Origin of the sequence: Parvibaculum sp. (genome assembly GCF_046297875.1) — a bacterium.
Lineage (GTDB): Bacteria > Pseudomonadota > Alphaproteobacteria > Parvibaculales > Parvibaculaceae > Parvibaculum.
Genome location: NZ_JBKBHD010000001.1, coordinates 1630038 through 1683945 on the forward strand (window position 1 = coordinate 1630038; position 53908 = coordinate 1683945).

Consider the following 53908-nt stretch of genomic DNA (forward strand, 5'->3'; position numbering starts at 1 on the left):
AGGTTGAGCCATGAAAATCCGTAACTCCTTGAGATCGCTCCGGAATCGGCACCGGGACAACCGTCTCGTCCGCCGCAAGGGGCGCGTCTACATCATCAACAAGACCAACCGCCGCTTCAAGGCCCGTCAGGGCTGAGGCGCGGTCCGGGCGCTCCCGTGTGCGCCTGGGTGAAATTCGAGGCCACCCGCTCCCCGCGGGTGGCCTTTTTCTTTTGGGGCATATTGCAATTGGTGTGGCCAGAATGGCGTCATGGCCCCGATCGAGGTTTGCAAACGTGGGGCCGGGCACGGTTAATATGCCGCATTGGCGGCGGCCATCCGGTCGGTCCGGCACTCAGGCGATGGAGGCGATGCAGGCGATGACCGGCAGGTTCATGATCTATGGGGCGACGGGCTATACAGGCAAGCTCGTGGCGCGGTCTGCCAAGGCGCAGGGGCTCAACCCGCTGCTTGCCGGCCGCAACGAAGCACGGCTCAAATCCATCGCCGCCCAGCATGGCTTCGAATATCAGGCGATTTCGCTCGATGACCGCGAGGCGCTCGATGCCGGGCTTGCCCAGGTCGATACGGTGCTGCATATCGCAGGACCGTTTTCGAAGACTTCGAAACCGATGGTCGATGCCTGCATCCGCACCGGCACCCACTATCTCGACATCACGGGCGAAATCGATGTCTTCGAAGCCTGTGCGGCGCGCAGTGCCGAAGCGGAGAAGGCAGGCGTCATGCTGATGCCGGGCGTCGGCTTCGACGTGGTGCCGAGCGATTGTCTTGCCGCGCATATGAAGGCTCGGATGCCGGATGCGCGCGAACTCGTGCTCGGCATTTCCGGGCTAGGGCAGATGTCGCATGGCACGGCGAAGACCGGTGTCGAAAGCATCGGCAAGGGTACGCGGGTGCGCCGCGAGGGCCGCATTGTCTCCGCGCGGAAGACGCCGATGCGGGAGATCGATTTCGGCAAGGGGCTCAAGTCCGCCATTGCGATCGGCTGGGGTGATGTCTCGACTGCGTGGCATTCGACGAAGATTCCCGACATCACGGTCTATTTCGAAAGCAATCCCCAATTCGAGCAGATGGCGAAGATGGGTGCGCTCACGCGCTGGTTCCTGAGCCTCGGTTTCATGCAGCGCGCCTTGAAGAAGCGGATCGAGCAGCAGCCCGAAGGGCCGACCGACGCCGAACGCGCGCAGGGCTATTCGGTGCTTTATGGTGAGGCGACGGGGCCGAATGGCGAGGTCGTGCGCTCGCTTCTGCGGACGCCGGAAGGCTATACGCTGACCGCCATGACGGGGCTCGAGATCGTCCGCCGAGTGCTGGCTGGCGAGGCAAAGCCCGGCTTCCAGACGCCGTCGCTCGTTTTCGGACCCGATTTCATCACCGAATTCGAGGGCTGCGCGCGGCAGGATCTGAACAGCTGAGGCCGCCGGACCCGCTCGCGGGCTTTGTGCCGCTGCGCTTCGCGCCCTATCATCGGGGCATGAGCCTTCGCATCCTCTTTGCCCTTGCGCTTCTCCTGCCGCTTTCATCGCCCGGCGCCGTCATGGCGGCGCAGGCGCCGGATGCGGCAAGCGAGGCCACGCCGTCATTGCCGCAGGACAAGGCAAAGGCGCGCGAGGCGGTTCTCGAACGCTTGCTTGAAGAACTGTCGAAAGCAGAGACCGAAGAAAAAGGCCGCGCCGTCGAGCGCGCCGTACAGAGCGTCTGGCTCAATTCGGGCAGCCCCAGTATCGACCTTCTGACGCAGCGCGGGCTTGAAGCGCTGGGGGACGACGATCTCGACCGCGCCTATTTCTATTTCGACGAGGTAGTAACGCTGGCGCCGGATTTTGCCGAAGGCTGGCACCGGCGCGCCGCCATTCACTATCTCCGGGAGGACTATTCGGCGGCACTGCGCGATCTCGAGCAGACGCTGCGCCTCGAACCGCGCCATTACGAGGCGCTGGCCGGGCTCGGCGTCATTCTGGAGGATCTGGGCGACCGCAAGGGCGCGCTTGAGGCCTATCGCCGGGCGCTCGCGCTCAATCCCTGGCTCGTGAATGGCAAGGAGCGGATCGAGCCGCTCGAACTTGAAGTCGAGGGCAGGGGGATCTGACGCCTGAACCGGAAGGGCTTTCTGCCCGTACCGGATATATGCGCTTTGGAGCCGGTTTCATGGCATTGGTTGTTTTCATCGCCCTTCTTCTCGCGGGGCTCTTTCTTTTTTCGGCCTGGACGGCATGGCGCACATCGGCGCTGTTTCCGCCATCGGGCGAATTCGTCGATCTCGATGGCGAGTTCGAGGGGCTGCGCCTGCATTTCGTGTCGCGCGGGGAAGCGCGCGATGGCGTTGCACCTGTGGTGCTCATTCACGGGGCGAGCGGCAATCTGAGAGACATGGAAGAAAGTCTCGTACCGGTGCTTGCGGCGGAAACCCGGGTCGTCGCCTTCGACCGGCCGGGGCATGGCTGGAGCGGGCGCGGGCGCCATCCCGATATGTCAAATCCGGCCGTGCAGGCGCGCGCGATCCGCGCGGCGGCGGCGAAGCTCGGTATCGAAAGGCCGGTCGTGCTCGGCCATAGCTGGGGCGCGTCGGTTGCGGCGGCCTGGGCGCTCGATGCGCCGGAATCCCTGGCGGGCCTCCTGCCGCTCGCGGGCGCGCTCTATCCCTGGCCGGGCGGCGTTGCCTGGTATCATTCGGTGGTGCGGACACCGCTTGCCGGCGCCGTTTTTCTTCGTACTCTGACGGTTCCGGGCGGCAAGCTGCTCGCGGAAAAAGGCGTTGCCGGAAATTTCCATCCGAACCCGGCGCCCGATGCCTATGCCGACAGGATCGGGCTGGACCTTCTCTTCCGGCCATCGCATTTCCGCGCGAACAGCGAGGACACGTCGAACCTGAAGCCGCATCTCGCGCGGCAGAGTGCGCGTTATAGCGAGATTTCGGTGCCTGTCATCGTCGTTACCGGCAATGCGGACTACACCGTCTCGCCGAAGATCCATTCCTATGCGTTCCACAATGCGGTCGCGGGTTCGGAGCTCGTGAAGCTCAAAAGCACGGGCCACATGCCGCATCATGCACGGCGCGAGATCGTGGTGGATGCGCTTCTGCGTCTCGCGCGCGGCGAGCGCCCGCGGGCCGGTCAGGTGACGGTCCATGAAGACGGACGCGTGGAGTTTGCGCCTGCCGCCTAGGCCCTATAGCGCGTCCTTCCGGCCGACAAAGGCGACGCGCAGCATGTTGGTTGCGCCCGGCGTACCGAGGGGCACACCCGCCGTCACCACAATGCGCTGGCCGGGCTGGGCGAAGCCTTCCTGAAAGGCGATGCGGCAGGCGCGGTCCGACAGGTCCTCGAGGTCCTTCGCATCTTCCGTCAATACGCAATGCAGGCCCCAGACGAGGGCAAGGCGGCGCGCAGTCGCATGAACCGGCGTCAGCGCGACGATGGGGAAGAGCGGGCGTTCGCGCGCGGCGCGCAGCCCCGTCGAGCCTGAATTCGTCCAGCAGACGATGGCAGCGGCATTCAGCGTGTCGGCAACGGAATGGGCAGCCGCCGAAATTGCGTCTGCACCGGTCGCTTCCGGCTCGGCGTGTTGCGCATAGATGATGCCGGGATAGGTCGGGTCGCTTTCGACCGATTGCGCGATGCGGTTCATCATGTTCACCGCCTCGACCGGATATTGCCCGGCGGCGGATTCGGCCGATAGCATGATCGCGTCCGCGCCTTCAAAGACGGCGGTGGCGACGTCGGATACTTCGGCGCGGGTCGGTGTCGGCGCGGAGATCATGCTTTCGAGCATCTGCGTTGCCACGACGACGGGCTTGCCGGAACGCCGTGCGGCGCGGGTCATCCGCTTCTGCCAGCCCGGCACCTGCTCAAGCGGCAGTTCGACGCCGAGGTCGCCACGCGCCACCATGATTGCATCGGCGATTTCGATGATCTCGTCCAGATGGGCGAGCGCCTGCGGCTTTTCGATCTTGGCGAGAACGGCCGCGCGGCCGCGCGCGATCTTGCGCACTTCGGCAATGTCGTCAGGCCGCTGCACGAAGGAAAGCGCGATCCAGTCAACGCCGAGATCGAGCGCCGCGTCGAGATCGCTGCGATCCTTCTCGGTCAGCGCCGCGAGTGGCAGCATGGTATCGGGCAGGCTGATGCCCTTCCGGCTCATCAGCTTGCCGCCCACCATCACTTCGGTGTCGATATGGTCCTGGCCCTTGCCTTTCACGGTGAGGCGGAGCTTGCCATCGTCGAGCAGCAGCGACTGGCCGGCACTCACGGCATCGAAGATCGCGGGATGCGGAAGGAAGGCGCGGGTGGCGTCGCCCGGCTTCTTCGATGTATCGAGGCGGAAGCGGTTGCCTTCCTTGAGGACCGTGCCTTCCTTTACCTCGCCGATGCGCAGCTTCGGGCCCTGCAGGTCGACCAGAATGCCGATCGGCCGTTCAACGGTCTTTTCCACTTCGCGCACCATGGTATGGACGCGCTTCAGCCCCTTGTGGTCGAGATGGCTCATGTTGAGGCGGAACACATCCGCGCCCCCATCGAAGAGCTTGCGGATCATCTCCGACGTGTCGGAGGCGGGGCCCAGCGTGGCGATGATCTTGACGTTGCGGCGGCGGTTCAAGGTGAGGTTCCTTAAGAGTTTTCGGTAAGCGAATCGGGGGTGCCAACCAGTATGACCCGGAAATCGTTGACGTTGGTGTAACTCGGTCCGGTCTTCACGAGATCGCCAATCTCGCCGAAGAAGGTGCCGGAATCGTGGCGCTCCAACATGTCCTTCGGATCGAGCCCCCGTTCCATCGCACGCTTCAATGTATCCGGCGTGACGATGGCGCCTGCAGGGTCGCCGGATGCACCCGAGCCGCCGTCGATCCCGTCCGTATCGGCTGCGAGCGCCCAGATGCCGTCGGCACCGCCGAGCGCGATGGCAAGTGCCAGTGCATATTCCTGATTGGGGCCGCCCTTTACCTTTGCCGGATCTACACCGCTTTCGCGGAAAGTCACCGCCGCTTCACCGCCCGAAATGATGGCGGCGCATTTGCCCTCGGCGCGTGCTTTCAGCGCGCGGGCGGCATGGGCTTCGGCAAGCGACCGCGCTTCGCCTTCCAGCGCATCGCCGAGCGCCACCGGATCATAGCCGGCCTCCCGGGCAAGCGCGGCGGCTGCGCCGAGCGAGGCGCTGCCGCTTGCCACAAGCTGATATTGCGCATGAGCGAAGATTTCATCGCCAGGCTTCGGCGTTTCGGGAAGGGCTGCGATCCGTTCGCGCAGATCGGCGGGAATGGACGGCGCCAGCGAATCGAGCACCGCCATCACTCGCGCCTTCGATGTCGTGTCGGGTACTGTCGGGCCGGAGGCGATGGTGGTCGGGTTGTCGCCTGCAACATCCGATATGGCGAGCGTGACGGAGCGCGCGGGATGGAGCATCGCAGCGAGCCTGCCGCCCTTGATGCGCGAAATGTGCTTGCGAACGGCGTTGATATCGCCGATCGGCTTGCCGGATGCGAGGAGTGCGCGCGTGAGAAGGATTTCGTCGGCAAGCGTCAACCCCGGCAAAGGCTGAACGGTGAGCGCCGAGCCGCCACCCGAAAGCAGCACCAGCGCAAGGTCTTCCGGGCCCGTCCATTCGGCCATGCGCAGCAGCCGCTTCGATGCCGCTTCGCCAGCCGCATCGGGGATCGGATGGCCGCCTTCTAGCACTTCGACATGGCGCGTCGAGCGGGCATGGCCATAGCGCGTCAGGGCCAATCCTTCGACATGGGTGCCGGGGTAACGCGCGTCGTACCAGTCTTCCGCCGCGGCAGCCATGGCGGCGGCCGCCTTGCCGATGGCGAAGATCACGAGGCGGCCTTCGCCGGGTGCAGGCGGTACGGGCAGGTGCGGCGGCAGGCAATGTTCGGGCAGGGCAGCCCGGACGGCCGCGTCGTAGAGGCGTTTCAACAGCACCCTGGTTTCCCGGTCGTCCTCTGCCATGCCTCAGGTATAGTGCGCCCATGCATGAACCGCCACACCCAGTCTCTGCTTCGCTCGCGCCTTTCGAGATCGTCAATCCGGGGGGCAAGCCCGATTTTCTGGTCGTCTGCGACCATGCCTCGAATGCGCTGCCGCCCGGCTATGGCACGCTCGGCCTCGCTGAAGCCGAGTTCGAGCGTCATATTGCCTGGGATATCGGCGCGGCCGGCGTAGCCCGCGAGCTCGCGGCGGAGCTCGATTGCCCGGCGGTGCTGGCGCGCTTCTCGCGGCTCCTCATCGACCTCAATCGCGGCGAGGACGACCCGACTATCGTGATGAAGCTGTCGGACGGTGCGATCATTCCCGGCAATCGCGATGTCGATGCGTTTCGCGACGCGGGCGAGTTCCGCCATCGCATCGAGACCTTCCATGCGCCTTATCATGCAGCCATCGTGTCGGCGATCGAGCGGGCACGGGCAGGCGGCGCCGTACCCGTCATCGTCTCGCTCCACAGTTTCACGCCGCGCTGGCGGAGCTTCGTGCGGCCCTGGGAAACGGGGCTGCTCTGGGACAGGGACGACCGCCTTGTCGGTTCGCTGATGGAGGCTTTCGCTGCGGAAGGCTTCACGGTGGGCGACAATGAGCCCTATACGGGCCGGCTCAGGAACGATTGCATGTACCGTCATGCAACCATTCACGGGCTGCCGCATATTCTCATCGAGATCAGGCAGGATCTGATCGGAACGGAAGCAGGACAGCGAGAATGGGCGGCGCGGTATGCGCGGCATCTGCGGTTCGCGGCGTCGCGGGCAGGCGTGCGCGAGGTTCGGCATTTCGGCTCGCATACCGATCCCTCGCTCCCCATATCGGATTGAAGAACGAGAGGAGGAACTCATGGACAAGGCATTGCAGACCGAACTCGAAGCGGCAGCCTTCCGGCGGCTCGTGTCGCATTTGCAGGCGCGCAAGGATGTTCAGAACATCGACCTGATGATCCTTGCCGGCTTCTGCCGCAACTGCCTTGCCGACTGGTATGCGGAGGCGGCCGGGGAAAAGGGCATCTCCATCCCGAAGGACGAGGCGCGCGAATTCATCTATGGCGAGCCTTTTGCCGCGTGGAAGAAGAAATATCAGCCGGATGCGACGCCCGAGCAGCATGCGGCTTTCGAGGCGGCGCAGAAAAAGGGGCATGGCTGAACGGTGATTTCATCCACCGTTCATCCACATCTCTATCCACAGCTTTCTTGCCCCGGCATATTGCCGCGGCGCGCGCCTCTCTCTATCGTCGCGCCCCTCACGGCAATTTGTATCAGTGGAGCGGCATCATGGCGGACGGCAATACGCCTTCGAATAACGGCGGTGTCGCACAGGACCAGCTTCGGTCCATCGTCGAGCGCATCGAGCGTCTCGAGGAAGAAAAGGCGGCCATCGCCAACGACATCAAGGAAGTCTATGCCGAGGCAAAGGGTAACGGCTTCGACACCAAGACGCTGCGTCAGGTGATCCGCCTGCGCAAGCAGGACAAGGCCGAGCGCCAGGAACAGGAAGCGATCCTCGATCTCTACATGTCCGCGCTCGGCATGGTCTGAGGCGGCCCGAACTTTCCTCTCGCTCCTGTCTCCGAATAGGTCATATTATTATATGTGAGCTGTGGGGTTGCGCCTTGAGTTAGGGTGCGCCGGGGTAAGGGAGTTGCGCGTGAGGGAGGATGATCCCGCCACGCAGGGCGATAGCCTCGCAAACAATGCCGGCACGACAGGCGAAGCACCTTCCTCGCGTATCGGGGAGGCGGTGGATGCTGTCTATGGCTATGCGGCGGGCCGCTACAACTGGGAAGACCTGATCGACTTCCTCGCCCATCTCGACCATGACAGCGAAACGGGCCTTGCCGGTGCGGATGAACTCGTCTCCTTACTTGGCGCGCATCTGCGCCGCGCGGACGAGCTAGCGACGCGGCTCCATGCGGGATCGTCCGATCCGGGCTATGCGCTTGTGCTGCTGGACAGGCAGCGCCGCGTAATCGCATCGAATGATGGCGGGCGTGATTTTTTCGGCGCCGTTTGCGGGCCGCTCGGGCGGGGTCAAGGGCTAGCCTTTGGCAAAGCCGAAGACGAGACGGCTTTCGCCGATGCGCTGGCGGATCTCGCGAAGAAGAGCGCGGCGCCGATCCTTGTGCGCTTTTCGGGCAGCGATGGCTCCCAGCCTTGCTATCTCGTGCGCGGCGATGCGCTTTCTCCGACCATGCTGCATGCAGCGGAGCTTGAGTCCGGCGAAGCGCCGCCCTTCTGCGCGCTGGTCGCCGCGCCGCCCGACGTGGGCGACGACACGCCCGATGTTCTCCGCAAGATGCTTGGGCTCACGCCTGCCGAAGCGCGGCTCACGGCGCGGCTCCGCTTCGGCCAGACGCTCAAGGAAGCGGCGGAAGAACTCGGTATCTCCGTCAATACGGCGCGCAATCAGCTCAAATCCGTTTTCGAGAAACTTGGCGTCAATCGTCAGGCCGATCTTGTGCGCCATCTGGCAGAGCTTGCTACTCTCGCCGCGAGCATGCAGGCCGCGCCCTCAGGTGCGCGCGGAACAGTGACGGTTACCGAACGGCGCAGGATCGCATTGCCGGACGGGCGATCCATCGCGCTGCGCGAGTTTGGCAGGCCGGGCGGATTTCCAGTTTTCATTCTGCATCCGCTTGTGCAGTCGAGCCTGATGCGGCCGCAGGAGGCGCGCATTGCGGGCGAATGCGGCATCCGTCTCGTCAGCATCGAGCGACCAGGTATCGGCCTGTCGACGCATCATCCCGATGGCAACTACGCATCCTTTGCGGCAGACCTTGCCGCCGTTGCCGATGCGCTCGGCATTACCCGTTTCGCCATTCTCGGCTGGGCATCGGGCGCGCCTTACGCGCTGACCGCGGCGTCCATTCTTGCAGACCGCGTGACGCGGCTGGCGCTTGTCACGCCGCGTCTCGGCTTTCGCTCCGATCTCGAACCCACGACGCAGGCGCGACGGTTCTTCGGCGGGCTCCGCCGGCATCCCTGGCTCTTCGAGGCGGTCTTCTCGATCATGCGTACGAAACGCTCGCGCCGTTTCTTCCGGCCGATGATCCGCAACTTCCTTGAAAATTCAGAGCCAGACCGTCTTCTCTTCGAGAACGATAGGGTGCTTCTCGATTGTCTGTCCGACAGTCTTGTCGAAGCGATCGACGTAACCCACCGGGGCATCGTGGCGGAACTCAACTTCTATTCGAAGGATGCACCGCTGGAAACATCCGGCATCGCGCGGCCGATCCTCGTCTGGCATGGCGCGGAAGACGAGATGAACAGCGCCGAGGATGTGCGGCGCATGCTTGAGGGCATTCCCGTCGAGGAATTTCATGTCGCAAATGACCAAGGGCATATGGTGCTTTTCGGGCATTTCCGCGACATCCTCGCGCGCCTTGTCAATGATCATCATTAATACTGAAACGTAACGGGTTTCAGCTTTGCGGCTTTCCTCCTAAAGTGGGCTCGCCGGGGCGGGGGTGCGCCGGCAGCTTCCACATTCTGCAATCGCGTTTTGGGGCGGTAGCCTGTCCGGGTCGGTTATGGTCGATGGTGAAAATATCGCGGACGCCGAGACGTCCTTGCCACGGCCCGACCTCGCCATGGCGCTCGATGCGATCTATGCCTATGCAACCGATCCCGACAATTGGGAGGAAATGACCTCCCTTCTGGCGCATCTCGATACCGAGGGCGACAGGGAGGGCATGCGCACCGTCATCGAAGGTGTACGCCAACATCTTGCCCGGGCGGAAATGCTCGCGCAGCGGTTGCACGAAGCACCGGGAAGCGGCGAGCCGTCCCTGAGCTTCTGTCACATGGTTGTCGCACGCGACATGCGCATTGCGGAAATTTCGGCGGCAGCGGCGGAAATGCTTGCACCCTATTGCGCGCCGCTTGCGGCGGGCAAGCGCCTTTCCTTCACCGATCCAGAAAATGCAGCCCGGTTTCGTGCGATTGCCTCGTCGATCGAAAAGGAAATGACCGGCGATGGCCCGTCGCTGCTTCGGCTTGTTTCGGAGGAAGGCGAAGAGGCGGTATTCGGCTATGTCGTCGCCGAGGCGCGGATGCCGGATGCGCTGCGCCGCCGTCTCGGTTTTGCGCAGCCCGCGCCGGATGGCGCCATCGTTTTCGTTGCACCCGATCGTGAGGCGGCAACCGACGAAGCGCATATGTATCGAGAGACGTTCGGCCTGACGCCCGCCGAAGCGCGGCTCTCGGCGCGGCTGAAGGATGGGCTCTCGCTCAGGGGCGCGGCGGAAGAACTTGGCATCTCGATTAATACGGCGCGCAACCAGATCAAGAGCGTGTTCGAGAAGCTGGGCGTCAACCGGCAAAGCGATCTCATCCGCCACCTCACCGAATTGTCGCAACTCGCGGCCTATATTCAGGTGAACAAAACCGGCGCTGCGACAGACCTACAGGGTAATTCGGGCAAGCCATATCCCGTGCAGCTTGAATTCATCGACCTTGCCGATGGCAGGCGCATCGCCTATCGAGAATTTGGGCGTGCGGGCGGAAAGCCCGTCCTCATGTTGCGCAGCGCGCTTGCAAGTTCGTTGATCCGGCGGCGGGAAATGGTGTCTGTGGCCCAGCGCGATATCCGGCTTGTCGTCGTGGAGCGTCCTGGATGTGGACAGTCCTCCGCCGATCCCAACATGACTTATGCCAGCTTTGCGCAAGACCTGGAAGTTGTCGTCGATGCGCTGAAGCTCGACGATTTCGTGCTGGCGGCCAATTCTTCCAGTGTGCCGCTTGCGCTGTCGGCTGCACTTCGCTTCGGGCCGCGCGTTCGACGTATAATGCTCACCACGGCGCGTTTCGAGCCGCCGATGCCGCGCAAGGGCCGGCCCGGCATGGTCAATTACTTCTTCAGCAATCTGCGCCGCCACCCCTGGCTGCTCGATTCCACACTCGCCATTCTCCGCGCAAAGATGTCGCGGCCCTTCATGCGGTCGCTGGTTTTCCATTTCTTTGAAAAGTCGCCGGCGGATTTCGCCATGCTGGAGAGCGACCCGGAACTGGTGGAATCGCTGATCGACGAGACGATGGATTCGGTGGGCTGGTCCGTTCATGGTCTGGTTCATGAATCCCAGCTCATGATGCGGGAGACGCCCGCCGATTTCTCCGGCGTCGATGTGCCGGTGACGATCTGGCATGGCGAGGCGGATGGCGTGATCCCGCTTGAGGAAATGAAAGCACAGCTTGCCCGCACCGGGCTCAAGGCCGCGGAAATCCGCACCTTCACCGGCCTCGGTCATCTCTTCCTCGACCGGGTCCGCGACGAATTCTACGACGCGCTTCTTGAATGAATTCGCTGCCCCGGGCGGCGGGCTTTGGTCCATTTGCACTATTCAGGCGCTTCGGGGGCGGGCGTAGGACTCTCTGCCAGAAGGCCCGGCATGGGGTGCCGGGGCCGATCCAGAGGGCTCATTCAATGAACATCAGATCCACGGGCGCCATACTGGCCGCCGCACTCATTCTTGCCGGATGTCAGACGACCGGCGCCGGAACGCAGGCCGCAATGGCGGGCGCGGGCGCCATGGCGGCACCGGCGGCCTATGCGCCGATCCAGTCGTCCCAGCCGAATGACGGGACGAAGAGCTGCGATGAATTGCTCGCCGAAATTTCGGAAATGGAGCAGGTGGCGGCCGCCTCTGCGCAGTCTGAATCGAATGCTGCGGTCACGGATGCCGGTATCGGTATCGCACAGTCTCTCGGCATGCATTTCGGCGGCGGCAGCGGCATGCTCGCCGCCTATCAGGCGAGCGGCACCGCCTCGCAGCTCACTCAGCAGCAGCGCGAACAGGCGAAGCAGCGCGCCCAGCAAGCGGAAGTCCGCCGTCAGGTTCTGAGCGGTATCTATCAGGGCAAGGGCTGCGCGGCCTGAGGCCCTGTTCCCCCGGCGCGGCGTCCGGGCCGCGCCGGGGACCTGCCTTTCCGAAACTCTATTTGCAGTCTCAGGCGTCGACCCGGACGCACACCCCTAGATTGCGAATGGAGCCCGGGGGAGCCTTCACCGGCTCCCCCGTTCTTCGTTGCGGCAGGCGCGGCAATGCGTCCCGCGCTTGCATCTCTCCGTCCCGTGCTAGTCTCTCCGCTTCAAGTACAAGAACGGGGAGAGCGTGTGCGATGAAGCCGATGAATGCGGAAACGGTGGTGCTGGAAGAGGCAAGGCCCATTGAGGAGGAGCTTGCGGCCCGGCTCATCTATGACACCGGCTCCTATGTCTTCGACTGCCTCTATAACCGCGATTTCGACGCCTTCCTGAAAATCACCTCGCATCTCTGGCAGCAGGATGTGGGCGCTTTCTCGCACCGCCATGCGAAGGCGGCCACCTATCAGGGTGGGCTTGCCGGCATTGCACTGGGCTTTCCGCAGTCGCTCTATGCACAGGAATTCGGCACCGGCATGGCGACGATGGCCGAGATGGGGAGCCCGGAGCTTCTCGCACATCTGCCTTCCGTTGCCGGCCATATCCCCTGGCTCTTCCCGGAAGTGCCGGAGGATGCGTGGTATCTGCTGTTCCTCTCCGCCCACCCGCAGGCGCGAGGGCAAGGGATTGGCGAAAAGCTGCTTCTCGACTGTTTCGACCGGGCGCGAAAGGCGGGCTGCGTCTCGCTTCATCTCGATGTCGCCGCGGTGAACCCGGCGGTCCGCTTCTATGAGCGGATGGGGCTCGAAAGGCTTGCAGAGACCACGATCCCGAAAATCGTCGCCTCGCATGGTGTCCCGCCGCATATCCGGATGGTGAAATATCTGGTCGATTGAGGCTCCGGCTTGCATCGGCGGCGGCGCTCGCCTATCTCGGACGGCAGTTTCCGCCATTCAGGGGCCGCCGCTTCATGACCGCCGCCGATATTGCTCCTGCCTCGTTCCGTGGCCGCCTGATGGCCATTGTCGAGGCGCCGCTATTTCAGCATTTCGTCACCGCCGTCATTCTCGTCAATGCGGTGACGCTGGGGCTCGAGACGTCGGGCACGGCGATGGAGGCTGCGGGTCCGCTTCTCATCGCGCTCGACCGGATTGCACTCACGATCTTCGTGATCGAACTCACGATGAAGATGGCGGCCTATCGGCTGCGCTTCTTCCGCGACGGCTGGAACATCTTCGATTTCATCATCGTGGCGATCGCGCTGGTGCCGTCGGCGGGACCGCTCTCGGTGCTGCGCGCATTGCGCATCCTGCGCGTACTCAGGCTTCTCTCGGTGGTGCCATCGCTGCGCAAGGTTGTCGCATCGCTGATCGGCGCGCTGCCCGGCATGGGCTCGATCATTGCGGTGCTCTTCCTTGTCTTCTATGTCGGCGCCGTGCTCTCGACCAAACTTTTTGGCGCGAGCTTCCCGGACTGGTTCGGCACGATCGGCGGCTCGATGTATACGCTCTTCCAGATCATGACGCTGGAAAGCTGGTCGATGGGCATCGTGCGGCCGGTGCTCGAAGTCTATCCCTACGCTTGGATATTCTTCGTGCCCTTCATCGTGCTTACGAGCTTCATGGTGCTCAACCTCTTCATTGCCATCATCGTCAATTCGATGCAGGCGCTGCATGAGGAAGAGCACAACCGCGCGCAGGACGAGCGGGAAGAACGCGCCCGCGAGGAGCGCGCCGAGATCGAGCGCCGCGCCCATGCCGAGCGCGAGGCGACGGCAGAAGACGTCCGTGCCATGCGGGCGGAGCTTGCCGAAGTGAAGCGGCTTCTCGAAGAACGGCTGCGCTGACCGTCGCGCCCGGGCGGGGCTTTCCGGGCAATGCGCGAAACCCGGTTTCAGGCCGTTTCGATGTCCATGGCCATGCCGCGCGCAACTGCAGGCCGTGCGCCGATATCGGCGAGCCAGCGACGGATATTTGTTCCCTTGCCTGCAATTTCCGGGCGCGCTTTCACGACACCGTCGAATGCGACCTTCATCCAGGGGTAGGTTGCGATATCGGCTATGGAATATTCGCCCGCGAGATATTCCCGCGTCGAGAGCTCCCGGTCGGTCAGCGCGACAAGGCGCGCCGCCTCGCCCGAATAGCGTTCGATGGCATAGGGGAGCTTTTCCGACGCTACATTGGCGAAGTGGTTGGCCTGACCGAACATCGGACCGATATTCGCGACCTGCCAGAAAAGCCAGCTCATGCAGGCGGCGCGTGCCTGCGCGCCGTGCGGCAGGAACCGGCCGGACTTCATTGCCAGATACTCCAGGATCGCGCCCGACTCGAAGACGGTAACCGGCCCGCCCTCGCCTGCATGATCGACAATGGCGGGGATTTTCGCGTTCGGATTGACGCGGTTGAAGGCCGCGCTGAATTGCTCGCCCTGGCCGATATCAACCATGATCGAACGGTAGTCGAGGCCGCATTCCTCAAGCATGATTGCGATCTTGCGGCCGTTCGGTGTTCGGGCGGTGTAAAGGTCGATCATGAGGCGTGGCTCCTGAAATCGGCTGTTGAATCGGCACCGGGTGCCGGTTGTGGGGCGGGCGGACCCTTGCGCTTCTGCGTTGTCCGGTTTATATAACGGTAATTCTGGTTATTTAGTCAAAGGAAAAGTGATGAGTTGCTCCGGGGACGCCCCGCTTGCAAGCCTGAACGAGACCTGTTTCTGCCTGCCGCTGGAGCATGCTGCTCTGGAAGCGGCGGCAGCGGCTCGGCTCGGGCAGGATGCGGCGGCGGAGGCCGGCAAGGTGCTGGACGGGTTGTCGGCGGGGCAGCCGCTGTTCCTGTCGTCGTCCCTCAAGCGCGATCTCTTCGCGCGCATCGCCGCTGTCGGCGCGACACAGACGGCACTCGCGGAAAAGCGCGCGCTTGCTTCCGGCGCGGCCTTCGACCGGGAGGCGCTTCTCGCCGGCGCGACGTTCAACAGCTACGACTTTCATTTGTCTGCCGAGGGGCCAAAGCTCATCGAGGTGAACACCAATGCAGGCGGCGCTTTCCTGCAACCGATCTTTCTCGAGGCAGTGACGCCCGTAGTGGCGCAAGGCGCGGGCTTCGAACCGGAGGAAATTCTCATCGACGCCTTTGCACGGCTTGCACCCGGCCGCGCGCTGCGGCGCCTCGCCATAGTCGATGAAAACCCGCAAGGCCAGCCGCTTTACCTCGACATGCAGCTTGCTGCCGCCGCGATCGAGCGGCGCGGCATTGCCGTCGATGTTATCGATAGAGATTCACTCTGCCGCGAGCGCGGCAGGCTTACCGGGCCGAACGGCCCCATCGACATGGTTTATAACCGGCTTGTCGACTTCCTATTCGCCGAACCCGCAAACGCCGTGCTGCGCGATGCCTGGGCAGCGGGCGAGGTCGCCGTCGCGCCGAACCCGGATGTGTATCGCGCTTTCGCCTGCAAGCATATTCTTGCAGTGCTGAGCGACCCGGATGCTGTTGAAGAGCTTGCCGCGAGGGCACATGCCGATGCGGCGCTGGTGCTCGACACCGTGCCGAAGACGGAGATCATCGACGCTGCAAATGCGGAGCGGTTGTGGGCGGCGCGGGATCACTATGTCTTCAAGCCGGCCGATGGCTACGGGTCGCGCGGGGTTTATCGCGGCGACAAGGTTACGCGCAAGAAATGGAGCGAGATTGCCGCGCAATCCTATCTCGCGCAGCGCTTTGCAGCGCCGTCGCACCGTGTTTTGCGGCTGGCGGGTGGACTTGCGGTGCAGAAGGCGGATATTCGCGTCTGGACGCATGGCCTCAAGCCTGTCTTTGCTGCTGCGAGGCTCTACGGCGGACAGGTTACCGGATTTCGGGGTGAAGGAGCGGGATTCGCCCCCATTCTCTGGATCGACAATTCGTGCCGTGAGGCGGGCTGCGGCGAAGCGGCCTGCAGGGCAGCGGAAAGTGAGGCGATGTCATGAACGCGCGCAAGGCAATGAAACTTGTATCGCCCGCGCTCGACAGGACGGCGGCATGCCTTGAGGCCCTCGGCCAGCCGGTCAGGCTTGCCGTCTACCGCACCGTTGTGCGGGCCGGGCCCGAAGGCCGCTCCGTCGGCGAGTTGCAAGAGGCGATCGACATTCCGCGTTCCACGCTGTCGTTTCATCTGCGGCGGTTGATCGAAGTCGGCCTCGTTGTGCAGAAGCGGCAGGGAACGACGCTGATCTGCCATGCGGATTATGGCGTCATGGACGAAGCACTCGGATTTCTACTGCGTGAATGCTGCGCAGACCGCCGCTCGCTCGGATCGAAACTCTGAAATCCGGTCTGGAGATTATGCATGTGGTCTTCTTTGGCTCTAAATAACGATAAAACTGGAAATATGGAGATAAGGAAATGAGTGTTCTCGTTCGCCGGATGACCGATGCGGCCATCGGTTTCGACCGCGTGGTGCTGGCCTTTCTCGCCGTTGCCGCGATTATTGCGCTTGCCGTGCCGGCGCAGCTTCCCGCAAGCCTTGCATTCACATTTGCAAGTCTCGTCGAGATCGCGCCCTTTCTTGTCCTTTCCGTTTTCCTTGCGGGCTTTGCCAAGGCGAGTGGCATGGACAATCTTGTCGCCCGCGTCTTCACCGGTGCGACACCGCAGATGATCGTCGTGGCGGCACTCTTCGGCGCACTTTCGCCGTTCTGCTCCTGCGGCGTGATCCCGATCATTGCGGCGCTGCTTGCGATGGGCGTGTCGCTGCCGGCGGTGATGGCCTTCTGGCTTGCCTCGCCTGTCATGGATCCCTCCATGTTTGTGCTGACTTCCGGCATTCTCGGACCGGACTTTGCGCTCTACAAAACTTTCGCTGCCATCTCTCTCGGTATCATGGGTGGCCTTGCGACATGGGGAGTGCAGGCGGCGGGCGGCTTTGGCGAAATCCTGCGCCCTGGTGTAGGTGATGGCGGCTGCGGCGGCGGTGTGGTGCGTGCACCCCAGCCAGTCGCCTGGCGTTTCTGGGATGATGCGGAACGGCGCGAGAAGTTTCGTGCCTCGTCGCTCGATATCGCGCTCTTTCTCGGCAAGTGGCTCGCGCTGGCCTTCCTGCTGGAAAGCCTGCTGATTGCATGGCTGCCTGCGGAAACCGTCATCCGCTTTGTCGGCATGGATGGTTTCCTCTCGATTGCGATGGCTACGATGGTCGGAGTGCCAGCCTATCTCAACGGATATGCGGCGTTGCCACTGGTCGCAGGTTTCATCGACCAGGGCATGGCACCGGGTGCAGGAATGGCCTTCCTGCTCGCAGGCGGCGTCACCAGCCTGCCGGCGGCGATGGCTGTCTTCGCCTTGGTGCGCCTGCCGGTCTTTGCGCTTTACCTCTCTGTTTCCCTTGCCGGTTCGTTCCTGCTCGGTCTCGGCTTCACGATGGCCGGATGATCGGTGTGAATGCGGTGGTGCCGTCATCGTGACGATGGCTCTGCCGCTTTCCGCCGGGCTGAACGCTCATCCAGTTGGGGCGCGGCAAACAGCAGCCCCAAAATAATTGCCACTCGCGGCCATATTGCCGACGATGGGTCTGTCCTGACACGAGGGAATGGAGCAGCGGCCAAAGGCGGCGCGGGAGGAGGATTTCATGTGCATGGCGCTTTCGTCCATCCTGAGTGCCCGTGCTGGCCTTCTCTCCCGTCTTTTCGCCATGGTATTTCCACTCATTGCCGCAATGCCGGCGCTTGCCGACGGTCCCTTTCCCGTAGCCGTGGAGCCGCGCGAGACATTCCGGCAGGATATTTTCTACCGCTTTCTCTGGCGCAGTCCCTTCGAGCGCGATCTCGTCTTCTTCAAGGCAGGGGATGACGGCGAAGAAGAAACCATCGCGCATTATCCGCTCGATGGCTGCGGGCTCATGGGCCCCGGCACGGGCCATTTTCCTTTTCTGGACGGGATCGGCGAAGCGCCTGTTGTCGCGCTTGTCTGCGAGGAGATGGACAATCGCCAGGTGCTTTTCATCTTCGCGCCCCATGACGATCCGCAGCGCCGCGTTTTCGGCGTCGAAAGCGTGGGGCCGCTTTTCGTCTCGGTCGCGCCGGGCGGTATCGCGGTCACTTACCGGGAGCCGGATGCGCCGGCGAATTTCACGACCCGCTTCTGGGAGCCCTTTCCGTCGTCCTTCGGCAGCAATGCCTTCCGCGAGGCGCGCGATGCGGCGCTCGGCAAGCATTTCACCGCCGAAGGGACGCTGCCTGCCGGGCTCGATCCCGCGCATTACCGCATCGCGCATGACCCGGATATGCCGCTGCGCCTCGGCCCTGCGGAAGACGCGCCCTGGTTCGGGCGCGTCGGCGCCTCGATTCTCGTCCATGTCCGAGGGGACGAACGGGCGGAGGCGCCGCACTGGGAAGTCGATGGCTGGCTGCGCGTCTGCCTTGTGGCGGGCGGTTGCGGATATGTGCCCGCCGATGCGGTGACGCGGCCTGCCGCTTCAGCCCGGTAGCGGCAGGAAGGCCGTTGCGATTGCGAAATAGATGATGACGCCGGCCGCATCCGCGATTGAGGTAACGAGCGGCGCGCTCGCCGTCGCCGGGTCGAGATTGAAGCGCGTCAGCACGAAGGGCAGCGTCATGCCGATCAGGCTGCCGACGATGACGATGATCACCATGGCGCTTGCCACCACCAGTGCAATCTCCGGTCCGCCGCGCACCACGCCAATGAAGGACACGGCAGCCGCCATGGAGAGACCGAGCATTGCCGCCACCAGCGCCTCGCGGCCGAGCATCTGCCCCCAATCACCCATCCGCACATCGCCCGTCGCCAGGGCACGCACCATCAGCGTTGCCGATTGCGAACCCGCATTGCCGCCGGAATCGATCAGCAGCGGCAGGAAGAAGACGAGCGCTACATAGGCCGCGATCGTATCCTCGAAGGCGGCGATGCCCGCGCCGGAGAAGATGTTGCCGAAGACGAGCACCACCAGCCAGACGATGCGGGCGCGATAGAGCAGGAAAATGCCGGCATCGCGCACATTGGCGGCAAGCGGCGACACGGTGCCTACGCGGTGGAAGTCTTCCGTCGCCTCTTCCTGGATGACGTCCATCGCGTCGTCATGCGTGACGATACCGACGATCCGTTTCTGATCGTCCACGACGGGCAGGGCGATCACGTCGTAGCGTGCGATCTGCCGGGCCGCATGTTCCTGATCGTCATGCACGGAGATCGCATGCGTGTTGCGGTCCATAATGTCGCCAACCATCGCGCGCGCCGGGGCAAGGATCAGATCCTGCAGGCGCACGGCGCCGATCAGCTTGCGTTCTGCATCCGTCACATAGGCGCGATAGATCGTTTCCTTGTCCGGCGCTTCGAGGCGCAGTTTCTCGATCGCTTCGGCGGCGCTTAGACGTTCCGGCAGCGTCGCATAGTCCGACGTCATGATGGCGCCGGCCGTCCCGTCCTCGTAAGCGGCGAGGCGGCGGATATCCTCCCGCTCGGCCTGAGCGAGCGCAGGCAGCAGGGCTTCGGCCTGTTCATCCGACAATTCGTTGAACATGTCGGCGCGCTCGTCCGCGTTCATTTCCGTGACGATGCGGGCGAGTTTTGCCCGCGGCGCGGCATAGGCGAGGCTCGTCTGAGTGGCGTGATCGAGATAGCCAAAGGTTTCCGCCTGCTGCGCCAGAGGCAGAAGTTCCAGCGCCCCCCATGCGGCATGAGCGTTCTTGCGGGCGATCACCGCAAGTGCGCCGGCGATGTCGGCAGGATGTTCATTTGCAAAAAGGGAGGCCGCCGCGATGGCTTCGCCGCGTTCAATCAGGTTCGATATGGAATTCGCGAGGGGCGAGTTGGTCATGGTCTGTCTCCATCGGCGCCTCATGGCGCGTGAGACAGACGCGAGGCTTTTTCAGCCTGCGCAGCTCAGCCGCAATCCGGGCGCGGTTGCAACGGTGGAACGTGAGGAGGGCGCGGTCGCGCCGCATCTACTTCCCGGGTCGCTGTCCATGTCATCCTCCTTTCTCGCATTCGTTGTGGCTGTGATGAGGAGAATTAGTCGTCTTGCGCGCCGCCGGTCAAGCGGAATCGGATTTCGCCTGAAGTTGCTGGACCCGCCTGGCCGTCAGGGCTGCAGCCAGCGGAAGGCGCGGGCAATATAGGCGCGGCCGTTGACCATGACCGGCGTACCATGCGCCATCAGTACTTTTTCAGTTGGCCAGGTGAGGATGCGCGCGATGCCTTCGCGCGCGGCGGCACGGTCGCGGAAGGCGAGGCGGAATTTGCGGGGCACGGCGGGTTCGGCTTCGCGCATCAGGTCCAGCTTTGCAACAAGCGCGCGCCAGCCGGTGAACCAGCCTTTCGGAAATTGCTGCAGGAGGTCGGTGAAGATCGCGGTGCCGCTCTTCACGTGGAAGAACACGGCTTCCGTGGTGATGGAATTGCCGCGCATGATCGCCTGCTCGATCTCACCTGCCCAATCCGCAAGCGGCGTATCACCAAGCTCCGCATCGAAGGCGATATGTGGTGCCGTTTCAGCCAGGCGGGGTGCGGCATAGGACTTTGCGGCGGGGAAGGCGTGCTGCCATTCGGGCATTGCCATGTGGTGAAGGCTATTCGGCGCGACGAGATGATGAACGGGGCCTATCGCTTCCACCTCCGCCTTCATCGCCGGATCGAGCGCGACGGGCGACCAGATGAAAAGCCCGCCATCGGCAAGCCGGATCACCGCCATGCGCGTCGGGAAGCGGAAGCCGGCTATGCCCGTCACGGCAGGACCGTCGGCGAGCCAGATATCGGGGCCGAAGGGCATGAGCGTCGTCATTCCGTTTTCTCTTCCATGCGTTCGATCAGGCGGCGAAGCCCCTTTGCCATGCGCGCCATGTCAGGGCCCGGAAAGGCTTCGTCGATGATCGCATTGATCTCCGCGAATGCCGCGCCCATCGCGTCGAGCGCCTTTACGCCCTTTTTCGTCGCTGCGAGGTTCCACGCACGGCCGTCCACTTCCGAGCGCGTCCGCGTGATGTAGCCCGCCTTCAACAGCCGCTCGGTCATGGCGCCGACTGCGCTTTCGCGCTGCTTCAGCCGCGTGGCGATTTCGCGCTGTGTCACCGGGCCCTCGGCGCGGACAATTGCCATCATCGCGGTCTGCGCGGTGGTGAGGCCGCCCGCATCGACAAGCGCCGCATCCGCCCTGGTTTTCAGCCGGTGAGCGGCCATCTGCAGCAAAAAGAAAATGCGTTCGTCCTTCGCGCTCATGTTCTCCGCCATGTCCTCTCTGATGGGGTTTGTTGACAGGCCGCCTCATTCCCAGATACTACACTAGTGTAGTAATGTCATCCAGTGTCCCCGGAGAGGAAAATGAGCGAAACCGCCGTGAAAATCGAAGGCGTCATCGATGCCTGGGCGCAGATCACCACGCCGCGCATGGCGGCGCAGCCCTGGCTTGCAACGCTTCTGCGCTGGACGGGGCAGGAGGGCGAGCCGCTGGTGCCGAGCGTAGAGAGCACGGTTGGTGCGATGGACAAGGCGGGGGTCGCGCTCTCGCTCGTCTCCGCCTGGTATGGGCCGCAAGGGCCGCTCATCACGAATGAGGAAGTCGCGGCGCAGATCGAAGATGCGCCAACGCGGTTTCGCGGCCTTGCGAGCGCCGATATACGCAATCCTGTGGAAGCCGTGCGCGAGATCCGACGCTGGGTGGATGGCGAGCGTTTTGTTGGTGTACGGATCGTCCCCTGGCTCTGGGATCTGCCGCCCAACGACCGGCGCTATTACCCGCTATATGCCGCTTGTGTGGAGCTCGGCGTGCCGCTCTGCACGCAGATCGGCCATACGGGACCGCTTCTGCGCTCGGAGACAGGCCGCCTCATTCCCTATCTCGAGGATGTGCTGCTCGATTTCCCGGAGCTTGTTGTCGTGGGCGGCCATGTCGGCTTTCCCTGGATCGACGAACTCCTGACCATGACGATCAAGTTCCGCAATTTCCATGTGGACACATCGGCCTATGCCGTTCACCGCCTGCCGCCCGCCTTCGTCGACTATATGAAGGGTCCGGGCGCTTCCCGCGTCATGTTCGGTACCAACTGGCCCATGCTCTCGCCCGCGAAGTGTCTCGCGCGTCTTGGCGATCTCGGCCTGACGGAGGCGCAACGCGAGGCATTTCTCTCCGGCAATGCGAGGCGCGTGTTCGGTTTGCGACAGGTGGCGTAAAAACAAAAGCGGTGCGGGATTGCTCCCGCACCGCTTTTTCCCCTCAGCGCCCCAAACGGGGTGATGATTGTTCTCAACCTTCGCGCACTTCAAGGCCCAGGTCGCGCACCTTGCGGTAGAGCGTCGAGCGGCCGATGCCGAGGCGGCGGGCGACTTCCGTCATGTGGCCCTTGTACTTGTCGATGGCGAGGCGGATCATTTCCGCTTCGATATCTTCAAGCTTCCTGACATTGCCCGCTTCGTCGGTGATCGCGATACCGTCCGAGAAATTCGAGCGGGCGAAATCGGCGAGCGTGTGGGTCTGCATGGCCGGCTGCGGTGCCGCATAGGCCGCGGGCGCGGCGATATGGCCATCCGTCATTTGCCGCGCAGGCCTCGGCATCGCCGCATCCGCGTAGCCTTCGACGAGGCTTGCAATCTGCGGGAAGTCGGAGACCTGCAGCATTTCACCGTCGCAGAGAACGATGGCGCGGAAGATCGTGTTTTCGATCTGGCGCACATTGCCCGGCCATTCATAGGTGCAGAGCATGGCGAGCGCGTCGTGCGAGATGCCGACCACGGGCTTGCCTTCTTCTGCCGCGAGGCGGCGGATGAAATGCGCGACGAGATCGGGGATGTCCTCCTGGCGCTCGCGCAGCGGCGGCACATGGATTGGGAAGACATTGAGTCGGTAATAGAGGTCTTCGCGGAAGCGGCCCTCCTTCACCATCTGCAGCATGTCGCGGTTGGTCGCAGAGATCAGGCGGATATCGACCTTGACGGGTTTTTTCGAGCCGACCGGGTCCACTTCGCCTTCCTGAAGCGCGCGCAGGAGCTTGACCTGGATGTCGAGCGGCAATTCGCCGATCTCGTCGAGGAAGAGAGTGCCGCCATTGGCTTCCTGGAACTTGCCGGCATGCTTGTCGGCGGCGCCGGTGAAGGCGCCTTTCTCGTGGCCGAAGAGAATGCTCTCGACGAGATTTTCCGGGATTGCGCCGCAGTTCACGGTGATGAAGGGTTTGCCGGAGCGTTCGCCCTCGCCCTGGATGGCGGCGGCGATGATTTCCTTGCCGACACCCGACTCGCCTTCGATGAGGATCGGGATGTTCGACTGGGCGGCGCGCTTGCCGAGCCGGATCACCTGTTCCATCGCGCGGGAAGGCGCGATGATGTCGGCGAAGGTGAGGCGGCCGGTCTTGCGCTTTTGCAGGCGCGAGATTTCGCCGGTCAGCGCGTTCACCTTGAGCGCGTTGCGCATTGAGACGTGGAGACGTTCGGGGCTCACCGGCTTCACCACGAAGTCGGAGGCGCCTTCGCGCATCACGTTCACCACCGTCTCGATGCCGCCGTGAGCGGTCAGAACGATGACGGGGAGATTGGGCTTTTGCGGATGGACGCGCTTCAGCACTTCCATACCGTCGATGCCGGGCATGACAAGGTCGAGCACGACGAGGGAGATTTCGGCGCCGGAGGGCCCATCGAGATAGGCCAGCGCCGCCTCGCCGCTTTCCACGGGGATTGCGCGGTAGCCGTCACGGTTAACGACTTCCTCCAGAATCCGCCTCTGGGCGGGGTCGTCATCCACAATCAGAATGGCCTGGGTCATCTGGTCCTCGGTGCATCATGCCGGGAAGGGGTGGCGGATACCTAGTGCCTCAGGTCCGCCGTTTGGCCCATATTGGGCCGCATTGGTAAAAGGCCCCTTAATCCCGAGACCGATAATTTCCATTTAGTGACGCAAGCTGGCACAGTTGGAAGGGCTGGCAAGGTATTTCCCAGAAAGGTGCAAATTGTGCCTATTTCGAGGCGATTCCCTCTGGCAACAGTGTTGCGGACATGTGACGCATTCGCCAGAACTTACCCCCTGGTTCCAATAGAGGTTGATGGTTTCTGCGGTTCCATGCGATTAGATTGATCTTATGAGGGCTTACCGGTGGGGTCCGGGCCACCCGTCGTATTGTCGGGGGGCAGAGCGAAATAACGACGGAGATTGGGATGAAAATGATATCCCGGCTTATAGCGTTGGGTTCTTTCCTTGTGCTGGCTGGTTGCGGCACTTGGACCGCTGAATCGTACCTGCATCAAGACATTCAGGGCGATTCTTTCAACGCGTGCCTGGCTCGCGAATATCAGGACAGGGCGACTTCGGAAGCCTATGTCGACTGCAACTGGGTGGATACCGCCGCACTCGTCGCGAAGGGCCGTGCGGCCGCCGCTGGCGAAACGGTTCTTCCCTGGGATCCTTCCACGAAGGGTGTCCTCTCGAGCGATCTGCCTGAACTGCAGGACGCCCGTGCGAAGCTGATGGCTGCCCTCGACAATGGTGGTCGCACGGGTGACCGTGCCTGCGCTTGCGCCAAGGCGCAGCGTTACTATGACGGCTGGGTCGAACAGGCGAGCGACAACAAGCTCGGCGTGAACGGCTCCTATTTCGGCGGTGAAGGCGGCCCGGTGCAGCCGGAACGCGTTGAAGCCGAAAAGGCCGCTTTCTACGAAGCCCTGGTTGCTTGCGCCGAGGCGCCTGCCGTGGGTCCGTGGACCATCTATTTCGGTTTCGACAAGTACAACCTGACGCCGGAAGCGCAGTCGGTGATCGATCAGATCGTCGCCGAGACGACCGGCCCGCTCTCGGTTGTCGGTCACACCGATACGTCGGGCAGCAGCGCCTATAACCAGGCACTCGGCCAGCGCCGTGCGAACTCCGTGTCCAATGCGCTCACCGCGCAGGGCAAGGAACTCTGCAGCGCCGTGTCGCGTGGCGAAACGGATCTCGCCGTCCAGACGGGTGACGGTGTCCGTGAGCCGCTCAACCGCCGTGCGGTTGTCTCGGGCTGCTAATCAGCTCCGAGGTTCCAAGGATCGGGGCCCCTGCCGCAAGGCTGGGGCCCTTTTCCGTTTCAGGAGCGCTGGCGACCGTTGAATGAGGGCGGCTGCCGGGCGATATAGGTTGCAGAGCCATTTCGCCGGAGTTCCGCCCATGCCGCCGCTTTCAGACCGATCCCCAGTCCGCTCTCCCGCCGCCGCGGCCACGGCGCCGGATTCCGATCTCGGCGATCTGCCTGTCTGGAACCTGGCCGATCTCTACGAGGCGCCCGATTCGCCCGCCGTTGCGGATGATCTTGCGGCGGCTGCTGAAGACGGCATTGCTTTCAACAAGCACTACAAAGGCCAGATCGCCGCCCTTGCTTCCGCGCCGGAAGGGGGCAAGGAACTCGCCGGGGCGATTGCTGCCTATGAAGCGATCGAAGACAGGCTTGGCCGTCTCATGTCCTATGCCGGGCTCCTCTATGCAAAGGACAACACGAACCCGGCGCATGCGAAATTCTATGGCGATATGCAGGCGCGGGTGACGGCGATCTCCACCGATCTCCTGTTCTTTCCGCTGGAGCTCAACCGCGTCGCGGACGAGGCGCTCGAAGCGGCGCTGAAGGAGCCCGCGCTCGCTCACTATGCGCCCTGGCTGCGCGATCTGCGTGCCATGCGGCCATATCAACTTTCTGATGAGATCGAGACGCTGTTACATGAGAAGAGCATCACGGGCCATGCAGCGTGGAACCGGCTCTTCGATGAGACGATGGCGCGGCTGAATTTCGAAGTTGGTGGTGAGGCGCTGCCGTTCGAGGCGGCGCTGCACCGGCTGTCGGAGAAGGACCGCGCAAAGCGGGAGGAGGCCGCGCATGCGCTCGCACGGACCTTCAAGGCAAATCTTCCACTCTTCACGCTGGTCACCAATACGCTCGCCAAGGACAAGGAAATCGAGGATCGCAAGCGCGGTTTCGAGGATATTGCGCAGTCACGGCACATTGCCAATCGCGTCGAACCCGAAGTCGTGGCGGCGCTGACGGAATCCGTGCGCCGGGCCTATCCTGATCTTTCGCATCGCTACTATGCGATGAAGGCGAAATGGCTCGGGCTCGATCGCCTCGAATACTGGGACCGCAACGCGCCATTGCCGACATCGGACGACCGGGTCATTCCCTGGGGGCAGGCGCGCGATATCGTGCTCGACGCCTATCGCGGTTTCACGCCGGCGATGGCGGAAATTGCGGGCCGGTTTTTCGAGCGGGGATGGATCGATGCGCCGATCCGGCCGGGCAAGGCAAATGGAGCCTTTGCGCATCCAACCGTTCCGAGCGCACACCCTTACGTGCTGGTGAACTATCAGGGCAAGACGCGCGATGTGATGACGCTCGCACATGAGCTTGGACATGGCGTTCATCAGGTGCTCGCCGCGAAGCAGGGTGCACTCATGGCCGACACGCCGCTGACGCTTGCCGAAACGGCCAGCGTCTTCGGCGAGATGCTGACTTTCCGCAAGCTGCTCGCGCAGGCGCCGGACAAGGCGCGGCGCAAGGCCATGCTCGCTTCCAAAGTCGAGGACATGATCAACACCGTCGTGCGCCAGACCGCGTTCTACACTTTCGAGCGGCGTGTTCATTCGGCGCGTCGCGAGGGCGAGCTGACGTCGGACGATATCGGCCGCATCTGGCTCGATGTGCAGGGCGAGAGCCTTGGACCTGCCATTCATCTCGCTGAGGGCTATGAGACTTACTGGTGCTATATCTCGCACTTCATCCACGCGCCCTTCTATGTCTATGCCTATGCTTTCGGCGATTGCCTCGTGAATTCGCTTTATGCGGTCTACGAGAATTCGCAGGAGGGTTTCGCGGAACGCTATTTCGAGATGCTTTCGGCGGGGGGTACGCTGCGTCACAAGGAACTGCTTGCGCCTTTCGGGCTCGATGCGAGCGATCCCGCCTTCTGGGACAAGGGGCTCTCGCTCATCAGCCACTTCATCGACGAACTCGAGGCGATGGAATGAGCGACGAGCCGCCAGCCCGCGGCGCGGACGGGCCCGACCGGGAAGCCAACCGGCTCGGCCGCCGGGTGCGGCGCTATGCGCAGGTCGGTGCCGGCGTCGGCGGCATAGCGGCGCGGGCCGCAGCGACGCGGCTTTTCGGTCTCGATCAAGCGGATGCGAAGACGGCGCGTGAACTGAAGGCGGCGCTGGGCGGCCTCAAGGGGCCGATCATGAAGGTCGCGCAGATGCTGGCCACCATCCCGGACGCCGTGCCCGCCGAATTTGCGGCGGAGCTGTCGGAACTTCAATCGTCTGCGCCGCCGATGGGCTGGCCCTTCGTGAAGCGGCGGATGCGCGCCGAATTCGGCCCCGGCTGGGAAAAGCGTTTTGCATCATTTGAAAGGGAAGCGGCTGCGGCCGCTTCGCTCGGCCAGGTTCATCGCGCCACCTCGCTTGATGGCGAAGCGCTTGCCGTGAAGCTGCAATATCCCGACATGCAGTCCGCGGTCGATGCCGATCTGAAGCAGCTTGGCATGATCTTTTCCATTCACCGGCGGATGGACCGTGCGATCGACACGCGCGAAATCCATGCCGAGATTGGCGAAAGGCTGCGCGAGGAACTCGATTACCAGCGCGAAGCGGCGCATATGCGCCTCTATGCGGATATTTTTCGCGACGATGCGCGCATTGCCGTGCCGCGTGTTTTCGACGATCTGAGCACGAAGCGGCTACTCACCATGAACTGGCTCGATGGCATACCCATTCTTTCCTTCCGGGATCATTCTCTCGATGAGCGCAACAGGATCGCGGAGACGATGTTTGCCGCCTGGTGGACACCATTCTCGAGCTTGGGCGTCATTCACGGCGATCCGCATCTCGGCAACTACTCGGTGCGGGACGATCTCGGGATCAATCTTCTCGACTATGGGTGCATCCGAATCTTCCCGCCGTCTTTCGTGAATGGTGTCGTCGAGCTTTACCGGGCGCTTGAAACGGACGACCGCGACCGCGCGGCCGCAGCCTATGAGAACTGGGGCTTCGGTACTCTCTCGAACGAACTGGTCGATGTGCTCAATGTCTGGGCGCGATTCATCTATGCACCCATGCTGGACAACCGGGTGCGTTCGGTTGCGGACGGCATCAGCCCCGGCGAATATGGCCGCAAGGAAGCCTTTGGCGTGCACAAGCGGCTCAGGGAGCTTGGGCCCGTCACGCCGCCGCGCGAATTCGTGTTCATGGATCGGGCGGCGATCGGCCTCGGTTCGGTTTTCCTGCATCTCGGAGCCGAACTCAACTTCCATCGGTTGTTCAACGAAGCCATCGAGGGCTTCGACGCCGTGGAACTCGACAAGCGCCAGAAGGCCGCGCTAAAGAAGGCGGGCGTGCCGCCCGTTTCCTGAGCGGCCTTGTTCCCTTGTCTCTTGCGTTTTGCGGAGTGCGGCATGACCGACGATCTCCTCGAAGAAAATACCTTCGCGCTGCCCGATGGCTATCAGCCGCTCAACTGGTTCAGCGGTTTCGGGCGCCAGATAGGCCCGCTCTACGAACGCATCGAAGCGGATGGCCGCTACACGCGCGCTTTCGTCGTGCAGGAGCATCACACGAATGGCATGGGCAATTGTCACGGCGGCATGCTGATGGCCTTTGCCGATATGGCATTCGGCCATGCGATCACCATGTCCGTGCATCGCTATTGGGTGACGGTCAGACTGCTGACCGATTTTCTTTCCGGCGCAAAGATCGGCGAGTGGATCGAGGGGACCGGCGAAGTTGTTGGCGCTGAAGACGACTTCTACACGGTGAAGGGCCGCATCTGGTGCGGTGACCGCATCATCATGTCCGGTACAGGCGTCTTCAAGGCGCTGGGTGAAAGACCTGCGAAATGAGCGATTTCGATCTTGCGCCGGGCGATGAGGAAGGCCCCTCGATCACCGCGCCGCCCGGCTGGTTCACGCGGGCCATTGCCATCGAACCCGAGAGCCGGTTCGTCGATGTAAACGGCGTGAAGGTTCACTATCTTCGCTGGGGCGACCGCGCGAAGCCTGGTCTTCTGCTGGTGCATGGCAATGGCGCGCATGCGCGCTGGTGGTCTTTCGTGGCTCCGTTTCTTGCGCGGGAATATTCCGTGGCGGCTATCGACATCACCGGCATGGGCGACTCTGGCTGGCACGAGAAATATTCGATCGAGGCATTTGCCGAGGAACAGATAGCGGTTTGCGAGGACGCGGGTTTCTTCGATTGCGAGGAACCGCCGATCATCGTGGGTCATTCTTTCGGTGGTTTCATCACCATTCTCACCGGTGCGCTTTATGGCGAGCGTCTTGCGGGCACCGTCATCGTCGACAGCCCAGTCAATCCGCCGGATCGCCCGGGCGGGCCGCCAGACCGCAAGTTCCGTCCGCACCGCATCTATCCGTCGCTTGAAGCGGCGATGGAGCGTTTCCGGCTTGCACCGCCGCAACCCTGCGAGAACCGATATATCGTCGACTACATTGCGCGGCATTCGCTGAAGCAGGTGGTCAACCCTGAAGGCGGGGAAGGCTGGACCTGGAAATTCGATCCTGCGATCTGGCAGCGTTTCAACATTGGCGACATGGGCGTGCGACTCGCGCAAACGCGATGCCGCATTGCGATCATGCGCGGCGAATTCTCCGTGCTGCTGCCAGCCGAAATCGGCGAGTATATGTTCAATCTGCTGGGCCGCGCCGCTCCCGTCATCGAGATTCCGCAGGCGCGGCATCATGTGATGCTCGACCAGCCACTGGCTTTCGTGGCGGCCCTGCGCGCGCTGCTGGCCGACTGGGACCACTCCGCACCGTCGCGCAAAATCCTCTCCGGCCCGCTGCCTTCACCTTTCGATAGCTGAAGGCGTCTTCGCATGACGCCTGCGTTGAACGGAATTGCACAGTGCTTGTAGGTATTTAGGGGAATCGAAGGGCGCGTGGCGCTTGCCGAGGGCGGTTCGTTTGCTATAGTCCGGCTCGCTCGAAACGAGCTTAACGCGAGGCACCTGGAGGCGAGACGAAATGGCTGGATTCGAGGAAGGCTGGGGCAAGGAGATGGACTCCAAGGAGCATCTCGGCACCTATGATGGTTTTCTGGTCGGGGCGAAGTGGGGCACGATCGCCGTCGTCGCCATCCTTTTCCTGATGGCGATCTTTCTTCTCTGATTTCCTGTGAATTGCTGGGCCTGATACCCCTTGAAATCAGGCTTCAACGCAGGATATTCGAATAATTCTTATTCTCATTCGGTGGGTGCGGTTCTCGCGGCCCCCCGGGGAACAGGCGACGTCCCATGAAACTAGCGATCCTCAAAGAGCGGCTCGAGGGGGAAACCCGGGTCGCGGCTTCGCCGGAAACGGTGAAGAAGCTTTCAGCGCTCGGGCTCAATGTCACCGTCGAGGCCGGCGCAGGCGCTTATGCCTCCTTCGCCGACCAGCTCTATTCGGAAGCCGGTGCGACCATCGCGCAGGGTGCGGCTGAAGCGCTGAAAGACGCCGATATCGTCTTCAAGGTGCGTGCGCCTTCCGACGAGGAAATCGGGCTGATGAAGAAAGGCGCGATGCTCGCTGCCATTCTGAACCCGTGGGACGACAAGGAACGGCTGCAGAAATATGCCGCCGCCGGCGTCAATACCTTTGCGATGGAATTCATGCCGCGCATCACGCGCGCGCAGTCGATGGACGTTCTGTCCTCGCAGTCGAACCTTGCGGGCTACAAGGCGGTCATCAATGCGGCGGCGGCCTTCACCCGCGCCATGCCGATGATGATGACGGCGGCAGGCACCATTGCGCCTGCCCGCGTCTTCGTGATGGGCGTCGGCGTTGCCGGCTTGCAGGCGATTGCGACCGCGAAGCGCCTCGGCGCCATCGTGTCGGCGACGGACGTGCGCTCGGCCACGAAGGAGCAGGTCGAAAGCCTCGGCGGCACCTTCGTCATGGTCGAATCGGAAGAAAGCGGCGATGCCGCCGGTGGCTATGCCAAGGAAATGTCGGAAGACTACAAGCGCCGTCAGGCTGCCCTCGTCGCCGAGCACATCAAGAAGCAGGACATCGTCATCACCACCGCGCTCATTCCGGGCCGTCCGGCGCCGGAACTCGTGAGCGAGGAAATGGTGAAGACCATGAAGCCGGGCTCGATCCTCGTCGATCTCGCGGTGGAGCGCGGCGGTAACTGCCCGCTGTCGGAAGCCGGCAAGCGTGTGCAGAAGCATGGCATCACGATCATCGGCGATCTCAATGTCGCAGCGCAGCTTGCGGTCGATTCGTCCGCGCTTTACGCAAAGAACCTTCTCAACTTCATCACCCCGCTGATCGACAAGGAAACCAAGGCCCTTGCGATCAACTGGGAAGACGAAATCATCACGGGCACCTGCCTGACCAGGGACGGTCAGGTGGTGCATCCGTCGCTCCGCGAAGGAGGCAACTGATGGAAGCGGCCGCTATCGATCCCTTTGTTTTCCGGCTCGCGATTTTCGTGCTCGCGATCTTCGTTGGCTACTACGTCGTCTGGAGCGTGACGCCGGCACTGCATACGCCGCTCATGTCGGTTACCAACGCCATTTCGTCGGTCATCATCGTCGGCGCGCTGATCGCCGTCGGTCTCGATCTCGCCCAGGCGGGCGCGGAGACCGGATGGGTTTCCAAGGGCTTCGGCTTCATCGCGGTGGTTCTTGCCTCGGTGAATATCTTCGGGGGCTTCCTGGTCACTCAGCGAATGCTCGCCATGTACAAGAAAAAGCAGCGCTGAGAGGGCCACACACATGTCAGCCAACATAGCGGCCATTCTCTACGTCGTATCGGCGGTGCTGTTCATTCTGGCGCTGCGCGGGCTCTCGTCGCCCGAAACGTCACGTCAGGGCAATATCTACGGCATGATCGGTATGACGATTGCGATCGTCACCACACTCACGCTGCTGCAGGCACAGAACACGCTCACCTGGGGCATGATTGTTGTCGGCCTCGCCATCGGCGGCGGCATCGGTGCGGTTATCGCCCGGCGCATCGCCATGACGCAGATGCCGCAGCTTGTCGCGGCCTTCCACTCGCTGGTCGGCCTTGCCGCTGTGTTCGTTGCCTGGTCTGCGTTCCTCGCGCCGGAGGCCTATGGCATCGGCGCTTTCCACGCGATCCATGCGGCAAACCTGATCGAAATGGGCATAGGTGTTGCCATCGGCGCGATCACCTTCTCGGGCTCGGTCATCGCCTTTGCAAAGCTCAACGGGAACATGTCGGGCGCACCGATCATGCTGCCTGGCCGCCACGTTATCAATGCGGCGATGGCGCTTGCCATTGTCGGCGGCATCGGCTGGCTCTGCTCGGACCCGTCGCGCCAGACGATCGAGCTCTTCCTCGCCATCACGATCCTCTCCTTCATCATAGGCTTCCTCATCATCATTCCGATCGGCGGCGCGGACATGCCCGTCGTCGTGTCGATGCTGAACTCCTATTCGGGGTGGGCGGCGGCCGGCATCGGCTTCACGCTCGGCAACCTCGCACTCATCATTGTGGGTGCGCTGGTCGGTTCGTCGGGCGCGATCCTCTCCTACATCATGTGCAAGGGGATGAACCGCTCCTTTATCAGCGTCATTCTCGGCGGCTTCGGTGCCGACACGTCGACGGCCGGCAGCGGCGTCGTGGAAACGCGGCCGGTAAAGCAGGGTTCTGCGGACGACGCAGCCTTCATCATGAAGAACGCCGGTTCCGTCATCATCGTGCCGGGCTATGGCATGGCGGTGGCGCAGGCGCAGCATACGCTTCGCGAGATGGCGGACCTCCTCAAGGAAGAAGGCGTGAAGGTTTCCTACGCCATTCATCCGGTCGCGGGCCGTATGCCCGGCCACATGAACGTGCTGCTCGCGGAAGCGAACGTGCCTTACGATGAAGTGTTCGAGCTGGAAGACATCAACAACCAGTTCGCCCAGGCCGACGTGGCCTTCGTCATCGGCGCCAATGACGTCACCAACCCCTCCGCCAAGACCGACCCGCAAAGCCCGATCTACGGTATGCCGGTGCTGGACGTGGAAAAGGCGAAGACCGTTCTCTTCATCAAGCGCGGCATGGGCTCCGGCTATGCGGGTGTCGAGAACGAGCTCTTCTTCCGCGATAACACCATGATGCTCTTCGGCGATGCGAAGAAGATGGTAGAGGAAATCGTCAAGAATCTCTGAGTGAAGTTCTCGCTGGACGAATTGGGCGGGCGGTGTTCAAAGTGAGCGCCGCCCGTTTTCATTGGGCGGCACCTGAGAGGGGGAAATGAAATGATCTGGATTGCTCGTGTCGCGGCCGCGCTGGTAGGTCTCTTTTCGCTCGCCATGGGCGTCATGGTGATCCTCTCGCCAGTGGAGGCGGGGGAGAGCCTTGGCATCGGCGCGCTGTCGCCGATCGGGCTCAACGCGCTTCGCGCTGACATCGGCGCCTTCTTCCTGGCAAGCGCGGCCGCAAGCGGGGCTGCGCTTTTCGGCGGTCGGCCGCACTGGATGCTGGGCGCCGCGGTGCTTTACGGGCTCGCGTTTCTTGGCCGCGTTTTCGGAGTGGTTGCCGATGGCGCGCCGGAAGGGATTGCGACGCCGCTCGTCGTCGAGTTCACGATGGTTGTGCTGTCGGTCTTTGCGGCGAAGAGGCTGGCGAAGGGCTGAAGCGGCGGCATCTGGACGAAGCTCGCGGGCGGTGGTCATGATGGCGCTGCCCGTTTTCCTTTCAGGGGAAGATCATGGATATCTATCACGGCTGGTTCGATCTCAAGCCCGGTGTCGGCGACCTAGAGTTTGTCGATGCCTTCGAGAAATACATGGAGCGGCTGGAGGCCGAAGGCGTCATCGAGGGATGGCGGCTCACACGCAAGAAGCTTGGCCTCGCGCCGTCCCATCTCGGTGAGTTTCACTTCATGATCGAGGTGACGGATCTCACCCAGCTCGATAGCGCCTTCAACTGGGTGGCGACACGGGCCGAGCCGGTCGAGACCGATCATTTCAACGTCAACTCGCTGGTTCACAATATCCAGTTCGCGCTCTACCGCGATTTCCCGGACCCCGTGCGCGAGCGCGGCGAGGAAAGGTTCTGAGGTGAGCATTGCGATTCGCGAAGCGCGGCCAGACGACAGGCCAACCCTCGTCCGGCTGATGGGTGCGCTGCACGACTTCGAATCCGCCTTCGAGGAAAACCGGGCTGGAGCCGAGGCCGCCGACAGCCATCTTGCCTCGGTGGAGAAATCGGTTGCTGAACTGGGTGGCGTCATTCTCGTCGCCGAGGCGGGCGGCGCGGTCGTGGGCTTCGTCGCCTATACATTCGAGGAAGATCCCGGCACCTTCGTCCGTCCCGAATATCGCCAGCATGCGCTTATCTGGGATATCTCGGTGGCAGAGGAAGCGCGGGGGCAGGGGATCGGACAGGCGCTGCTCCGCGCGGCCGAGGATGCGGCGAAGGCTGCCGGTATCCGCGAGATGCGGCTCTTTGTGCTGGAGGCCAATACGCGCGCCCGGCGCATTTATGAGGAATCGGGCTATCGCAATTACGAGCGCTTTCTCTCAAAGCGCATCTGACCCCCAGAAAAGCAAAACGCCCCCGGAAACCGGAGGCGCTTCAAAAACTTGTGTTCGCTGCGAAAGATTACTTCTTGGCGGCAACGCCGGATTCGCGCTGGGCGCGCTTGCGGGCGAGCTTGCGGGCGCGGCGGATCGCCTCGGCCTTTTCGCGGGCGCGCTTCTCGGAGGGCTTCTCGTAGAAGTTGCGCAGCTTCATTTCGCGGAACACGCCTTCGCGCTGAAGCTTCTTCTTCAGGGCTTTCATGGCCTGGTCGACGTTGTTATCGCGAACGAGTACCTGCACGGGCTGATCCTGCTTTTGGTTCAATAAGTTAGTCGCGGGCCCAGTTTCCCGGACCCGCGAGAGACGCCTATCTAGCAAAGGAATCGGGGCTTGTCCACCGTTCCGGGGCCTAATTTTCGGGGGTTTCCGGGTCTGCGCGGCCAAGTCCGGTTGCCGGAAACGGGGCCGGGCCTCATATTCCCCCTCATGGCCATACGCAAGATCGCCCGCATGGGCCACCCTATCCTTCAGGGGGTGGCAAAGCCCGTTCCGGACCCGACTGCCCCGGACGTGCAGGCGCTTGTCCGCGACATGATCGAAACCATGATCGACGCCAATGGGGCGGGGCTGGCCGCGCCGCAGGTCTATGAACCCTGGCGGATCGTGATCTTTCAGGCGCCGCCAGAGCGGTCCCCGGAAGAAGTGGACGAGGAGGAGGCCTTCGACCATACGGCGCCGCTGACCGTTCTCATCAACCCTGAGATCGAGTTCCTGACCACGGAAACCGAAAAGGGCTGGGAAGGCTGCCTCTCGGTGCCGGGGCTTCGCGGTGCCGTGCCGCGCGTGACGGCGCTCCGCTACCGGGGTCTGACCCATAAGGGCGAGACGATCGAGCGCGTGGCGCGCGGTTTTCATGCCCGTGTGGTTCAGCATGAATGCGATCATCTCGACGGCATTCTTTATCCGCAGCGGATGGACGATCTGTCGGAACTGATATTCGAGAGCGAGGCAAAGGCGTGGTTTGCCGCCCGCCAGCCCGCCGAGGAGACGGAAAATGGCTGAGACGAAGAAGGCGCGGCCCGGCACGGGCAAGGCAAAGAACGATCATCTCGAAGAAGCGCGCGCGCGCATTCTTGAGGCGGCGCTGCCCAACGTCGCCTTCGATGGCTGGACGCCGAAGCTGCTGCGCGATGCTGCGGCGCAGGCGGGCATTTCGGCGGGCGAAGCGCGGCTTGCCTTCCCCGGAGGTGTGCTCGATCTCGTCGAGTATTTCCTTGCCGACGGTGACCGCCGCATGGCTGAGGCGCTGGCGCATGAGAATGTCGCCGACATGAAAATCCGCGAACGCATCACGCTTGCGGTCCGTAAGCGGATCGAGGTGGATATTCACAGCCGCGAGGCGATGCGCCGCGCTATCACGCTTCTCGCGCTGCCGGCATCGGGCACACTCGGCGCGCGTACGCTCTATCGCACGGTGGATGCCATCTGGCGTGCCGTCGGCGACACCTCGACCGATTTCAATTTCTATACGAAGCGCGCGACGCTGGCCGGCGTCTTTTCCGCCGTCACGCTCTACTGGTTCGCCGACGACTCGGAAGATTTTGCGAAGACCTGGGCATTCCTCGATAACCGCATTGTGGATGTGATGCGTTTCGAGCGTGTGAAGGCAGGTGTGAAAGGGATTGCTGCGAAGCTGCCAGACCCCCTGTCCTTGCTTGGGCGTCTGCGGTACGGGCGTGGCTGAATTTCAGTCCGGTACGCCTGATCCGATATCGATCCAGACCATGTCGGTGATTTCGCTCGCAAAGACCGGCTTTTCGGAAGGTGCGCGGTATTCAAGCGCTTCTTCGCGGTCATGCACGCTGACGATACGCGGGCGCTGGCCTTCCGGTCCGTGCAGCGGCAGGTAGATACTCTGTACATAGGCGACGCGGCCAGTCACATATTCAGTAAGGTAGCGCACCTGCCAGCCGCAGGGGCGGCAGACTACTTCATGCATGTCGCGCGAACACTGACGGCGGTATGAGCCGTCAATATAGTCGAGAAGGTTCGTGCCGGTCGCGTCATAAGAGAGGCGTTCAGCAAGTCCGGTGCCTACGAGACGCTGGATGATCTCTTCAGCGCTATTCATGCTCAGCATCGCAATCTCGGGCAGGAGGTGACGCATGTCCATCGGATTGAAGTCGGAAGACTTGGGCATGCCGCGATGTTTCGGCAGGCGCGACCAATAGTTGAAGAGATCGCAATGCGTGCTGGTGCCGAGCAAAGGCTCTGTCGCGCGGCGGCCGGGGCTTGGCGCACATTCTGCCATCAGCGATGCGACATCTTCCGGCAGCGGCGTCGCATCCATCGTTCTGGCCGCTTCCCATGTCATGGGTGGCCCATTCCTTCCCTTTCGCGCGGTGCCTTGAGGCACTTCTGCGCGGTTGCAGATCCTCTCGGGATCAAGATTGGAAGGGGCAGGTTAAGAAGGTGTAACCGGTGGCCGCTTGCCGAGGGGATAAAGCCGCGTCACATGGCCCATCTTGCGGCCCGGGCGGGCTTCCGCCTTGCCATAGAGGTGGATCGCGGTGTCCGGTTCGCGGGAGAGGTGCTCCCAGGCGTTAACCTCGTCGCCGATGAGGTTTGTCATCACGGCATCGGAATGGCGGCGCGGGCTGCCAAGCGGCCAGCCGCAGACGGCGCGCATATGCTGCTCGAACTGGCTCACCGCGCAGGCATCCATCGTCCAGTGGCCGGAATTGTGAACGCGCGGCGCGATCTCGTTCACAAGCAGGCGGCGCTTGCTGCCCTGTTTTGGCAGCAGAAACATTTCGACACCCATCACACCCACATAGTCTAGCTCGTTCGCAATCCGCGCGGCGATGGCGCAGGCTTCATCGGCAATCGCCTTCGGCAACGCGGCGGGCGCGAGCGTGCGGTCGAGAATATGGTTCTTGTGGATGTTCTCGACGGGATCGTAAGCCGCCGTCTCACCGTCAAGGCCGCGTGCGACGATGACGGAAATCTCGCGCTCGAATTTCACGAAGCCTTCGAGGATAGCGGGCGCGCGGCCGATCTCGTCATACGCAGCGCGCGCTTCTTCGGGCGACATGATCTTCGCCTGGCCCTTGCCGTCATAGCCGAAGCGGCGCGTCTTCAATACGCTCGGGGTACCGATGCTTGAGACGGCATCCATGAGGCTCGCCTCGTCCGATACATCGGCGAAAGGCGCAGTGAGGATGCCATGCGCCTGCATGAAGTGCTTTTCGACGATGCGGTCCTGCGCCGTTGCAAGCGCGACCGGGCCGGGGCGGACGATCCCGTGTTCGGAGAGGATACGCGCCGTTTCGGCGGGCACGTTTTCGAATTCATAGGTCACGGCGTCGACGCTTTCGGCAAAGCGCGTCAGCGCCGCCTCATCGTCATATTCGGCGCAGGTGAATTGCGCGGCGACTTCGGCGGCGGGCGCATCCTTTTCCGGGCAATAGATATGCGCGTGGAGGCCCATTTCGGCGGCAGCACTCGCAAGCATCCGGCCAAGCTGTCCGCCGCCCAGAATCCCGATGGTGCCGCCCGGAGCGATGATACCGTTGTCCACCATGAGGCTAGCGTTCTTACCTGTCCTGCGGCGCGTGAGCGACGGAATCCGTCTGCTTCGCGCGGTAAGCGTCGAGGCGCCTTGCCAGTGCATCGTCGGAGAGCGCCAGCACGGCGGCGGCAAGCAACCCCGCATTCTTCGCGCCCGCCTCGCCGATGGCGAGCGTGCCGACCGGAATGCCGCCTGGCATCTGCACGATGGAGAGAAGGCTGTCCTGACCGGACAGCGCCTTCGACTGGACGGGTACGCCGAATACCGGAAGCGGCGTGAGGGAGGCCGTCATGCCCGGCAGATGCGCTGCGCCGCCCGCACCCGCCACGATCACCTTGAGGCCACGGGCCTTGGCGGTTTTCGCATAGTCGACCATGCGTTCGGGCGTGCGGTGGGCGGAGACGATCCGCGCCTCGTAAGCCACGCCCAGCGCGTCCAGCACATCGGCGGCATGTTTCATGGTCGGCCAGTCCGACTGGCTGCCCATGATGATGCCGACCAGCGGCTTTTTCGAGGATCTGGCAGGCGCTTTCGCCTGTTTCGCGCCGGGTTTCTTCGCAGCCATCCGTCTCCGCGCCTCGCGGTCTGGCGGGCGCCTTTCGGGGCCTGCCGGTTTCGGAAAGCGAGGGAGTATAGGCATGGGCGGCGGCTTGGCAAGGACAGGGCGGGACCCGGAATAAACCCCCGAGCTTTAGTGTGCAATTGGCGATTTTCGGTAGAATGCGCGCTGGGCCGTCTTATTGCCCCGGCTCCGCCTCACACGCTTCCGCGTCGCCGCAGCTGACGCTCTTCGCTTCTTCGCCTTCCGCCAGTGCGCGGAGCCAGTCGGTGGCTTTCACGCCTTCGACTTCATATGTGTAGAGACGATCGAAGCGGATGAGCGTGTGCGGAGTACCGCCTGCTACATATGAGCGGAAGCCGTGGATGGTGGCGGCGAGGTCCGAGCGGTTCTTCTCGATGAGCGGGTAGAGGCGCGTTTCGGTGCCGAGCAGTATCAGAAACATTTCCTGCACATCGTCATAGGCATTGTCGAACTGCGCGAAGGTGGCGCGGGGCGCGGCGATGGAAGCGCGGCGCCAGATTTCCTCGAAGGTTCCGGGCGTGCCGCCATCCGCCACCCAGACAGGCGCATCGTCGAAGAAGCCCCAGCCTTCCATCAGTCCGGCCACGGCCGGATCGCGGTAGCCGCCCGCGCCATCGCCGAGTACCGAGATGCCGGCCTGCGGATATTGCTCCGAGATTTCAACGGCATACCAGGGCGCGGCAATGCCGCCCGCGCTCGACCCTGCGACGAAGACGCGTTCGGGGGTATCTACATTCGCATAGACCCAGTCGAGCACGGCGCGGACATTGGTGCGGCCGCGATGGCGGACGGTGAATTCCTCTTTCCAGCTATCGTAAGCGACGTCGCGATTGCCGAGATGCACGTCTCCGGTGCAGTAGGTGACGAAGACCTGCGTCCAGTCCTTCAGCGGATTGTCGGCGCGGCTTTCATCGAACACACCTTTCAGCTTGCGCGGGTCGTTATGCTCGATCTGCGAGGAGGGGAAGTAGGGCGTCGGTTCTTCCTCCGGCGAACACTGGTTGCCGGTCCAGCAGGCGCCGCCGCCATTGAGGAAGACAAAGAGCCGGTCCTCGCGGCCAGGTTTCACGTGAAACTCGAAGGGCGTGCCGAGCGCGCAGGAAGTTTCGCCACCCGGCGCAAGCGTCGTCCAACCGGGAGCCAGCGTTTCGAGTTTCGGCAGGTCCGAGGCGAGGGCGGGCCCCGCGAAGAGGGCGAACAGGACGGCGAGGGCGGCGGCGCGTATCGGCATGGGACGTTCCCTGTTTCTGGGCGGCCTTGGGGCCTCCTGTTGCAGAAAGCCTACAGGCAGGGCCGGCCTTCCGCCAATCACGGGTTGGCGGTCCGCCGCCGCGGCATAGCGCGGGGGGCCGAGAAATGGCATCTTGTCCCAGAGGGCGATTCGGGCGCTGAGGCGGCGCCCCACCAGAAGGGTGAAGGGACGCCATGAAAATCGGTGACAGCAAGCCTGTGCGCCCCACGTCCGCGATTTCGGCGACCGAGCGCGTGCGCGGACGGGCAGGCGATGCGTCTTCCGGCCGCCATGTGACGGACAGCGCCAGCTTCATGGGCATTCCAGAAGAGGAGCTGACGCCGCGTGTGCGCGACGCCTTGATGCGGCTCATGGGCGAGGTGGACCAGCTTCGCCGCGAGATGTCGCAAATCCAGGAGCGTCTGCGCGAGAGCGAGCAGCTGGCAGACCGCGACCCGCTGATCCCCGTGCTCAACCGGCGCGCCTTTGTGCGCGAACTGTCGCGCGTCGTCGCCTATGCGCGGCGCTATAATGAGCCGGCAGGGCTCGTCTATTTCGATCTCGACAATTTCAAGCAGGTGAACGATGCGCATGGCCATGCTGCGGGCGATGCGGCGCTTCATCATCTGGCGGATTTGATTCTCGCCAATGTGCGGGAGACCGACATTCTCGGCAGGATTGGCGGCGACGAGCTGGGGCTTATTCTTGCCCGTGCCGATGAGGAGGCCGCAAAGGCAAAGGCGGCGCAGCTGGCCGACCTCGTGCGCTCGCGGCCGCTTGCCTATGGCGACAAGGAAATATCGCTGTCGATTTCGGTCGGCGCCATATCCTTCACCGGCGAGGACGGGCCGGATGAGGCGCTCGCCCGCGCCGACCGCGCCATGTATGAGGCGAAGCGGAAGGGGAGCTAGGCGGTGATGTCCGGCAAAAGGATGTCCTCGATCTCCTGAATGCGGTCACGAAGCTGGAGCTTCTTCTTTTTCAGCCTTTTTATCTGGAGGTGGTCAGGCCGCGGCAGGATTTCGAGCGCATAGATCGCGTCGTCGAGGTCGCGATGCTCTTCCTTGAGCTGTGCGAGTGTCTCCCGAAGCTCCAGTTCTTCCTGCTCGGTCATGGGCGTCCCGTTCCAAGGGGCGCCGCTTGCCCCGCCGATTGGTTTTAGCGCGGGGCTCAAGGGCGGTACAAGCGGGAAGCGCGGGGCGGGCTTGCGGCCAGTTGCCCCGCTATTCGCCTCTGGCGGGCTTGACAGGGCTGCGGCGGCCGTCCTTGAGATCCTCGCCCCAGCGTTTCGTATCCGGCAGGTCGAGATCGAAAAGGTCGAGCGCGCGGGCAACCGTCTGGGTCACGAGTTGATCGACGCTTGCGGGCTTTGCATAAAGGCCGGGCACGGGGGGCGCGATGATCGCGCCCATTTCGGAAAGCTGCGTCATGGAGCGCAGGTGGCCCGTGTGAAGCGGCGTCTCGCGTACCATCAGCACCAGGCGGCGGCGCTCCTTCAGCACCACATCGGCTGCACGCGTCAGCAGCGAGGAGGTTACGCCGGTCGCAATTTCCGACATGGTGCGGATGGAGCAGGGCGCGACGATCATGCCCATCGTCCTGAACGACCCGCTCGCGATCCCCGCGCCGATATCCTCGATGCGGTAGCGCGTATGGGCGAGTTTCTCGACATCCTTCGCCTTCAGTCCCGTCTCGTAGCCGAGTGTCATCTCGGCTGCCTTCGTCATCACCAGATGCGTTTCTATGCCGGCCACCTTCAGCAATTCCAGCGCGCGCACGCCAAAGGCAACGCCCGAGGCGCCGGAGATGCCAATAACGAGACGGTTATTCCGGGAAAGATCCGGGTTTTTCGCTGCCATAATTTCAAAGATTTACACGGAGTTAGTGAAATTTGCGAGAGGCGTTCGACAAGCGCCAAAAAAGGAGTCACAATTTTGTCGTCTCTGGCTTAACGAAAGGACGGAAGAATATGGCGTTGGAGTCGCATATTGCGGAGCTTCGTGACCGTCACAAGGCCCTTGAAAGGGAGATCGAGGACCAGATTCATCACCCCAGCAGCGATGATCTTCAGATCGCTGAACTCAAGAAACAGAAACTCAGGCTGAAGGAAGAAATCGAGCGGCTCAGTTCGCGGCAAGCAGCCTGAGAAAAGGACAGAAGGTCCATAACAAGAGTTTCAGCGCCGGGCATTTCGCCCGGCGTTTTGTATTTCGGGACTACAGTTCTTCCGCCTGTTCGCGCAGCTTGAATTTCTGGATCTTGCCGGTCGAGGTTTTCGGCAGGTCGGTGAAGACGACCTTTTTCGGGCACTTGAAATGCGCGAGGTTGGCGCGGCACCAGTCGATCACATCCTTCTCGGTGAGAGACGCACCCTTCCTGAGCGTCACGAAGGCGCAGGGCGTCTCGCCCCATTTCTCGTCTGATTTCGCGACGACAGCGGCTTCGAGAATATCCGGGTGCTTGTAGAGCGTGTCTTCAACCTCGATCGAGGAGATGTTCTCGCCGCCTGAAATGATGATGTCCTTCGAGCGGTCCTTCAGCTGGATGTAATTGTCCCTGTGCCAGACGCCGAGGTCGCCCGAATGGAACCAGCCGCCGGCGAAGGCTTCCGCCGTCGCCTTGGCGTTTTTCAGATAGCCCTTCATCACCACATTGCCGCGGAACATGACCTCGCCCATGGTCTCGCCGTCGCGCGGCACTTCTTCCATCGTTTCCGGGTCGCGCACCGATATGCCTTCGAGCACGGCATAGTTCACGCCCTGGCGCGCCTTCACCTCGGCGCGTTTATCCGTTTCCAGTTCGTCCCATTCGTCGTGCCAGGCATTCACGACCGCGGGGCCATAGGTTTCGGTGAGGCCATAGACATGGATCACGTTGAAGCCTTCGGCTTCCAATTTCCGGATGGTGGCGGCGGGCGGCGGCGCGGCGGCCGCGAAATAATTCACCGTGTTCGGCAGCTTCTTTTTTTCATCCTCGGTCGCGTTGATGAGGAAGCCCATCACGGTTGGTGCGCCCGCCATATGCGTCACGCCATGTTCGGCGATGGCGCTGAAGATGTTCGCCGCCGTCACCCGGCGCAGACAGACATGCGTGCCCGCGACGACGCTCAAGGACCAGGTGAAGCACCAGCCATTGCAGTGGAACATCGGCACCGTCCAGAGATAGACGGAGTTTCCGGTCATGCCCGCCGTCACGATATTGCCCATGGCGAGGAGATAGGCCCCGCGATGGTGATAGACGACGCCTTTCGGATTGCCGGTGGTGCCGGAAGTATAGTTCAGGCTGATCGCCTGCCATTCGTCGGCTGGCAGGTGCCAGTTGAAATGCGGGTCGCCCTTGGCGATAAAGCTTTCATATTCCGCCTCGCCGATGCGCGCGCCTGGGCCGTCATATTCCCTGTCGTCCATGTCGATCACGACGGGCTTCACATTTGCATGGGTGAGCGCCTCTTTCACGAGGCCCGAGAACTCACGATCCACAAACACCATCTTCGCCTCGCCATGATCGAGGATGAAGCCGATGGCGGCGGCGTCGAGCCGCGTGTTGATGGTGTTCAGCACCGCGCCCGTCATCGGCACGCCGTAATGCATTTCGAGCATTTCGGGCGTGTTCGGCGCGATCACCGCCACGGTCTGCCCAAGCCCGATGCCGCGCTCCGACAGCGCCGAGGCGAGCTTCCGGCAGCGCGTGTAAAGCTCGGCATAGGTACGGCGCAGGCTGCCATGCACAACCGCAACTTTCTCCGGATAAACCTCTGCCGCGCGCTTCAGGAAACTCAGCGGCGAGAGCGGCTGATGGTTCGCCGGGTTCCGGTCGAGATCGAGTTCATAGGGGTTCTGCGACATGGGGAACGCTCCGGCGCGGGAAGGAGGGAATTGGCTCCACGTTACTCAGCAGGCTGCGGAGCGGCAAGGCGGGAGGCAGCGGCGCCGAGCTGCGCAAATTTTGGGCATGGGCGCGCATGAATATCGCCGCGCATCATGCTAAAACCTCCCCAACAAGAAAATCAGGGGAGCGGCGAGATGGGGCGCTACAAGGACACCTACGAAAGCTGGAAGCGCGACCCGGAGGGCTTCTGGGCGGAGGCGGCGAAGGAGATCGACTGGTTCAAGCCCGCCACCAAAACCCTTGACGTGAAGGGCGGGCTCTCGCGCTGGTTCGTGGGCGCGGAGACGAACTCCTGCTGGAATGCGCTGGACCGGCATGTGAAGGCGGGGCGGGGCGATCAGGCGGCGCTCATCCACGACAGCGCCATGCTCGGCCGCGTCCGGACATTCACCTATGCCGAATTGCTGGACGAGGTCGCGACATTCGCGGGCGTATTGCAGCGGCACGGCATTTCGAAGGGCGACCGCGTTCTCATCTATATGCCGATGGTTCCGGAAGCAGCGATTGCCATGCTCGCCTGTGCGCGGCTCGGCGCGATCCATTCCGTCGTCTTTGGCGGCTTCGCCGCGAAAGAGCTGGCGACGCGCATCGACGATGCGAAGCCGAAGCTCATCGTGTCGGCCTCCTGCGGGCTCGAGCCCGGCCGTGTCGTTGCCTACAAGCCGCTCATGGACAAGGCGATCGAGATGAGCGCGCACAAGGTTTCGGGGGCCATCGTGCTTCAGCGCGAGATGGAGGAAGCGCCGCTCATTGAAGGCCAAGATTTCGACTGGGCCTATGAGGTGGAGAAGGCGCGGGCCGCGGGCGCAAAGCCCGATTGCGTCGCCGTTGCCGCCACCGATCCGCTCTATGTGCTCTATACGTCCGGCACCACCGGCAAGCCCAAAGGCGTCGTCCGCGACAATGGCGGGCATATGGTGGCGCTCAAATGGTCGATGAAACATGTCTACGACATGAACCCCGGCGAGGTGTTCTGGGCGGCGTCAGATGTCGGCTGGGTCGTCGGCCATTCATACATTGTCTATGCGCCGCTGTTTCATGGCTGCACGACCATTCTTTTCGAGGGCAAGCCCGTCGGTACGCCGGATGCCGGCACCTTCTGGCGCGTGATCGCCGATCATGGCGTGAAGGCGCTGTTCACGGCGCCGACCGCCTTCCGCGCCATCCGCAAGGAAGACCCGAAGGCGGAACTCATCGGCAAGTACGATCTCTCGAGATTCGAGGTGCTCTATCTCGCGGGCGAGCGCGCGGACCCCGACACGATCCAGTGGGCGGAGAAGGCGCTTTCGGGCCGGCCGGTGATCGACCATTGGTGGCAGACGGAAACGGGCTGGCCGATGGTGTCGAACCCGATGGGGATCGAGCGGCTGCCGGTGAAATACGGTTCGCCCTCCGTGGCGCTGCCCGGCTATGAAATTCATGTCGTCGATGAAGCCTGCAAGCCCGTGCCGCCGAACGCGACAGGCGCCATCGTGGTTAAGCTGCCGCTGCCGCCCGGCTGCCTGCCGACGCTCTGGGAAAACGAGCAGGGCTTCCGCGAAAGCTATCTCGCCGAGTTCCCCGGCTATTACAAGACGGCGGATGCCGGCTATCTCGACGAGGACGGATATCTCTATGTGATGAGCCGCACCGACGACATCATCAATGTCGCGGGCCATCGCCTCTCGACCGGCGGCATGGAGGAGGTTCTTGCCGAGCATCCGGATGTGGCAGAATGCGCGGTTATCGGCATTGCCGATGCGATGAAGGGGCAGGTGCCGGTCGGCTTCCTCGTCATCAATGCGGGCGTGACGCGCTCTGCCGCCGAGATCGAAGCGGAAGCCGTGCAATTGATCCGTGACCGGATCGGTCCTGTCGCCGCCTTCAAGAAGGCGATGGTGGTGAAGCGCCTGCCGAAGACGCGCTCGGGCAAGGTGCTGCGCGGAACGATGCGCAAGATTGCCGATGGCGCCGAATGGACGACGCCTGCGACCATCGACGATCCGGCAATCCTCGACGAGATCAAGGCCGTACTCACGGAAGCAGGGCTTGTGAAGGGATAATCCACCCCTCCCTTAACTCTGCCACAGGTGCTATAACGCCCGTTCCCCAACAGGAGCATCGAGATGGCATCCGGCGATCAGTTGAGCGGCAAGGTGGCGATCGTGACCGGCGCGGCTAACGGCATAGGCCGCGCCATTGCGCGAGCCTTTGCGCGCGAGGGCGCCAAGGTCGTGCTCGCGGATGTAAATGAGGAAGGCGGCGAGCAGGCCGCGGCCGATATCGTCGCCGATGGCGGCGAGGCGATCTTCCGCTATTGCGATGTCGGCGAGCGTCTCGATGTACGCAATCTCGTCTGCGCGGCGGGCGATGCCTTCGAGAAGGTCGATATTCTCGTCAACAATGCCGGTGTCGTCTCGCAGGGCGGCGATTTCCTGACGATGGAAGAGGAAGAATTCGACCGCGTCATCCGCATCAATCTCAAGGGTCAGTTTCTTGTCGGCCAGGCGGTGGCGCAGCGCATGGTGGCGCAGATCGAGGAGGGCCACGTGCCCGGCACGATCATCAACATGTCGTCGATCAATGCGGTCGTCGCCATTCCGGCGCAGCCCGCCTATTCGGCATCGAAGGGCGGTGTGAAGCAGCTCACCGAGGCAATGGCGCTTGCGCTCGCCCCCTACGGCATCCGCGTGAACGCGATCGGTCCGGGCACGATCCGCACCGAAATGGCGAACACAGCAGCCAATGCACGCGCCGAAGAAGCGATCCTTGCGCGCACGCCGCTTCGCCGCATAGGCGAGCCGGACGAGATCGCCTCGCTTGCCGTTTTCCTGGCATCCGACGGCGCGAGCTACATGACAGGGCAAACCGTTTATGCCGATGGCGGACGCTTGTCGCTCAACTATACGGCGCTGCCGCTTGTGAAGCAGAAAGGCAGCGACAGGAAGAAGTAGAAACAAAAAAGGCGCGGTCTCCCGCGCCTTTGATTTGCCGTGCGGCGATAAGGATTACTCCTCGTCGTCCTCGATCTTCACATCCTTCAGCTTCGCGAAAACGCTGTCGGCGTCGTAGGATTTTTTCTCTTCCTGCACTTCCGGCGCGGCGATGGTCGCCACTGCAGGCTCCGGTGCGGTCGTCTCGCTCGCCGGCAGCAGCGTTTCCGATGTACCGGAGGCCTTTGCGGCCTTCTTGCGCTCGCGCTCGGCCTTGCGGGCCGCCTTCTGCACCACCGCATCAAGTTCGATCTGCGAGCAGAGGCCGAGCGTCACCGGGTCCACCGGCTTGATGTTTGGCGAGTTCCAGTGGCTGCGGTCGCGGATCGACTGGATCGTCGGCTTGGTCGTGCCGACGAGCTTCGAAATCTGCGCATCCGTCAGTTCCGGGTGGTTGCGGAGCAGCCATGCGATGGCGTCCGGCCGGTCCTGGCGGCGCGATACGGGCGTGTAGCGCGGGCCCTTGCGCGGTGCGATGGGCGGCAGCTTGTATTTGCTCTCGGAGGCCTGCAAGCGCGCATCCGGGTCGTTCTGGCAGCGCTCGATTTCGGCGCGGGTCAACTGGCCGGAGGCAACCGGGTCCATGCCCTTGATGCCCTGCGCCACGTCGCCATCGGCGATGCCCTTCACCTCGAGAACGTGAAGACCGCAATATTCCGCCACCTGGTCGAAGGTGAGCGAGGTGTTCTCGACGAGCCAGACGGCCGTCGCCTTGGGCATAAGGGGCTGAGACATGTCAATTCCTCTGATCCATCCGGGGCTTTCCGGATAAACCGCTTTTTCCATCAATGAGTGGATATGGCCGTTATATAGGGCGAAAAAGCGGTCAATGAAAGCGGAATGATGGGCGAGGGCGGTTTCGGCAAGGCTGAATGAAAAAGGCCGGAACCCTGCGGATTCCGGCCCTTTTGCCCGCGTTTCGGGACAATCAGCGCTTGATCTGGGTGATCTTGGTGCCCTCGATGCTGACCCCGGCCATCAGGCCCTGCTGGTCGAATACGAAGGCATAGGCATCGTCCCGGAGCGTCGAGGTCGAGAGGTTCTTCGCCACCCCTTCATCGACCACCACGACCGTCGGGCCGACGCCGAGTTCCCAGCCGTGAGTTTCTTTGACGTGGCCGACCGCTTCGTCGTTCATCAGGAAGACGGCATAGCCATAGGACTGCGCACCTGCCTGCAGACCCCAGGAGCCGGTGACGGAGTTGTAGTAATCCACCACTTCGCCATCTTCTTTCATCACGCCCTCGCCATAGGCGCCGCCGAAGACGAGACCGGCCTTGACGATGTTCGGGAAGACGAGCACGGCTTCAGCCTCGCCGGAAATTTCCTTCGCGACGGGGTTCGTCGCATAGAGGCTTTCAAGCGCCATCTCGGCCTGCTGGTTCAGCTCCTCCGCTGTCGCGGCATTTGCCATATTTGCGGATGCGATCGAGCCTGCGGCAGTGAGAGCGACGGCAAGGCCCATGAATTTACGCCGAGTGTGAAACATGTGTCATTTCCCTGTTCGGTTTCGGAATCCAGTCCGGGCTTGATCCCTGTACGGAATTTCATCCGTTCAGAGGCCAGTCCGTTGCCATAACTATTCATGGCGCGGCGTTTGGTTCCGAAATGCGACGGGAAAAGCCCGACCCTCACTCACACGGTGAGGACGATCTTGCCGATATGGCTGCTGCTTTCCATGAGGGCATGCGCCTTTGCGGCTTCTGCCAGCGGGAAAGTGCTGTCCACCAGCGGCTTCACGCGTCCAGCCTCGATCAGCGGCCACACTTTCGCCTCAAGTGCGCTTGCGAGCGTCGCCTTTTCCTCGATGCTGCGCGGGCGGAGCGTCGAGCCGGTCAGCGTCAGTCTTTTCAGCATGACCGGCATGAAGTTCACTTCCGCCGTCGGGCCATTCAGGAAAGCAATGGAGACAATACGGCCGTCCTGTGCGGCGGACAGGATATTCTTCTGGATGTAGTCGCCGCCCACCATGTCGAGGATCACATCTGCGCCGCGGCCGCCGGTGAGGCTCTTCACTTCGGCGGTGAAATCCTTGTCGCGATAGTTGATCGTCTCGGCGCCGAGCTTTTCACAAGCCGCGCATTTTTCGGCAGAGCCTGCGGTTGCGATGACGCGTGCGCCGAAGGCCACGGCAAGCTGAATTGCGGTCGTGCCGATGCCGCTTGTGCCACCATGAATGAGAAAGGTCTCACCTGCCTTCAGTGCACCGCGCTCGAAGACATTGGTCCAGACGGTGAAGAATGTTTCGGGCAGCGCCGCGGCTTCGACAGCGGAAAGGCCCTTCGGGATGGGCAGCGCATGGGCCTCATGCGCGAGGCAATATTCCGCATAGCCGCCACCGCCGACCAGCGCGCAGACGCGGTCGCCCGACTTCCAGCGCGTGACGCCAGGGCCTGTGGCGATGACTTCGCCCGCCACTTCAAGGCCCGGCGTATCCGGCGCTCCCGGCGGCGGCGGATAGAGGCCCATGCGCTGGATCGTGTCCGGCCGGTTGACGCCCGCCGCCTCCACCCGGATCAGGATTTCGCCTTGGCCGGGCTCCGGTGTCCCGATCTCGCGCAATTCCAGCACTTCGGGCCCGCCCGGCTCGCGAATGGCCACGGATTTCATGATCTTTGGCAGGCTTGTCATGTCGTTTCCTCCGGGGCTGGTGGCGTTCGGGGCGGGTTGCAGGTCTAACTTGGGGGCTTCAGACTGGCAACAAGGGCGGCGCGAAGGCAGGAGGACCGGCATGGACAAGGACGATCTGGAGCCGCGCCGCAGGCGGGGAGAGGCGCTGGAGGCGCTTGGCCGCGAGGACCTGGCCCTTCTCGGGATTGAGGAGCTGAACGAACGAATCACTGCGCTCGAGACCGAAATTGCACGAATCCGCGCCCAGCTCGAAAAAAAGCATGGTTCATTGTCGGCGGCGGAAGCGATTTTCAAGAAATAGGCACGCGGTCCTAATCCCTTCCACCGCATAGGGTTTTTCTAGGGTGTTTCCCCAGTGTCCTGCGGCTGCCCAAGGCCGCATCACCCGCGTCAAATTGCCACAAGATTAACTTCCTGTTAGGAATGATGTCGCTAGGGTGACCTTGCGTAATCCAGTCTTCTGGATTTCTGAGTGGCTCCTATCCACTCTGTTTGACGCCTCCCTGTTAGAACTGGGCCGCGGGCTTTCCCGCGGCTCTTTTTTATTTTCCGGGCCATTTCCGCCATTGTCCCAATTCCGTGCGCCGGCCGGTGGCACGAGAATTGATCCTTCCTGTCTCGAGTGTGCCGGATTGGGGCTGTTGCCTTATTTCGCCGGCGAATTAGAAGCGGGACGGGGAGCAAGGCATGAGCGGTTACGAAAATACGGATGACGAAGTTGTGTTTGCGGGTGCGGATTGCGTCTCGCTTGCCGATTTCATGGCGTCCGGTCTTTTTCAGCGCACCTATGCGGAAGGTATGCAGCTTGTCGAGGAGACTTCGGCCTATCTCGACGGACCGGGCCGCGAGGCTGCCCGTGCGCTGCCGCGCGAGGCATCGCTCGCCTATGCGGGCGAGAGCATGCGCCTTACCACGCGGCTGATGCAGGTCGCCTCCTGGCTGCTGGTACGCAAGGCCGTCCATGAAGGCGAAATGACTATCGAGGAAGCCAATTCCGAGAAGTATCGCCTCGCCACCAAGGAAATTGCCCGCCAGCCGCGTTTCGATGGCGCCGAGGCGCTGCCGGCGCGGCTTCAGGAGCTGATTGAGCGCTCGGAGCGGCTTTATGCCCGCGTCGAACGCCTCGATACGCGGCTTCGTGCAGCGGGGCCTGCCATTGCGCAGCACCATCCGCTGGCCGACCAGCTTCGCCGCGTCGAGGCCTTCTTCCGCGAAAGTCTTGCTGCGGAGTTCCCCCGGCCGCAATTCGGTCGCCGCAAGCACCGCCCGGAATAACTACTTTCGGACTACCCAAAAAAGAAAAGCCCCGCGCAAGCGGGGCTTTTCGTCTGTCTCGAGGTGCTCGAGGTCAGCCGCTGATAAAGCCGAACTTCTTGTTGAACCGGCTCACACGGCCGCCACGATCAAGAAGCTGCTGGCCGCCGCCCGTCCAGGCCGGGTGCGTGGTCGGGTCGATGTCGAGAACGAGCGTGTCGCCATCCGAACCATAGGTCGAACGGGTCTTGTAGGTCGTTCCATCGTTCATCTGGACCGTGATGAAGTGGTAGTCCGGATGGGTATCTTTCTTCATGGCTTGCGCCTTTCGGAAGCGGGCCGAAGGGGCCCCATGTGCCTGTCTGGGCGCGCAGAACTAGCCCTTGAAAGGCTCGCCCGCGCTGCCGGAATGGGGGCTTATAACGAAGGCCGGAGTGGGTTGCAAGGCCGGTTTTCGGCGCTTTCGGGCGAAGATGCCGCATCCTCGGCGCTGCCTTGCCGTTGCCCCGCCGCCGCGCCGGTTGCTATATCTGCCCCGCGCCAGAAAATCCCCCGAAACGCGACAATTTAGGGCAGGGTGGCGGCCCTGAAATGCCGCACTTGGCTGAGTTGAATGAGCGATACGTCCAATCCGGCCGTCGAGGCCATCGAGGAAGAGGCGCAGCGGCGCAAGCCCGGCAAGGGCGTGGGGCCGCTTTTCCGGCTGCTGCCGCTTCTTGGCCGCTACCGGATCATGGTGGCGCTCGCGCTTGTCTCTTTGGTTGGCGCCACGCTGGCCACGCTTGCCATTCCGATGGCGAGCCGCCGCCTCATCGACAATGGCTTCAGCCGCGAGAACGCGGCCTTTATCGACCAGTATTTCCTGGCGCTGATCATTGTCGCGCTGGTGCTTGGCGTTGCCAGCGCCTCGCGCTTCTATTTCGTCAGCTGGCTGGGCGAGCGCGTGGTCGCCGATCTCAGGCAGGCGGTCTATGCGCATGTGCTGAACCTCTCGCCTTCCTTCTTCGAGGTCACGCGCACGGGCGAAGTGCTGTCGCGCCTGACGGCGGACACGACGCTCATCAAGACGGTCGTCGGCTCTTCTGCGTCGATTGCGCTGCGCAATCTCTTTCTCTTCTTTGGCGCCGTGACGATGATGGTCGCAACGAGTGCCTATCTTTCCGGCATGGTGCTGCTTGCCATCCCGGCGATCCTCCTGCCGCTGATCGTCTTTGGCCGATGGGTGCGCAGGCTGTCGCGTTCCGCGCAGGACAGGCTCGCCGATACCAGCGCCTTCGGCACTGAAAGCCTCAATGCGATCCAGATCGTGCAGGCCTTCACGCATGAACCGATCGACCGCGCGCGCTTCGACACCTATGTCGAACATACATTCGACATGTCGCGAGCGCGCATTCTTGCGCGCGCTGTGCTGACGGCTCTCGTCTTCTTTTTTGGTCTGTCCAGTGTCGTCGGTGTGCTCTGGGTCGGCGCGAATGCCGTTCTCGCCGAGACCATGTCAGGCGGCGAGCTGTTCGAGTTCATTCTCTATGCCGTCTTCGCCGCCACGGCCATTGCCGCGCTGTCAGAAATCTGGGGCGATATGCAGATGGCGGCGGGCGCCACCGAGCGGCTGATGGAACTGCTCGACATAGAGCCCGAGATTGCAGCGCCGCCCATTCCGGCGCCGATGCCCGCGCCGCGCGGCGAACTTTCTTTCGACAGGGTTACATTCGCCTATCCTGCGCGGCCCGGCGTATCGGCGCTCAACGATTTTTCCCTCGCTGTCCGGCGCGGTGAAACGGTGGCACTGGTCGGCCCTTCGGGCGCTGGCAAGAGCACAGTGTTCCAGCTTCTCCTGCGCTTCTACGATCCGCAGTCGGGCCGCGTCACGCTCGACGGCGTTGACCTGCGCGACGCGGACCCGAAGCATGTTCGCTCGCGGCTTGCCGTCGTGCCGCAAGAAACGGTCGTCTTCGGCACCAGCGTCGCCGAGAATATCCGCTATGGCCGGCCCGAAGCGAGCGATGCAGAGGTGCGCGCGGCGGCGAAAGCCGCGCGGATAGACGATTTCATCATGCAGTTGCCGGATGGCTACAACACGCAGGTCGGGGAACGCGGCATCATGCTCTCCGGCGGCCAGCGCCAGCGCATCGCAATCGCGCGGGCCATCCTGCGCGATGCACCTGTGCTGTTGCTCGATGAGGCGACAAGCGCGCTGGACGCCGAAAGTGAAACGCTGGTCCAGCAGGCCCTCGAAGGGCTGATGCAGGATCGCACCACGCTGGTGATCGCCCACCGGCTCGCAACCGTATTGAAGGCGGACCGCATCATCGTCATGGAAGGAGGCCGCGTCGTGGCGTCCGGTACACATGAAGAATTGATCCAGCAGGGCGGGCTCTATGCGCGCCTTGCGCGGCTTCAGTTTGCCGATGGCCGCGATTGGCGGCATGTGAATGAGGAAATCAGCGCCGCCTCGGGCGGCCAGATCTGAAGGGGAAAGTCATGTCGCGGAAAGCTTGGGCCATCATCGGCTATTCGGCGCTCGCACTTGTGGTTATCGTCAGCGTGCTTGCCTGGCGCTTTCTGGCGGCAGCGGGATATTTCACCGGCATCCGTCAGGAGATTGCCGCCGATTGCCGAGCAATCCAGGCCATTCCGGGTCCCGAGGACATTCAGATCGATCATGCGACGGGTATTGCCTTCGTGTCGGGGTATGATCGCCGTGCGGTCGCAGCCGGCGCACCGGGAAGCGAGGCCATTCGAGGTGGCATCTATGCTATCGACCTCAACGAGCCGCAGGAGAATTGGGCGCTGCGTCCGGTCACGCCGAGCGAGCCTGCCGATTTCCGCCCGCACGGCATCAGCATTTATGACGGCGAAGGCGTGAAGCGGCTTTTCGCCGTCAGCCACCCGGCCTCGGGCGTCGAGACGGTCGAGATTTTCGACATCGGCGAGGGCGGCATGCTCACTCATGTGCGAAGCGTCACGTCGGATGTCTTCATTTCTCTGAACGACGTCGTGGCAGTCGGTCCGGAGAGCTTCTATGCGACCAACGATCACGGATCGCGCAGCCAGCTCGGCCGCCTGATCGACGATCTGCTGCTGCTGCGCAATGCGAACGTCGTCTATTTTGACAGCGAGAAAGGCGAAGTTGCCGCCGATACGATCCTGCTGGCGAATGGCATCAATATCAGTGCGGACGGGAAGACCGTCTATGTCTCGGCGCTGCTTTCGATGGCGATGAACATTTACGACCGCAACCCGGAGACCGGCGCTCTGCGCTGGGTCGATCAGGTGCGGCTCGGCACGGGCGTCGACAATATCGACGTGCAGCCGGACGGGACGCTGCTCATCGGTGCGCATCCCGACGTGATTGCGTTTCTCGGGCATGCAGGGGATCCGGCGAAGCACTCGCCGAGCCAGGTCGTGCGCATCGAGCCGGACAAGAAGCGCGCGGGCACGATCTATCTCAATCTCGGCGAGGAAATTTCGGGCATCAGCGTGG

General features: G+C 62.8%; 58 protein-coding genes (1 of these 58 running past the window's edge). 39 read left to right on the top strand and 19 right to left on the bottom strand.

Translation table 11 applies throughout. From position 1 onward, the window contains the following. Window positions 1-10 precede the first annotated feature (10 nt). From ykgO to ACK4FH_RS07915, 4 genes are all read left to right on the top strand, one after another. A complete protein-coding gene (ykgO, locus tag ACK4FH_RS07900; protein WP_012110943.1) occupies window positions 11-136 on the top strand; it encodes a type B 50S ribosomal protein L36 in 126 nt (41 codons plus the stop codon). Between the two features lie 223 nt (window positions 137-359). Continuing rightward, entirely contained in the window at window positions 360-1415 is a 1056-nt protein-coding gene (locus tag ACK4FH_RS07905; RefSeq protein ID WP_409812460.1) for a saccharopine dehydrogenase family protein, read from the top strand. Window positions 1416-1474: 59 nt separating this feature from the next. Then, window positions 1475-2089 (top strand): tetratricopeptide repeat protein, encoded by a 615-nt coding sequence (locus ACK4FH_RS07910; RefSeq protein ID WP_409812462.1) that lies wholly within the window; start codon window positions 1475-1477, stop codon window positions 2087-2089. Window positions 2090-2148: 59 nt separating this feature from the next. Further along, window positions 2149-3165: an alpha/beta fold hydrolase gene (locus tag ACK4FH_RS07915; protein WP_409812464.1), complete on the top strand. Its 1017-nt coding sequence runs from the start codon at window positions 2149-2151 to the stop codon at window positions 3163-3165. Window positions 3166-3168: 3 nt separating this feature from the next. Here the strand turns inward: ACK4FH_RS07915 and pyk are convergent, their stop codons facing one another. Next, window positions 3169-4596, bottom strand: coding sequence for a pyruvate kinase (pyk, locus tag ACK4FH_RS07920; RefSeq protein WP_409812466.1), 1428 nt, complete (start codon window positions 4594-4596; stop codon window positions 3169-3171). An 11-nt stretch (window positions 4597-4607) separates the two neighbouring features. Next, a complete protein-coding gene (locus ACK4FH_RS07925; RefSeq protein WP_409812468.1) occupies window positions 4608-5945 on the bottom strand; it encodes a glycerate kinase in 1338 nt (445 codons plus the stop codon). 20 nt (window positions 5946-5965) lie between these two features. Here ACK4FH_RS07925 and ACK4FH_RS07930 point away from each other — a divergent pair, with 20 nt between their 5' ends. The 8 genes from ACK4FH_RS07930 (at window position 5966) to ACK4FH_RS07965 (ending at window position 13680) form a co-directional block, all read left to right on the top strand. After that, window positions 5966-6799: an N-formylglutamate amidohydrolase gene (locus tag ACK4FH_RS07930; RefSeq protein ID WP_409812469.1), complete on the top strand. Its 834-nt coding sequence runs from the start codon at window positions 5966-5968 to the stop codon at window positions 6797-6799. 19 nt (window positions 6800-6818) lie between these two features. Beyond that, window positions 6819-7121: a DUF1244 domain-containing protein gene (locus tag ACK4FH_RS07935; protein WP_409812471.1), complete on the top strand. Its 303-nt coding sequence runs from the start codon at window positions 6819-6821 to the stop codon at window positions 7119-7121. Between the two features lie 128 nt (window positions 7122-7249). After that, complete coding sequence (locus tag ACK4FH_RS07940; RefSeq protein ID WP_409812473.1) at window positions 7250-7513, top strand: DUF2312 domain-containing protein; 264 nt, start codon at window positions 7250-7252, stop codon at window positions 7511-7513. Window positions 7514-7622: 109 nt separating this feature from the next. Continuing rightward, window positions 7623-9377 carry an alpha/beta fold hydrolase gene (locus tag ACK4FH_RS07945; RefSeq protein WP_409812475.1) on the top strand — a complete coding sequence of 585 codons (1755 nt, stop codon included), beginning with the start codon at window positions 7623-7625 and terminating at the stop codon, window positions 9375-9377. Window positions 9378-9543: 166 nt separating this feature from the next. Continuing rightward, window positions 9544-11271, top strand: a complete 1728-nt coding sequence (locus tag ACK4FH_RS07950; protein ID WP_409812476.1) for an alpha/beta fold hydrolase — start codon at window positions 9544-9546, stop codon at window positions 11269-11271. A 125-nt stretch (window positions 11272-11396) separates the two neighbouring features. Further along, window positions 11397-11849 carry a hypothetical protein gene (locus ACK4FH_RS07955; RefSeq protein WP_409812477.1) on the top strand — a complete coding sequence of 151 codons (453 nt, stop codon included), beginning with the start codon at window positions 11397-11399 and terminating at the stop codon, window positions 11847-11849. Between the two features lie 242 nt (window positions 11850-12091). After that, window positions 12092-12730 (top strand): GNAT family N-acetyltransferase, encoded by a 639-nt coding sequence (locus ACK4FH_RS07960; protein WP_409812478.1) that lies wholly within the window; start codon window positions 12092-12094, stop codon window positions 12728-12730. A gap of 119 nt (window positions 12731-12849) precedes the next feature. Then, window positions 12850-13680: an ion transporter gene (locus ACK4FH_RS07965; protein ID WP_409815207.1), complete on the top strand. Its 831-nt coding sequence runs from the start codon at window positions 12850-12852 to the stop codon at window positions 13678-13680. 47 nt (window positions 13681-13727) lie between these two features. On the opposite strand, the gene ACK4FH_RS07970 is transcribed toward ACK4FH_RS07965, so the two are convergent. Beyond that, on the bottom strand, window positions 13728-14366 hold the full coding sequence (locus tag ACK4FH_RS07970; protein ID WP_409812480.1) for a glutathione S-transferase N-terminal domain-containing protein: 639 nt from the start codon (window positions 14364-14366) through the stop codon (window positions 13728-13730). A 130-nt stretch (window positions 14367-14496) separates the two neighbouring features. Between ACK4FH_RS07970 and ACK4FH_RS07975 the strand changes: the two genes are divergently transcribed. From ACK4FH_RS07975 to ACK4FH_RS07990, 4 genes are all read left to right on the top strand, one after another. Next, a complete protein-coding gene (locus ACK4FH_RS07975) occupies window positions 14497-15798 on the top strand; it encodes a hypothetical protein (protein WP_409812482.1) in 1302 nt (433 codons plus the stop codon). Continuing rightward, entirely contained in the window at window positions 15795-16136 is a 342-nt protein-coding gene (locus ACK4FH_RS07980) for an ArsR/SmtB family transcription factor (protein WP_409812484.1), read from the top strand. The genes ACK4FH_RS07975 and ACK4FH_RS07980 overlap by 4 nt, the downstream gene beginning before the upstream one ends. Before the next feature lie 77 nt (window positions 16137-16213). Beyond that, window positions 16214-17239: a permease gene (locus ACK4FH_RS07985; RefSeq protein WP_409812485.1), complete on the top strand. Its 1026-nt coding sequence runs from the start codon at window positions 16214-16216 to the stop codon at window positions 17237-17239. A 202-nt stretch (window positions 17240-17441) separates the two neighbouring features. Beyond that, complete coding sequence (locus ACK4FH_RS07990; RefSeq protein ID WP_409812487.1) at window positions 17442-18293, top strand: hypothetical protein; 852 nt, start codon at window positions 17442-17444, stop codon at window positions 18291-18293. On the opposite strand, the gene mgtE is transcribed toward ACK4FH_RS07990, so the two are convergent. From mgtE to ACK4FH_RS08005, 3 genes are all read right to left on the bottom strand, one after another. Then, entirely contained in the window at window positions 18282-19640 is a 1359-nt protein-coding gene (mgtE, locus tag ACK4FH_RS07995; protein WP_409812488.1) for a magnesium transporter, read from the bottom strand. The genes ACK4FH_RS07990 and mgtE overlap by 12 nt on opposite strands. A gap of 264 nt (window positions 19641-19904) precedes the next feature. After that, window positions 19905-20603 carry a DUF4336 domain-containing protein gene (locus ACK4FH_RS08000; RefSeq protein ID WP_409812490.1) on the bottom strand — a complete coding sequence of 233 codons (699 nt, stop codon included), beginning with the start codon at window positions 20601-20603 and terminating at the stop codon, window positions 19905-19907. After that, a complete protein-coding gene (locus ACK4FH_RS08005; protein WP_409812491.1) occupies window positions 20600-21049 on the bottom strand; it encodes a MarR family winged helix-turn-helix transcriptional regulator in 450 nt (149 codons plus the stop codon). Before ACK4FH_RS08005 ends, ACK4FH_RS08000 begins: the two co-directional genes overlap by 4 nt. A 90-nt stretch (window positions 21050-21139) precedes the next feature. Between ACK4FH_RS08005 and ACK4FH_RS08010 the strand changes: the two genes are divergently transcribed. Next, window positions 21140-21988, top strand: a complete 849-nt coding sequence (locus ACK4FH_RS08010) for an amidohydrolase family protein (RefSeq protein ID WP_409812493.1) — start codon at window positions 21140-21142, stop codon at window positions 21986-21988. Window positions 21989-22061: 73 nt separating this feature from the next. Here the strand turns inward: ACK4FH_RS08010 and ACK4FH_RS08015 are convergent, their stop codons facing one another. After that, the gene (locus ACK4FH_RS08015) at window positions 22062-23573 is read right to left on the bottom strand and encodes a sigma-54-dependent transcriptional regulator (protein ID WP_409812494.1); all 1512 of its coding nucleotides are present in this window, start codon (window positions 23571-23573) and stop codon (window positions 22062-22064) included. 389 nt (window positions 23574-23962) lie between these two features. On the opposite strand from ACK4FH_RS08015, the gene ACK4FH_RS08020 reads away from it, so the two are divergent. The 12 genes from ACK4FH_RS08020 to ACK4FH_RS08075 all read left to right on the top strand — a co-directional run bounded on the left by ACK4FH_RS08020 (window position 23963) and on the right by ACK4FH_RS08075 (window position 34308). Beyond that, window positions 23963-24805, top strand: coding sequence for an OmpA family protein (locus ACK4FH_RS08020; RefSeq protein ID WP_409812496.1), 843 nt, complete (start codon window positions 23963-23965; stop codon window positions 24803-24805). A 139-nt stretch (window positions 24806-24944) separates the two neighbouring features. Next, on the top strand, window positions 24945-26789 hold the full coding sequence (locus ACK4FH_RS08025) for a M3 family oligoendopeptidase (RefSeq protein ID WP_409812498.1): 1845 nt from the start codon (window positions 24945-24947) through the stop codon (window positions 26787-26789). Continuing rightward, complete coding sequence (locus tag ACK4FH_RS08030) at window positions 26786-28168, top strand: ABC1 kinase family protein (RefSeq protein ID WP_409812500.1); 1383 nt, start codon at window positions 26786-26788, stop codon at window positions 28166-28168. The genes ACK4FH_RS08025 and ACK4FH_RS08030 overlap by 4 nt, the downstream gene beginning before the upstream one ends. Window positions 28169-28210: 42 nt before the next feature. Continuing rightward, the gene (locus tag ACK4FH_RS08035) at window positions 28211-28654 is read left to right on the top strand and encodes a PaaI family thioesterase (protein ID WP_409812502.1); all 444 of its coding nucleotides are present in this window, start codon (window positions 28211-28213) and stop codon (window positions 28652-28654) included. Further along, window positions 28651-29634, top strand: a complete 984-nt coding sequence (locus tag ACK4FH_RS08040) for an alpha/beta fold hydrolase (RefSeq protein WP_409812504.1) — start codon at window positions 28651-28653, stop codon at window positions 29632-29634. The genes ACK4FH_RS08035 and ACK4FH_RS08040 overlap by 4 nt, the downstream gene beginning before the upstream one ends. A 160-nt stretch (window positions 29635-29794) precedes the next feature. Beyond that, window positions 29795-29938 (top strand): aa3-type cytochrome c oxidase subunit IV, encoded by a 144-nt coding sequence (locus ACK4FH_RS08045; protein ID WP_409812506.1) that lies wholly within the window; start codon window positions 29795-29797, stop codon window positions 29936-29938. Window positions 29939-30063: 125 nt separating this feature from the next. Then, window positions 30064-31197, top strand: a complete 1134-nt coding sequence (locus ACK4FH_RS08050) for a Re/Si-specific NAD(P)(+) transhydrogenase subunit alpha (protein ID WP_409812507.1) — start codon at window positions 30064-30066, stop codon at window positions 31195-31197. Next, window positions 31113-31517, top strand: a complete 405-nt coding sequence (locus ACK4FH_RS08055) for an NAD(P) transhydrogenase subunit alpha (protein ID WP_409815209.1) — start codon at window positions 31113-31115, stop codon at window positions 31515-31517. Before ACK4FH_RS08050 ends, ACK4FH_RS08055 begins: the two co-directional genes overlap by 85 nt. A gap of 13 nt (window positions 31518-31530) precedes the next feature. Continuing rightward, complete coding sequence (locus ACK4FH_RS08060; protein WP_409812508.1) at window positions 31531-32937, top strand: NAD(P)(+) transhydrogenase (Re/Si-specific) subunit beta; 1407 nt, start codon at window positions 31531-31533, stop codon at window positions 32935-32937. Between the two features lie 90 nt (window positions 32938-33027). Then, window positions 33028-33405 (top strand): hypothetical protein, encoded by a 378-nt coding sequence (locus ACK4FH_RS08065; protein WP_409812509.1) that lies wholly within the window; start codon window positions 33028-33030, stop codon window positions 33403-33405. Between the two features lie 74 nt (window positions 33406-33479). Then, window positions 33480-33830 (top strand): DUF6614 family protein, encoded by a 351-nt coding sequence (locus tag ACK4FH_RS08070; protein ID WP_409812511.1) that lies wholly within the window; start codon window positions 33480-33482, stop codon window positions 33828-33830. 1 nt (window position 33831) lies between these two features. Beyond that, window positions 33832-34308 carry an N-acetyltransferase family protein gene (locus tag ACK4FH_RS08075; RefSeq protein WP_409812513.1) on the top strand — a complete coding sequence of 159 codons (477 nt, stop codon included), beginning with the start codon at window positions 33832-33834 and terminating at the stop codon, window positions 34306-34308. 67 nt (window positions 34309-34375) lie between these two features. Here ACK4FH_RS08075 and rpsU read toward each other — a convergent pair whose 3' ends face one another. Next, window positions 34376-34594 (bottom strand): 30S ribosomal protein S21, encoded by a 219-nt coding sequence (gene rpsU / locus ACK4FH_RS08080; RefSeq protein ID WP_409812515.1) that lies wholly within the window; start codon window positions 34592-34594, stop codon window positions 34376-34378. Between the two features lie 186 nt (window positions 34595-34780). Here rpsU and def point away from each other — a divergent pair, with 186 nt between their 5' ends. Both def and ACK4FH_RS08090 read left to right on the top strand, forming a co-directional pair. Next, complete coding sequence (gene def, locus ACK4FH_RS08085; RefSeq protein WP_409812517.1) at window positions 34781-35356, top strand: peptide deformylase; 576 nt, start codon at window positions 34781-34783, stop codon at window positions 35354-35356. Then, on the top strand, window positions 35349-36038 hold the full coding sequence (locus ACK4FH_RS08090) for a COQ9 family protein (protein WP_409812519.1): 690 nt from the start codon (window positions 35349-35351) through the stop codon (window positions 36036-36038). The genes def and ACK4FH_RS08090 overlap by 8 nt, the downstream gene beginning before the upstream one ends. Before the next feature lie 3 nt (window positions 36039-36041). Here the strand turns inward: ACK4FH_RS08090 and ACK4FH_RS08095 are convergent, their stop codons facing one another. The 4 genes from ACK4FH_RS08095 to ACK4FH_RS08110 all read right to left on the bottom strand — a co-directional run bounded on the left by ACK4FH_RS08095 (window position 36042) and on the right by ACK4FH_RS08110 (window position 39679). Further along, on the bottom strand, window positions 36042-36668 hold the full coding sequence (locus tag ACK4FH_RS08095) for a PAS domain-containing protein (RefSeq protein WP_409812521.1): 627 nt from the start codon (window positions 36666-36668) through the stop codon (window positions 36042-36044). 90 nt (window positions 36669-36758) lie between these two features. After that, window positions 36759-37877 carry a 5-(carboxyamino)imidazole ribonucleotide synthase gene (locus tag ACK4FH_RS08100; RefSeq protein WP_409812523.1) on the bottom strand — a complete coding sequence of 373 codons (1119 nt, stop codon included), beginning with the start codon at window positions 37875-37877 and terminating at the stop codon, window positions 36759-36761. Window positions 37878-37890: 13 nt separating this feature from the next. Beyond that, window positions 37891-38430: a 5-(carboxyamino)imidazole ribonucleotide mutase gene (gene purE, locus ACK4FH_RS08105; protein ID WP_409812525.1), complete on the bottom strand. Its 540-nt coding sequence runs from the start codon at window positions 38428-38430 to the stop codon at window positions 37891-37893. Between the two features lie 172 nt (window positions 38431-38602). Beyond that, window positions 38603-39679, bottom strand: coding sequence for a pectin acetylesterase-family hydrolase (locus tag ACK4FH_RS08110; RefSeq protein WP_409812527.1), 1077 nt, complete (start codon window positions 39677-39679; stop codon window positions 38603-38605). 194 nt (window positions 39680-39873) lie between these two features. Here ACK4FH_RS08110 and ACK4FH_RS08115 point away from each other — a divergent pair, with 194 nt between their 5' ends. Beyond that, complete coding sequence (locus tag ACK4FH_RS08115; protein ID WP_409812529.1) at window positions 39874-40590, top strand: GGDEF domain-containing protein; 717 nt, start codon at window positions 39874-39876, stop codon at window positions 40588-40590. Here ACK4FH_RS08115 and ACK4FH_RS08120 read toward each other — a convergent pair. Both ACK4FH_RS08120 and ACK4FH_RS08125 read right to left on the bottom strand, forming a co-directional pair. Next, window positions 40587-40793 carry a YdcH family protein gene (locus ACK4FH_RS08120; RefSeq protein ID WP_409812531.1) on the bottom strand — a complete coding sequence of 69 codons (207 nt, stop codon included), beginning with the start codon at window positions 40791-40793 and terminating at the stop codon, window positions 40587-40589. The genes ACK4FH_RS08115 and ACK4FH_RS08120 overlap by 4 nt on opposite strands. A 109-nt stretch (window positions 40794-40902) precedes the next feature. Then, entirely contained in the window at window positions 40903-41538 is a 636-nt protein-coding gene (locus ACK4FH_RS08125) for a UbiX family flavin prenyltransferase (RefSeq protein ID WP_409812532.1), read from the bottom strand. Window positions 41539-41648: 110 nt separating this feature from the next. On the opposite strand from ACK4FH_RS08125, the gene ACK4FH_RS08130 reads away from it, so the two are divergent. Beyond that, window positions 41649-41825, top strand: a complete 177-nt coding sequence (locus ACK4FH_RS08130) for a YdcH family protein (protein WP_409812534.1) — start codon at window positions 41649-41651, stop codon at window positions 41823-41825. A 70-nt stretch (window positions 41826-41895) separates the two neighbouring features. Here ACK4FH_RS08130 and ACK4FH_RS08135 read toward each other — a convergent pair whose 3' ends face one another. Further along, the gene (locus ACK4FH_RS08135) at window positions 41896-43524 is read right to left on the bottom strand and encodes an acyl-CoA synthetase (protein WP_409812535.1); all 1629 of its coding nucleotides are present in this window, start codon (window positions 43522-43524) and stop codon (window positions 41896-41898) included. A 177-nt stretch (window positions 43525-43701) separates the two neighbouring features. Between ACK4FH_RS08135 and ACK4FH_RS08140 the strand changes: the two genes are divergently transcribed. Together ACK4FH_RS08140 and ACK4FH_RS08145 are read left to right on the top strand one after the other, a co-directional pair. After that, window positions 43702-45609 carry a propionyl-CoA synthetase gene (locus tag ACK4FH_RS08140; protein ID WP_409812537.1) on the top strand — a complete coding sequence of 636 codons (1908 nt, stop codon included), beginning with the start codon at window positions 43702-43704 and terminating at the stop codon, window positions 45607-45609. Window positions 45610-45672: 63 nt separating this feature from the next. After that, window positions 45673-46500 carry an SDR family NAD(P)-dependent oxidoreductase gene (locus ACK4FH_RS08145; RefSeq protein ID WP_409812539.1) on the top strand — a complete coding sequence of 276 codons (828 nt, stop codon included), beginning with the start codon at window positions 45673-45675 and terminating at the stop codon, window positions 46498-46500. 54 nt (window positions 46501-46554) lie between these two features. Here the strand turns inward: ACK4FH_RS08145 and ACK4FH_RS08150 are convergent, their stop codons facing one another. The 3 genes from ACK4FH_RS08150 to ACK4FH_RS08160 all read right to left on the bottom strand — a co-directional run bounded on the left by ACK4FH_RS08150 (window position 46555) and on the right by ACK4FH_RS08160 (window position 49170). Continuing rightward, window positions 46555-47274 (bottom strand): DUF1013 domain-containing protein, encoded by a 720-nt coding sequence (locus tag ACK4FH_RS08150; RefSeq protein ID WP_409812541.1) that lies wholly within the window; start codon window positions 47272-47274, stop codon window positions 46555-46557. A gap of 193 nt (window positions 47275-47467) precedes the next feature. After that, window positions 47468-48028, bottom strand: a complete 561-nt coding sequence (locus ACK4FH_RS08155) for a YSC84-related protein (protein WP_409812542.1) — start codon at window positions 48026-48028, stop codon at window positions 47468-47470. A gap of 146 nt (window positions 48029-48174) precedes the next feature. Next, a complete protein-coding gene (locus ACK4FH_RS08160; RefSeq protein WP_409812544.1) occupies window positions 48175-49170 on the bottom strand; it encodes an NAD(P)H-quinone oxidoreductase in 996 nt (331 codons plus the stop codon). A 100-nt stretch (window positions 49171-49270) separates the two neighbouring features. Here ACK4FH_RS08160 and ACK4FH_RS08165 point away from each other — a divergent pair, with 100 nt between their 5' ends. Then, window positions 49271-49471 (top strand): DUF1192 domain-containing protein, encoded by a 201-nt coding sequence (locus ACK4FH_RS08165; RefSeq protein WP_409812546.1) that lies wholly within the window; start codon window positions 49271-49273, stop codon window positions 49469-49471. 386 nt (window positions 49472-49857) lie between these two features. Then, window positions 49858-50445 (top strand): DUF1465 family protein, encoded by a 588-nt coding sequence (locus tag ACK4FH_RS08170; protein WP_409812547.1) that lies wholly within the window; start codon window positions 49858-49860, stop codon window positions 50443-50445. 73 nt (window positions 50446-50518) lie between these two features. Here the strand turns inward: ACK4FH_RS08170 and rpmE are convergent, their stop codons facing one another. Continuing rightward, window positions 50519-50740, bottom strand: coding sequence for a 50S ribosomal protein L31 (gene rpmE / locus ACK4FH_RS08175; protein ID WP_409812549.1), 222 nt, complete (start codon window positions 50738-50740; stop codon window positions 50519-50521). A gap of 297 nt (window positions 50741-51037) precedes the next feature. Here rpmE and ACK4FH_RS08180 point away from each other — a divergent pair, with 297 nt between their 5' ends. After that, entirely contained in the window at window positions 51038-52894 is a 1857-nt protein-coding gene (locus tag ACK4FH_RS08180) for an ABC transporter transmembrane domain-containing protein (RefSeq protein WP_409812552.1), read from the top strand. Window positions 52895-52905: 11 nt separating this feature from the next. Further along, window positions 52906-53908: the 5' portion of a hypothetical protein gene (locus ACK4FH_RS08185; protein ID WP_409812553.1), read on the top strand. Its footprint extends 92 nt past the window's final position; the window shows 1003 of its 1095 coding nt (coding positions 1-1003); its start codon is at window positions 52906-52908; its stop codon lies off the right edge, out of view.

Excerpts from the sequence above, each read along its gene's own strand:
- ACK4FH_RS07925 (WP_409812468.1), bottom strand. The coding sequence starts at position 5,945 with ATGGCAGAGGACGACCGGGAAACCAGGGTGCTGTTGAAACGCCTCTAC.
- ACK4FH_RS08050 (WP_409812507.1), top strand. The coding sequence starts at position 30,064 with ATGAAACTAGCGATCCTCAAAGAGCGGCTCGAGGGGGAAACCCGGGTC.
- ACK4FH_RS07940 (WP_409812473.1), top strand. The coding sequence starts at position 7,250 with ATGGCGGACGGCAATACGCCTTCGAATAACGGCGGTGTCGCACAGGAC.
- ACK4FH_RS07960 (WP_409812478.1), top strand. The coding sequence starts at position 12,092 with ATGAAGCCGATGAATGCGGAAACGGTGGTGCTGGAAGAGGCAAGGCCC.
- ACK4FH_RS07915 (WP_409812464.1), top strand. The coding sequence starts at position 2,149 with ATGGCATTGGTTGTTTTCATCGCCCTTCTTCTCGCGGGGCTCTTTCTT.
- rpmE (WP_409812549.1), bottom strand. The coding sequence starts at position 50,740 with ATGAAGAAAGATACCCATCCGGACTACCACTTCATCACGGTCCAGATG.
- ACK4FH_RS08090 (WP_409812519.1), top strand. The coding sequence starts at position 35,349 with ATGGCTGAGACGAAGAAGGCGCGGCCCGGCACGGGCAAGGCAAAGAAC.
- ACK4FH_RS08165 (WP_409812546.1), top strand. The coding sequence starts at position 49,271 with ATGGACAAGGACGATCTGGAGCCGCGCCGCAGGCGGGGAGAGGCGCTG.
- ACK4FH_RS08160 (WP_409812544.1), bottom strand. The coding sequence starts at position 49,170 with ATGACAAGCCTGCCAAAGATCATGAAATCCGTGGCCATTCGCGAGCCG.
- ACK4FH_RS07980 (WP_409812484.1), top strand. The coding sequence starts at position 15,795 with ATGAACGCGCGCAAGGCAATGAAACTTGTATCGCCCGCGCTCGACAGG.
- ACK4FH_RS07985 (WP_409812485.1), top strand. The coding sequence starts at position 16,214 with ATGAGTGTTCTCGTTCGCCGGATGACCGATGCGGCCATCGGTTTCGAC.
- ACK4FH_RS07905 (WP_409812460.1), top strand. The coding sequence starts at position 360 with ATGACCGGCAGGTTCATGATCTATGGGGCGACGGGCTATACAGGCAAG.
- ykgO (WP_012110943.1), top strand. The coding sequence starts at position 11 with ATGAAAATCCGTAACTCCTTGAGATCGCTCCGGAATCGGCACCGGGAC.
- ACK4FH_RS07955 (WP_409812477.1), top strand. The coding sequence starts at position 11,397 with ATGAACATCAGATCCACGGGCGCCATACTGGCCGCCGCACTCATTCTT.
- ACK4FH_RS08010 (WP_409812493.1), top strand. The coding sequence starts at position 21,140 with ATGAGCGAAACCGCCGTGAAAATCGAAGGCGTCATCGATGCCTGGGCG.
- ACK4FH_RS08135 (WP_409812535.1), bottom strand. The coding sequence starts at position 43,524 with ATGTCGCAGAACCCCTATGAACTCGATCTCGACCGGAACCCGGCGAAC.
- ACK4FH_RS08150 (WP_409812541.1), bottom strand. The coding sequence starts at position 47,274 with ATGTCTCAGCCCCTTATGCCCAAGGCGACGGCCGTCTGGCTCGTCGAG.
- ACK4FH_RS08180 (WP_409812552.1), top strand. The coding sequence starts at position 51,038 with ATGAGCGATACGTCCAATCCGGCCGTCGAGGCCATCGAGGAAGAGGCG.
- ACK4FH_RS08145 (WP_409812539.1), top strand. The coding sequence starts at position 45,673 with ATGGCATCCGGCGATCAGTTGAGCGGCAAGGTGGCGATCGTGACCGGC.
- ACK4FH_RS08060 (WP_409812508.1), top strand. The coding sequence starts at position 31,531 with ATGTCAGCCAACATAGCGGCCATTCTCTACGTCGTATCGGCGGTGCTG.
- ACK4FH_RS07935 (WP_409812471.1), top strand. The coding sequence starts at position 6,819 with ATGGACAAGGCATTGCAGACCGAACTCGAAGCGGCAGCCTTCCGGCGG.
- ACK4FH_RS08115 (WP_409812529.1), top strand. The coding sequence starts at position 39,874 with ATGAAAATCGGTGACAGCAAGCCTGTGCGCCCCACGTCCGCGATTTCG.
- ACK4FH_RS08065 (WP_409812509.1), top strand. The coding sequence starts at position 33,028 with ATGATCTGGATTGCTCGTGTCGCGGCCGCGCTGGTAGGTCTCTTTTCG.
- ACK4FH_RS08125 (WP_409812532.1), bottom strand. The coding sequence starts at position 41,538 with ATGGCAGCGAAAAACCCGGATCTTTCCCGGAATAACCGTCTCGTTATT.
- ACK4FH_RS08045 (WP_409812506.1), top strand. The coding sequence starts at position 29,795 with ATGGCTGGATTCGAGGAAGGCTGGGGCAAGGAGATGGACTCCAAGGAG.
- ACK4FH_RS08025 (WP_409812498.1), top strand. The coding sequence starts at position 24,945 with ATGCCGCCGCTTTCAGACCGATCCCCAGTCCGCTCTCCCGCCGCCGCG.
- ACK4FH_RS08000 (WP_409812490.1), bottom strand. The coding sequence starts at position 20,603 with ATGACGACGCTCATGCCCTTCGGCCCCGATATCTGGCTCGCCGACGGT.
- ACK4FH_RS08070 (WP_409812511.1), top strand. The coding sequence starts at position 33,480 with ATGGATATCTATCACGGCTGGTTCGATCTCAAGCCCGGTGTCGGCGAC.
- ACK4FH_RS08120 (WP_409812531.1), bottom strand. The coding sequence starts at position 40,793 with ATGACCGAGCAGGAAGAACTGGAGCTTCGGGAGACACTCGCACAGCTC.
- ACK4FH_RS08130 (WP_409812534.1), top strand. The coding sequence starts at position 41,649 with ATGGCGTTGGAGTCGCATATTGCGGAGCTTCGTGACCGTCACAAGGCC.
- ACK4FH_RS08005 (WP_409812491.1), bottom strand. The coding sequence starts at position 21,049 with ATGGCGGAGAACATGAGCGCGAAGGACGAACGCATTTTCTTTTTGCTG.
- ACK4FH_RS08155 (WP_409812542.1), bottom strand. The coding sequence starts at position 48,028 with ATGTTTCACACTCGGCGTAAATTCATGGGCCTTGCCGTCGCTCTCACT.
- ACK4FH_RS08020 (WP_409812496.1), top strand. The coding sequence starts at position 23,963 with ATGAAAATGATATCCCGGCTTATAGCGTTGGGTTCTTTCCTTGTGCTG.
- mgtE (WP_409812488.1), bottom strand. The coding sequence starts at position 19,640 with ATGACCAACTCGCCCCTCGCGAATTCCATATCGAACCTGATTGAACGC.
- def (WP_409812517.1), top strand. The coding sequence starts at position 34,781 with ATGGCCATACGCAAGATCGCCCGCATGGGCCACCCTATCCTTCAGGGG.
- ACK4FH_RS08095 (WP_409812521.1), bottom strand. The coding sequence starts at position 36,668 with ATGACATGGGAAGCGGCCAGAACGATGGATGCGACGCCGCTGCCGGAA.
- ACK4FH_RS07975 (WP_409812482.1), top strand. The coding sequence starts at position 14,497 with ATGAGTTGCTCCGGGGACGCCCCGCTTGCAAGCCTGAACGAGACCTGT.
- ACK4FH_RS07910 (WP_409812462.1), top strand. The coding sequence starts at position 1,475 with ATGAGCCTTCGCATCCTCTTTGCCCTTGCGCTTCTCCTGCCGCTTTCA.
- ACK4FH_RS08140 (WP_409812537.1), top strand. The coding sequence starts at position 43,702 with ATGGGGCGCTACAAGGACACCTACGAAAGCTGGAAGCGCGACCCGGAG.
- ACK4FH_RS07930 (WP_409812469.1), top strand. The coding sequence starts at position 5,966 with ATGCATGAACCGCCACACCCAGTCTCTGCTTCGCTCGCGCCTTTCGAG.
- ACK4FH_RS08170 (WP_409812547.1), top strand. The coding sequence starts at position 49,858 with ATGAGCGGTTACGAAAATACGGATGACGAAGTTGTGTTTGCGGGTGCG.
- ACK4FH_RS07990 (WP_409812487.1), top strand. The coding sequence starts at position 17,442 with ATGGCGCTTTCGTCCATCCTGAGTGCCCGTGCTGGCCTTCTCTCCCGT.
- ACK4FH_RS08030 (WP_409812500.1), top strand. The coding sequence starts at position 26,786 with ATGAGCGACGAGCCGCCAGCCCGCGGCGCGGACGGGCCCGACCGGGAA.
- ACK4FH_RS08035 (WP_409812502.1), top strand. The coding sequence starts at position 28,211 with ATGACCGACGATCTCCTCGAAGAAAATACCTTCGCGCTGCCCGATGGC.
- ACK4FH_RS07965 (WP_409815207.1), top strand. The coding sequence starts at position 12,850 with ATGGCCATTGTCGAGGCGCCGCTATTTCAGCATTTCGTCACCGCCGTC.
- ACK4FH_RS08015 (WP_409812494.1), bottom strand. The coding sequence starts at position 23,573 with ATGACCCAGGCCATTCTGATTGTGGATGACGACCCCGCCCAGAGGCGG.
- ACK4FH_RS08110 (WP_409812527.1), bottom strand. The coding sequence starts at position 39,679 with ATGCCGATACGCGCCGCCGCCCTCGCCGTCCTGTTCGCCCTCTTCGCG.
- ACK4FH_RS08100 (WP_409812523.1), bottom strand. The coding sequence starts at position 37,877 with ATGGTGGACAACGGTATCATCGCTCCGGGCGGCACCATCGGGATTCTG.
- ACK4FH_RS07970 (WP_409812480.1), bottom strand. The coding sequence starts at position 14,366 with ATGATCGACCTTTACACCGCCCGAACACCGAACGGCCGCAAGATCGCA.
- purE (WP_409812525.1), bottom strand. The coding sequence starts at position 38,430 with ATGGCTGCGAAGAAACCCGGCGCGAAACAGGCGAAAGCGCCTGCCAGA.
- ACK4FH_RS08040 (WP_409812504.1), top strand. The coding sequence starts at position 28,651 with ATGAGCGATTTCGATCTTGCGCCGGGCGATGAGGAAGGCCCCTCGATC.